This is a genomic window from Aureibaculum sp. 2308TA14-22, from assembly GCF_040538665.1.
GTDB lineage: Bacteria > Bacteroidota > Bacteroidia > Flavobacteriales > Flavobacteriaceae > Aureibaculum.
The window spans coordinates 1120858-1178528 of the sequence record NZ_JBEWXT010000001.1; the positions used below are offsets into that span (position 1 = coordinate 1120858).

Sequence of the window (57671 nt, forward strand, 5' to 3'; positions counted from 1 at the left end):
TAAGTTTATTAGATTCAGTATTAAGTGTAGAAATAGCACCATCAAATAGGATGTAATTATTTTTGGTTGAAGAGACTATTTGATAGCCAAAAACTCTTTTATCACTTACACGTTCGGTCTTGTTTTTTTCAAAAGGTTCAATGGTGGTTTTCCAAAGTTGATTTTTACCTTCGCTGTGGTTAGAGAGATAAAAAATATAAGTTTTATCATCTTTTGTTAAAACTGTAATATTTCCTTGCTGTCCAAAAGATGGGCTGATCTGTGTAAGTCGCTCCATTATTCCATCCGGTTTAATGCTAACACTAGGTTTTTCAACTTTTTCTTTTTCTCCTTTTTTGTCTTTACCTTTCTTGTTTTCAGATTCTTCCTTTTTCTTTTCTTCAAATAATTTATCAATTTTATCTAATTTGAATGGAGCCTCAAAATTGTCCAAAGCCATTTGATAAATTTTGGAATTAGTAGTGCCAAAAGGATAACTTGGGTTTGTTTTATCAGAAGAAAAATAAATATATTTCCCATCAGGAGACCATACCGGATCAGATTCGGAAACTTTGGTATTTGTTAGGTTGGTACTCTTCTTTGTCGCAATTTCATACGTAAATATGTCCGATTCAAAATCGCGATACGCATTGTAAACAATGTGTTTATCATCTGGAGAAAAATAAGGATTACTGTTATAAAACCCCCATAATTCATCACTTACGATAGTGTTCGTTTTAAGGTTAGTTAAATCAATAAGAACAATATCATTTCGTCCGCTAATATAAACACCTTTAGAACGGTCGCTATTGAAAGTGACTTGCCTATTGTTTTTATTAGTATTGGTAATTTGTTTTGGGTTAGAATTGTTATCGGCATTAATAGTAAACCAATTGTAATATCCTTTAACGGATTGAGAGTAAAGTAGTGTTTTATTGTTTTTTAGCCATTTTACTTCTTGCACAGCTTCCGTAGGGTCAGTTTTTATCTCTTTAACAAATTTTCCTTTAGTATCAGAAATGAATAACCTTCCTCTAGAAACAAACGCTAATTTTTTATCGTCAGGTGACACATCAAAATAACTAATTTTCCCAGTTGTTTGAAAGCTTTGCTCTTTAGCCAACGTATTATTTTTAAAAACATTAATTAATGGTTTGTTGGTCTTGCCCGTTTTTACATCATATACATGAATTTGATAATCCTTTCTAAAGACTATTTTTTCACCATTGGCACTAACTTTAGGCCACATAATTGAGGCAGAAAAACTGGTCAACTGTTTTTTATTACCATTTTCAAAAGTATATAAGTTATATTCATCATTTGCTTGGTCTGATTTAAAATAGATTGTCCCATTTTTATCAAAAGTTGCACCAAAATCCTTACCTCTGTAGGTAGTATGTTTTTTAAACTCTTTAGTTTTTGTATTGTAAGACTTAATATCGGGATTATAATCACCTTTATACCTTTTTCTATGTGCAAAGCGTCCACTTTCCCAAGACTCATTAAAATAGATTTCATCATTAAGTGGATTTTCAACTACATTATGAATAGTATTAAAATAATGGCCAAATAGACGTTTTGGCGTGCCTCCATTCTTATTGATACTAAAAGTGGTCACGGAATTAAGTCGTCCAGAAGTAAAATAGATTGTAGAGCTGTCCCAGCTCCATGAAGAAACATTATCACCTCTTTCATGAAAAGTAAGTTGTGTTATTTCACCACCAGCAAGTGGCATAATATAAACATCGTTATTACCAAATTGATTGCTTGAAAATGCCAACCACATTCCATCAGGAGAAACGCTGGGATTGGTTTCATTACCTTGCATAGCCGTAAGTCGTTCGGCATTTCCACCTTTGGTCGGCACTTTCCAAAGGTCACTTTCATAACTGAAAATAATATACTTAGCATCAGGAGTTAAAGTAGGGCCAAGGGTAAAATAAGTTTGGTTTTGTTGTGCGTTAAACTGATTAGTAATCAAAAGTACAGCGATAGTCAGTAATAGTTTTAAGAGCTTCATAATTGTAAGGTTGGATTTAAAACCTTAAAATTACCAATTTATAATAGAATTTTATAAATTAACTCAGAAAACTCTTCACAACAGTTTCAAGATTTTAATCAATTAAAATTCAAATTTGATAAATTATTTTTCTTAAAAAAGCCTTAATTGAGGGCTTTTATTTTTAGCATAAATAGAATAATCTAAAGGAGGTAACGAATTTGAACTCAAAAACATTTTTTTAGCTAACCTGAATTGTAGGTTAACTTGTTCGGCAATTTTGCCTTCTCCCCGCATTCGAGTGCCAAAACGACTGTCGTTAAGCTGACCTCCATGACAATCAGCAATTTGATTGAGTATTTTGTCTGCTCTATCCGGTAATGTTTTTCTGACCCAGTCCGTAAAAATTTCACCAATAGCACCGTTTAGTCTAACAATAGTATATGCGGCGGATTTTGCACCCAGTTCGCTTACTTTTTTTACTAAATCAAAAATTTCATGACTGTTGATTGCTGGTATTATAGGAGCCATCATCACGTTAACAGGAACATTGTTTTTTGATAAAATTTCCACTATTTTTAATCTTTTATGTATTGATGCGGTTCTGGGTTCAAGTATTCTTCTGGTCTTTTCTTGTAATGAAGTTATAGAAATACTAACATGCAAAAGATTTAAAGCAGTTAATTCAGTAAGTATATCTAAATCTCTTAAAATCAAAGTATTTTTTGTAATTATACTTACAGGGTGCTTATATTTTAAAAAGACTTTTAGAATGTTTCTGGTTAGCTCTAATTTTTTTTCAATAGGTTGGTAACAATCGGTATTGCCAGAAAGCATTATATTTTGAGCTTTCCAATTTTTGCTTTTTAATTTTTGCTCTAATAATTCTGCTGTATTCTTTTTGTATAATATTTTCCGTTCAAAATCTAGTCCGGCACTATAGCCCCAATATTCGTGTGTATTTCTGGCATAACAGTAAATACATCCGTGTTCACAACCTTGGTAGGGATTCATAGAGTAAGCCAAACCAATATCTGTACTGGTAACTTTGTTTAAAATGGTTTTTGGAAAGATTTCTAAATATTGAGTTTTATTGTTGTCAGGACTTTCGTTTTCCTTTAAACAATAATTTAAAAAGTCACTTTCAATAACTTTTTGATGCTGCAAAAAGCGATTGTCAGTGTTTAATTGTGCTCCTCTACCTTTTATGTAATTTAGATTTTCGATGCCTAAAGTTACGTCAGATTTTTTGACTATTTAGGCTTTGTTGATAAGAAAAAATGTTAAAGTTTTCTTGCTCTGTCTAGCAAAAAAAAGTCAACCAAAACCATTGCGGTTAGAGCCTCAACAATAGGCACTGCTCTCGGTACCACGCATGGATCATGTCTACCTTTACCTTGCACGTTTACTGCATTGCCATCAGCATCAATAGTATCATATTTTTGGAGCAATGTGGCCACGGGTTTAAAAGCCACATTAAAATAGATATCCATACCATTGGAAATACCACCTTGAATTCCACCAGAAAGATTTGTTTTGGTAGTTCCGTCTGTATTAAATGCATCGTTGTGTTCGGAGCCTTTTAGTTTTGTACCTTCAAAACCACTGCCGTATTCAAAACCTTTTACGGCATTTATGGTAAGCATTGCTTGGCCCAATCTGGCATGTAATTTATCAAAAATAGGTTCTCCAAAACCTAAGGGTACATTTTGGGCAACACAGGTAATTGTTCCGCCAATAGTATCGCCTTGTTTTTTTATTTTTTTTATATGATCTATCATTTTGGTTGCCGTATCTGTATCGGGGCAACGTACTGCATTTGATTCCGTTTTTGACAAATCTAATTTTTGATACGATTTATTTATAGCAATTGACCCTACAGAATTAGTAAACGCATTGATTTTTATGTCTTTTAAAATTTGCTTAGCAATGGCTCCGGCTACGATCCAGTTTGCGGTTTCACGAGCAGATGAACGTCCACCGCCTTTAAAATCACGTAAACCATATTTTTTGGTATAGGTATAATCGGCATGAGAGGGCCTAAACGTATTTTTGATATCAGAATAATCTTTCGATTTTTGATTGGTATTTTTAATTAAAAAACCGATAGAAGTACCTGTGGTCTTGCCTTCAAAAATTCCTGACAAAAACTCAACTTGGTCAGGCTCTTTACGTTGGGTAACAATAGCCGATTGTCCTGGTTTACGGCGGTCTAATTCGTTTTGAATAGCGTCAAAATCTAGTTCAATTGCGGCGGGACAACCATCAATAATACCACCGATTGCCACACCATGCGATTCACCAAATGTAGTTAGTTTAAATAATTTTCCGATTGAATTACTCATAGCACAAAAGTAGCAAAGATTTTGAGTAAATTTTATGAAATTTTATAAAATAGTTTAAAAAAGCTTTCTATATTTGCATCCTCTTACGCAAAAAGCTACAGAGGACGCAGACCGCGATATTGGAGAAATGGCAGAGTGGTCGAATGCACTGGTCTTGAAAACCAGCGAGGGTCACACCTCCGGGGGTTCGAATCCCTCTTTCTCCGCAAAATGAAACCCACAACGAAAGTTGTGGGTTTTTTACTTTATGCCACGCAGAAAGTTTACTTTCTTAAGTACCGGAAAGTAAAAAGCATGCAAGCGATAGCTTGCTGCGGTTTCTATGTTTGTATTGGATTACCATTTTGGGGTCACGAACTCCAATGGAGTGAGTAATCCCTCTTTCTCCGCTGAGTGAATATTAAAATTCACTAAAACCTTGTAAATTAAATGTTTACAGGGTTTTTAATTTTATTTAATTCCATTTATTGGTAATTATTAGCACTATAAAGGTGACCTATTCGGTTACCTTTTTTTTATTTTTAATTAGTTCACCTTATGTCCATACTTTTTTTAACAATATATTCCATTCTTTATTCATTCTTTAAAAATTCAATTTACGCTGTTTGAGATTGAGGTTTAATTTTATTCTATTAACTTAAAATTCTCACCTAAAACTTCTTTTATCATTATTTGATTGAACTTCTCAGGTTCTTCAAATGCTGGATTATGCGAAGATTTTTCAAAAGTTATAAATTTTTTCTTTGGTGCTTCTATCATATCAAAATATTCTTTTGCTAAATTGTATGATGTTGTATAATCATAAGCTCCTTGCAATATATAAATAGGTAGTCCTAATTCTTTTATAGTTTTTTTCAAATTTGTAGTTAATACTGTTGGGAACATATTATCTATTGATATTTTACTCCCTTTAAAAATGCTGAGTTTATCCGAAAGTGTATATTCTCTATTAAAAATATATGGTAAATAGATCAAATTAAAATAGTTTTCGGAATTATAAATTATTCCATTAAATTTTAAAAGCCATTTACGTTGAACTTCAAACCAATTCGCAATTCCAATTTTATTAAGGTTACTCAGATTATATTCTCCTATTTCATTTAATTCTTTTATTGCAATGGCATTCTCCTGTTCTTTTGCTTTATTCATTACATAATTAAAACTTAGTTTTTCGCTCTCCGATTGGTTCGTCATCTGACCAGTTCCAATAAACGCGTAATAATCATCCGGATATTTATGCACTGTACTCAAGCCTAAGTAAGACCCCCAAGAGTGCCCTAAAATAAATATTTTGTGTTGATTAAATCTGATTTTCAAATAATTAGTTAGTTCATGAGTGTCTTGAATTAATTGGTCAACGCTTAAACAGGATATCGGGATGTTTTCACTATATGACTTCCCCGCTCCTCGTTGATCCCATTGTACTACGGTATAATGTTTTTCAAGAAAACTATTATACTTTCTAAATAAAGGAAGTTCTGATGTTCCAGGTCCACCATGCAATATAAGTAAAATAGGATTTTTCTTGTTTTCACCCCTTATTAGAATAAATTGATTTATTCCTCCAATTTTAACATATTTCATTTCGGCTATGCTATTCTCTAGTTTTTTGCCTTGAGCATCCTTAAATACAGATGTCTTGCCATGGCTTATTATTAGTAAGACTAAAATAGTAATGCTAACTAAAATCAATATAATTGACAGTATAATTTTTGTACTTTTCCTTTTCATTTATGTAAATTTTAATGTAATCGGTATCTGTTATTTTTTAAAAATGGAAAGTATGGCTGTATTTTAATAAGATGCTTTGACTATTACTGACTGGTAATTTTGGAATAACTCTATTAGTATTTTGGTTTAAATCGCCATTATATACCAAATAAAAATCATTACCTTCTTTAGGGTTATATCTTATTCTTAATCCTCCAGTAATAGTTTGTGAAACGTTATTATATTGAATTAGACTGCTTACGTTGAGTTTAGTATTTAAAGTATATAGAATATTTACATTACCTAATTGGACTGTGGTACTTTTATTTTGATTAGGAAATTTTAAATAGTTCAATTGATAATTCCCTTGTACACTCAAATCTGTGGTAATATTTATGAAAGGGGCAAAATTTATTGTTGTTTTATTACCCTCGTAAAATCCTCCTGTACCTAAAGTCAAAGAGTACGCAAATTTGTTGGCAGCTGAACTGGATATCGATGCATTTATACTATTAAAATTATAATTTCCAGGAGCTATTTCTATGTTTTCGGGAAAATTAAAAGGGTAAATTAATGACTCTTTATCTACAGTTGAAAATATATTGTATGTCCACCCTAATTTAGTAAGCATTTGAAAACCAAGAATTAAGTTCCTTGATTCTAAACTACCATCCGTATTTCTCCATATAAGTGTGCTATTACTATAAGGTCCATATTGTGAAATTTTCGATTCTTGTTTCGGAAAAATATTATACGAAAGATTTGAGTTTAATTGACTAAAGTCTCTTCTCGTTTCAAAACCTACTCCAGGCACGTAATCTTTACCTGCTTTACTATAATTAATGGTATATGTGAACCCTTGCTGAGAACGTTTAGAAATTTCAGCAAATAATTTTGATCTATTTAAATCCGAATTTTCTTTTTGATCATCAATATAACTTTGAGCCCATTTTAAAGTAATATAATTATCCTTAATGATTCTAACATTAGCATCAATCCCATAAACGCTATTATATTTGCCTTGAAAATCGGTTCTGTTCGTTGTAATTAAACCAACTGTAGAGTTTTCGTTTATAATATTTTTCCGAACCCTAAATACAGTAAAATTTTCCGAATCTATTTCCCCTTTAGAACCTGTTTGCATGGTCAACCCTCCCAGTTCCCATTTCCCAAATTTCCCAATGAGTCTTGCTCCACCATATATATGTGTTTGTTGTCCTTCAACTATCCCAATTCTTCTACTATGAAATAACTTATCCGATAATCCAAAATCAAAATTAAACAAGCCCGCTCTCTCTTGAAAAAACAGTCTTTTTTCTGGAAAAAATATGCTTGATCTGGTTAAATTTACTTGTTGATTGTCAGCTTCCACTTGAGCAAAATCAGTATTCACAGTTAAGTCGAGAGTAGTATTGCTGCCTAAAGAAATTTTTGCATCTAAACCTACCTCTTTTTTGAAATTGTTATTCGCATCGTAGTTTTGGTTATCGATATTGAACTCATTCAACTTTTCAAAACCAATTAAGACGTAAGGTGTAATATGTATAGGTGTTTTCTTTTTTATATTTTTAAAGCTAAACCTTTGGGTTAGCGAAGGTCTAAAAGAGCTTCCTGATGACACATCTCTGGGAGGGTAAATATCTGTTTCATCATTTCTTGCCAAGTACCTCCAAGTGGTAATTCCCATAATGACTTCGCCATTTTTCACTTCAAATGCTAAACTCGAAAATGGAATCTTAATTTCTGCAAACCAACCCAATTTTGTTATAGTCGCAGCAGTTTCCCAATAAGTATTCCAACTTGTATTAAAAGCATTAGACCCAGTTATATCTCCAGATAATGCCATGTCTAATTTAGAACCTGTTGGTGTTACAAAAAAGGAGAGAGCATTTTCCCTATCATTATAAGTGTCAATAATTATCCCGCACCATTCGGTATTTTCGGTAAATTCATCTCTCTTTTTAGAATTTGAATTTATTTTTTCTGGCTCATTGTCAAACATTCTCCCTGATAAATAAATGAATTCATTGTCGTAGGCAATTCTAATTTCCGTTTTTTGTGTCGGTGCATCTCCTGAATTTGGAACTTTTTGGGTTACCTTTAAAGGTTTAATAGTTTCCCAAATAGGTTCGTTCACTATTCCATCTACTGTAATTTTGGCATTTATTTTCTGTGCTTCAATTATGGTATTTTGTGATAAAATTGTATGATTTGTAAGAATGTAAAGACAAAGTGCTAAAGTTTTTTTGAATAAAAATTTTCTCGTGATGAGCATAATACGTTTTATTAATTAGTAATTAAATTTTTTAAAATAAGGTCGCCCTATTAAATAGATTCTAGTCATTGGTTCTAAGATTTTATTCAAAGTGTTTTGTTAATTTCTTTAGAATTAACCATCCAAAGATTTACCTTTTATAAAAACCAATACCGTAGCTATAGCCAAGATTAAAGAAGCAGCATAATAAATATTCATTTTCTCTCCATAGTAAAAAATGGATACGCCAATGGATGTGGTTATAATTGCTAGAATGGCATAAAGAGTATAAGAGTTGGCTCCATATCCCCTGTACAAAAAATAAAGGAAAACATTAAGAATTAACATTCCTACTCCGGTCATTGCAAACCATTTAATGTTTCCAATAGCATAACTATATAATTGTTCTGTTTTATAAAAGAATGCAATTACAAATAAACCTACTGCGGCAAATAGCAATGAAAATGCTCCAAAGAAAAACGGATTACTATAATTACTAGCGTTTTTTTGACCTACGGTAACCATTGCGTTTCCAATGGATGCTGCTAATGCTAATAAAAAAGGTATAAGTATTACTGGAATTTTCATGTTAAAACGTTTTAGTCATTACTTCATAATCCGCTTTGAGGTTCTCGTATTCATAATGATATTTTGTAGTTTTTTCAAATCCATATTTTTCATAGAATTTAATTGCTTTATCATTTTTATCCCAAACGGCTAACCAGAGCGTTTTAATTCCTAAATTTTGCACTTCTTCAAATAAAATATCTTGCATTTTTTTTCCTATTTTATTCCCGACATAATCGTTTAGTAAGTAAATTTTTTGCAGTTGTGCTGGTCTTTTATCAGAAATTGATTCATATGGAGAGTATTTCTTCAATTTTGCATAACCTACAGGGAGCTTATCCGCAAATGCAATCCAAAAAACATTATTTTCTTTAGTTATGCTACTTCTGATTTTTTCAACCGAAAAAGTATTTTTAAAATAATTTCTTAATACTTTCTCATCCGTCCAAAAATGCCCAAAAGCCTCTCTAAAACTTACTCGCCCTAATAATGCCAAGATTACATCATCTTTAATGGTTGCCTTTCTTATTATTAAATCCATAATATGTTGTTTTAAATAGTTAAATTTTGTTATTCAAAGATATTAATCATTATTAATTTAAAAAATTATATAATTAGGTTAATATGTTAAAAAACGTTTATATATTAATAAAAAATTTATTATTAGATAACAATATTAATTAGAAATGAAAATAAAAATGTTTTATTTTATAAAAAATTGATATTTATTAAAAAAACATTATATTTGTAATTAAATAATTAATAATACTTTATATTATGAATATAGATAAAACAAATTGGTTAATTTTAGAAGAATTACAAAAAGATGGAAGAATGCCATTAAAGGAAATTTCACGTAGGGTGGGAATCTCTTCTCCTGCTATTTCTGAAAGAATGCAAAAAATGGAAGAAGCTGGTATTATAAATGGATACCAAGCTAATGTTAATTTAAAAAAATTAGGCTACCCTATGGGAGTTTATATTTCTGCTAAAATTAGATTTGGTCAAGCAGAAAAATTTTACGAGTTAATAAAAAATACTCCAGAAATAATGGAATGCCATAAGTTAACAGGAAATGATTGTTTATTAATTCGGGCTAATGTAAAGAATACTGATGATTTAGAAAGGTTAAATACTGGTTTATCGCATTATGGAGAACTTACAACATCGCTTGTTTTGTCTTCAGTGGTTGATAAAAGAATTTATAACTATTCTGATAAAAGATTGGAAATGGTTGTTTAATTAGTCAAAAAAGACCTCAACTATTTTCTAGCCATTTTCTAAAATTAGAAGTTTTACTATTTGACGTGTATAATGTGGCTTTCGGTTTATCTAGGCTTATTGCAATTTTATTTTTACTGTAAACACTAAATTTTTTGATGCTATGGACACTTACGATTTCACTTCTATTAATTCTAAAAAAATCTTTAGGGTTAATTAAGTTTTCAATTGCAGTTAACGAATAATTTAATATATGTTTCCGTCCAGAACTATCAATAGCTAAAACAAAATCTCCCTGAGCCTGAAAATATGAAATATCATTAGTTTTTAATAAAATGATACCTTCATGTTTTTTTACTGAAAATTTGGTTTTATAATTTTGTTCGTTATTTTCAACCAATGTTTTTAATTTAGTAATTAAGTCGCCAGAAATAATATGGTTTTGCGTTTTATTTACTTCACTAAATAATTGTATGTATTTGTGCCAAGCACTCTCGAATTGATCTTTCGTATAAGGTTTTAATAAATATGCAATGCCATTAGTGCTAAAGGCATCTACATAAAATTTATCATATGCTGTACAAAATATAATAGGGCATTTTGGTTGAAATGTATCATAAATTTTAAAGACGTTATCATCTATTAATTCAATATCCGAGAAAATAAGATCAATGTCATTATTTTCTCTTAAATATGCTATACCATCGACAACACTTCGTTTCCAAGTAATCTTTGAATTTGGACTAAACTCTTTTATTAAATCTATTAGTTTTTCTCCCGCACGTTGTTCATCTTCAAATACCACGATGTTTAAAATTTTGCTCATTGTAATTCTTTTATTAATGGTAATGTAACCGTAAATTTTGTACCATCTTGAATTGAAATGTCTCTATATGTTAATAGTTTATACCTCGACTTTAGATTTCTCAACCCCGTTCCTAAACTATTTGCCACGTTCGTTTTTAATTGTTTAATATGACTTATTGAAAGTCCATTTTTGTCAATTTGAATGACAACTTTTAGAGGATTTTCAATAGTTCCTTGATTATGTTTTACAACATTTTCAATAAGACTTTGTAATGATGCTGGGGGAATTAAATAATGGTATAAATTATATAAATTATTTAATTTTTCGAATTGATATGCTTTACCGTAACGCTCTTCAATTAAATAAATGTAATCCTCCATAAAACTCCATTCTTCTTGCAAGTTTACTATATCATTTTCCATATTCATTATCAAATAGCGGTACATTTTTGATAGTTTATGCAAATATTCTTTTGCCTTATTTTTATCTCTATCTATTAAGTCATCTAAAGCGTTTAAATTATTAAATAAAAAATGAGGGTTTATATGAGATTTTAAAACATTCAATTCCATTTGTATTTTTTCTGTTTTTAGCTGTTCTATAACTCGGTTATTTATTATCCAATCCTTTGTAAATCGATAGGCAAACGAAAATAATAATGAAAACAATAAAACACTAGGTGCACCGAATAATATACTGTCCCTACTTAAAAATTCTTCAATAACGGCATCAATAGTTAAGACCGTCTTAAACTTAATTAACAAAACGATTAATACTCTTAATAGTTCTAAAATAAGCGATCCTACAACAACAATTACAACATATAGCCCAGCCTTTCTGTTTTTCAGATATTTTGGTATCATCCAAAATGCATTTAAATAAAATAAGAACGGGAATAACAATGCTAAAATTGGTGAGGGAGTATTGGGTCTTATTGTTTTATTTAACCACTCATTTGTCCATTCTACATTTATAAATGCAAAATAGAACGACCAAAACAGCAGATGTATAAAGAGCTCTCCATATTTTAAAACAAAATTTTTTATCACCAGAATTTTCATCGAAGTTTAAGACTAGGCATAGGCTAATCTATAAAATATCTTAAATAATTGTACTTAAAAATAGCTTAATTTAGGATTTATGTAGCTGAATGTAGGATAATAATCTTTAAACAAACACTTAATCACTTTCTAATATTTTTATTGTCCATAAATTATTCAAAGGGAAAAATCATTAATTCAACCTCAATTTTCCCGTGATAGATGAATTCTTTTTTTTAAGATAATGCGATAAAGCTACTTTCGATTTAAAATTAATCATACTCTAATGAAGTTTGCAACATTATTAAAAATTATGTAATAAATGTGACTTGATAAATTTTATTTAAACCGCACCGTAAAGACTTAAAATAATAAATTATATCTAAGCAAAATTTAAAAGAAGGAAATCAGTATAACCAAAAAAAATACCATAATGAACTTAAAAATTGAAAATTTAACTAAAACATACAAAAATGGCATAAAGGCAATAGATAACCTTAATCTTGAGATAGGGACTGGAATGTTCGGATTATTAGGGCCAAACGGAGCAGGAAAGTCTTCGTTAATGAGAACTATTGCAACAATTCAAAAGCCTGATAGTGGTTCGATTACCTTTAATGACATAGATGCCATTAAAGATGAAATGAGTTTAAGAAAAGTATTAGGTTACTTACCTCAAGATTTTGGTGTATACCCTAAAGTTTCTGCCGAAAATCTTTTGGATTATTTTGCCATTTTAAAAGGAATTTCTTCCAAAAAAGAAAGAACAATAATAGTTGAAGAAGTTTTACAACTTACAAATTTATACGATATGCGAAAAAAACATGTAAGTGGATATTCAGGGGGTATGAGGCAACGCTTTGGTATAGCACAATTATTATTAAACAACCCACAATTAATAATTGTTGACGAACCCACAGCCGGTTTAGATCCAGCTGAGCGTAATCGATTTCTAAATGTTCTACGCGAAATAAGTACTAATAATACGGTAATATTTTCAACACATCTAGTTGATGATGTAAAAGATTTGTGTAATAATTTAGCCATTATTAACGGCGGTAGAATACTAAAAACAACTACACCGTCTGATTCAGTTGAAGAAATTGAAGATTTTATTTGGGTAAAAAAAATCGAGAACAATGAATTAGATGAAATTGAAAAAATTTTCTCTGTGTTATCTACTAATTTCAATGAGGATAATAGCTTAAACGTAAGAGTTTTTGCCACTAATAAGCCTGATGCCTCATTCTCAAAGGCAAAAGCCAATTTAGAAGATGTTTACTTTATCGCATTGCGGGAAGATCAATTGAACGAAAATTAGTTTTCACTTATGCGAAAAAAGCATCTCCAAACTTATAAAAATCAAAAATTATGACAACTAAAATATACTCATACGAGCTTAAATATTGGTTAAAGAAACCAACGACATACATATATATATTTGTTTTCTTTGCTTTTGCTTTAGTAACCATGCTAGGAACAGGAGGTTTCTTTGATGGTCCTTCAACATCAACGAAACAATTAAAACATTTAAACTCTCCTCTGGAAATAAATTCTTTATTACAGTTTTTTAATAAATTCTTTATGTTCCTTTTACCAGCAATTATCGGTACAACTATTTATAGGGATTATAAAAGTAGAATTCATAACATTCTGTACTCATTTCCAATAAGAAAGAGAAACTACTTATTTGGTAAGTTTTTAAGCGGATTTTCAATAGTTGCTTTAATTTCATTATTTGTAATAATAGCGTTATTTATTGGTGAACAAATGTTAGGTGTAAATAATCCAAAAATTGGAGAATTTAATATGTTAGGTTATTTAAGTGCTTACTTTATTTACACGCTACCAAACTTATTTTTTTATGGATTACTCGTGTTTATGGGAGTTGCCATAACACGAAACATTTATACAGGTTTTGTAATAGTCATAGTATTGTTTTTAATCCAGATTATTATTGAAAATTTGCTTATTGGTAACTCTTTCTTAATAGCATTACTTGATCCTTTTGCACAAAATACTACATTGTATGAAACAAAAATGTGGACTCTTTCTGATAAAAACTCGAAATTAATCCCCATTTCAGGCGTAGTACTATATAATAGGTTGTTTTGGATGGTTTCTATTTCGATTCTATTTATACTTTTTTATAAAAAATTTGCCCTAGTTCAGGAAGCCTTAAGTTTTAGACTTAAAAAGGCCAAGGGCCTAAGGATGGTAAAAAACAACTTCCAAAGCTCAGGTAAGGTGTATGTGTCTAAAGTAAAATACAATTTTAGCTTTTGGAATCAATTGAATGCAACGTTTAAGATTTCCAATTTAGAATTTAAGTATATTTTTAAAAACCCTTTATTCTATATTCTGGCGGTATTTGGAATGCTAACAATCGTATTTATACTTACAAAAGTAACCAATAAGGGTGATTTAATATTACTTCCTGTAACAAGAATAATGATATCTGGACCGGCATTTTTCTATACTATGGTTGTTACAATAATTACTTTTTTATTTTCAGGAATGCTTGTGCATAGAGCTAAGACATCTAGAATGGATCAATTAATTGATATGAGTCCAATCTCTAACTGGTCCTTAATGTTATCAAAAGTAGTCGCAATAATTAAAATACAGTTCGTGCTTTTGGTAATTTTGATGTTTTGTGGTATTGCCATACAGATATATAACAATTACTTCCATTTTGAATTAGGGCTTTACACATTTCATTTGTTTGTCGTCATTTTCCCAATATTGATTGTGTGGGCATTTACATCGGTATTTATGCATACTTTGATACCAAAACTATACTTAAGTTTATTTATCCTCATAATTGGATTATTCAGTGTCGGTAGTTTAGATCTAATAGGTATTGATACTAACTTATTAAAATTCAATACACCTCCTAAAGCAAATTATAGTGATTTAAATGGCTATGGTAACGGTCTTTTTGGACATACGCTGGTTCAAATGTATTGGTTTGTTTTTGGTTGCATATTAATGATTTTGTCTTACCTATTATGGAAAAGAGGTATTACATTTTCATTTAAGGAAAGAGTTTTACAAATGAAGGCACGCTTTACAGGAAAAATTCAAATTTTTACAAGTATTTTTTTAACGGCCTTTATTACTTTGGGACTTTCAATATATAAATCAGAAGGTAAAATTCAATTTTCTCAGAAAAAACAAAATGCAATACTATCTAACTTCCATAAGAAATTTGATAAGTATAAAAATATTAAACAACCAAAAATAACAGCAGTTAAAATAAACATGAATATTTTTCCTAGGAGTAATACTTTTAACGCAAACGGTACATATACAATTGTCAATAATTCCGAAAAAAATATTGATACACTACTCATAAAAACCGGTTTTGATGAAAACACCAATTATACAATAAGCGAATCAAACAAGGTTTTAATTGAAGATAAAATGATGCAATTCAAAGTTCACGTGTTAAAAAAACCGTTAGTTCATCATGATACCTTAACACTAAATTTCGACATTGAAAACAAAGAAAACTCGGTATTTGAAAGAAATTCAAGTGCCCTTAAAAATGGTACATATATTCTTAATGACGCACTTCCAAGGCTTGAGTATATTGGTGATGAATTTAAAAAACATCCTTCAGATAGTACCGTTACTAAATACCATTATACAGCATCGGATAGCGACTTAGTTGATTTTGAAGCAATCATAAGCACAAGTGCTGATCAAATAGCAATTGCACCGGGATATCTGCAAAAAAAATGGAAAGAAAATGGTCGTAGTTATTTTCATTATAAAATGAATAAAAAAATAAAATTTCTATTCGCATTTAATTCGGGAAAATTTGAAATAAAGAAGGAAAAGCATAAAGGCGTAAATCTTGAAATATATCATCACAAAAACCATAATTATAATAATGATAAAATAATTGATGGTTTGAAGGCAGCAATAGACTACAATACAAAATACTTTAGTGATTATCAACATCAAGAGGCACGTGTTATAGAATTTCCTCTTTCAGAGGGAACTTACGCAACTACGATGGCTAATTCAATTCCTATGTCAGAAGTTAGGTTTATAATAAATTCAAATGGGGATACCGATAAGATGGACTTATCTTTTTATATGCCGGCACATGAATTAACACATCAATGGTGGGGAAACCAAGTCGTTTCGGCTGATGCTTTAGGGGCGAAAATGCTTACCGAGAGTATAACTGAATATATAAGTTATAAAATTTATAAAAAATATTTTGGTGAAGAAAAAGGAATGAGTTTTTTAAAATTTCAGCGAAGTAGATATTTGAGGGGGAGAACCCGTGAGGATGGTACTGAAAATCCATTGTACCTTGTAAATGAAGACCAAATGTATATTTCTTATGGTAAAGGTACAATTGCTTTTAATACTTTGAGTCACTATTTGGGAGAAGAGAATCTAAACAAAATTCTTAAAAATTTTCTAGACTCATATAAATTTAGAACCAACAAATATCCAACTTCAATTGATTTGATTAATGAATTGAAAACGTCGGTACCAAAAAATTTACAATACTTAATAATTGATATGTTTGAAACAATAACATTTTATGAAAATAAAATTAATAGTGCAAAAATGGTATCTAGGAATAAAGAAAAATTTACAATTGAAGTTGATTTAGAAGTTTTAAAGTATAGAAATGGTAATGTAGGTGCTCCCTTAAAACTTAATGATTATATCGAGCTCGGATTCTATACCAGCAGCGGAAAATTAATTTCTATTGAAAAGAAAAAAATAATGAAGGCCAATAGTAAATTATTTTTTCAACTAGATGTTCATCCGTCTAAAGTTATTCTTGATCCCAATTATTTAGTAATTGATAAAAACATTGATGATAATCATTTTGAGCTCTAATACGAAGAACTCTTTTATAATTATAAAGTTTAAAAATATAAATGTTTAAAGAAATGAGAACTAAGTTTTTAATTACGTTATTATTTATAACTTCATTTATCGAAGGCCAAGAAATGAAATTCACATACGATAATTTTGACAATGAAGTTTTAAAATATAAGCCAATACAAAGGGAAAATGTTTCTGATGAGGATTACAAAAATGGTTTATTTAAATTAAATGAGACTAAATTATCAGTAAAATATAATGCTTCAAATTTAAATAGTGGTGATTTTTGGAATATCACTATGGCATTTGTAAATCTAAAAGAACCTAAATCAAATATCAAAATCGCATTTACGAAGGCCATTAGTTTTAGTAATAATAATGTTTGCTTATACGTTGATAAATTTGGACCATCCGGTTTGGATAAAATAATCACGGAAACATTCAATAACTTCTATAAAGGTTGTAAAAAAGAACGCACAAAAAAAACTGTACTTGATTTAGAAGCTTATTCTGAAAAAGGAAACTTCAATTTGGACTTAATAGTGTTAATTAATTATGTTAAATCTAACGATCAATATTACAGACAAATGAAAGGTAAATATTACGAGAACCCAATACAACTTAAAAAACAAAGAAAACTTGATCTTAAAAATCAACGAATTATTGATTCTCTATTCAATATTCATCAAACTTATATAGGCAGAACTTTAGTGGGAGAAGAATTTACGAATGTTATGTGGAGTGTTATTCAACATTCTAATGTAAAAATGATGGAAAAATACCTGCCTATTGTATACGAAGCTTATACCAAAAAAGAAATAGAGGTAGTAGCATTAAAAATGTTAATCGATAGATTCTACGGACTGAAATATGGCTATCAAATTTTTGGAAGTCAAAATGGTTTTGGATTTGAAATGGCTGAACCAAGAAAAAGAAAAGAAATAATTGAAAAATATAAAATTCATTAAAATTTAGATTGATCTGTTTTTTATAAAAAGAATTATAATCAAAACTAGCTGATTATAAATATTGATAATAAATAACGCCTTATGTATTAAATTACATTTTACTCAAATGACAAAAACCCGAATAATGAATTCGAAAAATTGAGGAAAAATAATTTGGTAAAAGTAAAATTATCGCTGGATTGAAAATGGCTACTAAAAATAGAACATAAATTGAAATTTGACAAGAAAAAATACAAAATATATACATGGAAGCATTGGGTTAATTTACATTGGATACTAAATCCAGGAATGGCTATTAACGAGTTAGTTTTTGGTCAACGTATACCAAAATTGAGCATAGTACACAAAACTTTCGACAAAAATAAATCGGAAAGAAGATATGTTTATTGCCCTAATTGCTATACGCTTCATGATGTAAGAATTTGGGAAATTCAAAATGGTGTAGCCCTAAAAAATTGGTTTGGACTTTATTGTTCGAATTGTGGCAAAATTATTCCTTGTTTAATTAACATCCTGAGTTTAACCATTCTTATTTTTACTTACCCAGTTAGAGTACTATTTATAAAAAAACTTAAATCGAAATGGTTAAAAAAACAAGTAAAAAGATATGAGCGTATAGACTTTAAAAAGTTACAAAATCCTCTTGATAAGAAAACTTGGATAAAACTCGGTTTAAAGTGGGGTGCAATTATGTTTTTTATACTAACATTTGTTTTCCCTTATTTTGATTGGGTTGGAGGAACTTTTAAAAGCATATTTCTTATTCCACCTCTTTGGGGTATGCTCGGCCATAAATTTAGAGGTTCTTTGAAATTCTTTACTAAAAAGATCAAAGGTAAAAAAGAATAAACGTTAATAAAATACAAGATACCTATTAGGTTACCTAATCATTTTGTTGATAACTATTTAATTCAATACTAGTCTATTAAGAAATTGCGGGTAGTTCCTCTTTCTCCGCTGATCAAGCATAACTTTAGAACAGCTTGAAAATAAAATCCATCAAGTTTACTTGAGTGGGATTTTCAGTTTTAAGTTGTCAATTCAGCCAGAATTGAAAGTTATATTTGCAGTATATGGTTTGAGGGATCACGATCCCGAGTACTCGGGGGAGTAATCTCCAGTTTACTTTCGTAATTAAGGAAAAAAATAGACATGCCAAGTATGCCCTAGCACTTGAAAATCATAATTTTATTTTTAATCATCACCTAAATTATGAATAGTACTATGTATTTTTCCTTCAGTTTCTTTTCCTTCTTTATTTTTTAAGGTAAACACTATTTCCATTTGCCATACAGGTTTCATGTTTGGAATAGAGAGCATTACTGTTTTACCGTCAGCTATTAATTCTGCTTTTTCCAGTTTTATTTCTTTTGTATTATAACGTTCCGAGCCATAATTTCTGGTTCGCTTGAGAGCCCATGTTTTAATGAAGAAATTAGAAATGTCCTCTGCAGATTTTTTGTCCAACAGGGTGGAAAATTCTAATCTAACACCTTTTTTTACTGCATTTATTTTGACTGGTGCTATAACGGGCTTTCCAGTATATCTTATTCTATATAAACCTCCAGGTTCTGTTGTTTGTTGGGTACCCCATGCAGACATACCACATAAATAAAGTTGTCCATCAGTCGGATGAAAGCGACCTCTCATAACGCCTGTTGGAAAAATAGGAATGGGTAATTCAAAGAAAGAGCCTTGCATTTGACCATTCACTTTTTCATGTGGCACAAGGTATACCTTTCCATAACCATAAGAAAAGTTTAGTAGTCCACCATTAAACGGACCCCATTTTTCACTATCTACCCATAACAGCTCAGAAGGAGAACGATCCATTTCTTTATCTACCCAAGCCATAGGAGGAATCATCGCTGCATCTGAACTATCTGCAGGAGGATTGTATCCATACATGTTTCCATAAAACCCATTAGTGTCAACCCAGTTTATTCTATTCATTGGATTCCAATGACCTTCTTGATCGGTGACTACAAAACTACCATCTGGATTTATACATACACCATTGGCCGCTCTAAAACCATTTGCTATAATTTCAGTCTGCATTCCATCTTTACTTACCTTAAGTAATGTGCCATGATGTGGTACCAGTGCTTTACGGGCATGTCTACCACTTTTCGCATAATAAAAATTACCGTTTGAATCGGTTTGTAAGCCCATGGCAAATTCATGAAAATGGTCGGTTACTTGATGATCACTGTTGAAACTTTCATAAAAATCAGTCTCTTCATCATTGTTTAAGTCCCTAAGGATAACGATTTGATCTCTGCAAGTCACATATATTTGTTCATCAACCACTTTGATTCCAAGGGGTTGAAACAACCCTGTGGCTATTCTTTTCCATGTGAGTTTTCCTGAATTGTCTGTTAATCCTTTAATCAACCAAATATCACCTTCTGTACAACTCACTACCGCTTTGTTGTCATCAGCAAAAAAATCGATACCACTCATTCGTAATCTGCTGTACCATTTGTTGTCTTTCGGTGCTGTAAGCACGTCAGCAATAAATGGCCCATCAGTATTTAAAGGCACAATTTCAGTGGTTAAAACTTCGGAATAATTAGGTTTTCCTCCTTTTGTGAATTTGCTTAGAGAAACTGGGGTAGAAGAACTTTTTGAAAACGCTTTGAGCCCAACCGAAGACTCTGAAATAAATAGCTTCAATTCAATTTCATCCGTTTTTGGAATCGCTAGTATAATATATCCATTCTCTTGAACCAATTGTCCAGGTTTACCAATTAGCTCTACTCCAACACCAACTGGTGCTATTCTCATCTTGAGCGGCACATCGACATCTTTAAGATTCAGTGTGCGTGTAAATATATTTTGTTCATTTAGCTTTTCCAATCCAAATTCTTCTAACACCTCAGTGTTACCAACGGTATAAGAAACTATGGTATGCTCCTCATATTGATAAATGCCTTTATATTTTGCCCATTTTCTAGGTAAAGGACCAAATTTTCTTCCATCTTTGCCTTTAAATCTAGGATCGTCAAAAGAACCAGTTTCAGGATTAGCCCAACCTGGTGCCACTGGGTTTTCGAAATGTAAATTTCCAATAGTTGCAGGAGAAATATTATGCTTACCATTGAGCAATATTCCATTCCAATCTATAAAACCTTCACCAGACCAACCACCAGCAACTCTAAACAGATCATGGTCAAAAATAGCCCATGCATTTCCTCCTGCTACGCCACCAGAACCTTTATCTAATCTAATGGCGATACCTTTGTAAGCCATATTAGCTTTAGAAAAATCTTCATTAGCTAAAGGAGATTTTCCGCTAGATCTTTCAATGGGTGAAGTGCCTTCTTTAACCAATTCATAGGTGTTGATTAAAAAATTTCCATAATCCATTGCTCTCCATGGTTCTGAAACTTTGGGCTGTGGCCCAATAGACGAGCCCACTGGCAAACTTTCTAAGTAACTCTTGTCAATAGCAACATATTCTTCGGGATTGTTTTCTTTGATGAATTCCTCTCTGATATAATGAATGATATCATACTTTTCTCTTGGTACCAGCTGAACTTGTGGCGGCATAGTAGCAAACCCATGCGTAATAGTTTGGTACATTGAAAAAGGATCGTTACCTACTTTAAATTTGTCATTCCAAAATTTAGTGGCGGTGGGTATGGCTCCTTCGTCTTTTATATTTCCATGACAATTATGACAGGAAAATTGATATGCTTCTTTACCACGTCTATATGACCCTTCATTTAAGTCTTGTAGTATTGCTGCATGGTCAATATTTTGCTCATATTCCGAAACTTGATCAGGTTTTAGGGTAAATGACACATCTTTATGCCATTCCTTTTTTTCGTTACAAGAAACCAGGAAGAGACAAAAAGCTATTCCCACTAATTTCAATATGGTTTTCATTTGGTTGGTTGTTTATTGTTACAATAAATATCTAAATATTTTCTAACTTTAACAAATAGATAAAATGTTTACCTATTGAGTCTCCAGAAAACTAAAAAACGTATTTTATATTTAATTAAAAATGTATGTAATGAATCAACGTAGAGCCTTCCTAAAAAAAACCACCTTAGCCGCCATTTCTTTACCCTTATTATCTTTCGATGCCAAAAAAGAATGGTCACTTCCTAGTAGTACTAATTATACCAATCAAGAAGAGTATTGGCAAATGATTAGAAAGCAGTTTCCCTTAAAAGAAGGACAAACCTATTTCAATAATGGAACTATGGGGCCAACATCTGGTTATGTTTTAAACAAGATGATAGATCATATGTTATATTTTAATAAAGAAGCGGCTACAGTAGATTATAAAAATGGTTCAGGCCCTGAATTGCTAAGTGGCTATTTTCCTTATGAAAAACTGCGTACAGAACTGGCTAAAATTATTCATTGTGATTTTAAAGAAATTTCTTTAACACAAAATGCCACTTTTGGGATGAACTATATTGGTATGGGACTCAATTTAAAAGAAGGAGATGAGTTGCTTAATACCAATCAGGAACATGGCGGAGGCTTTGGGGCTTGGCAATTACTTGCTAAAAGAAAAGGCTGTGTTTACAAACAGGCCATAATGCCTGAACCTGCTAATGACCCTCAGGAAATTTATGATGCTATTTTTAAAGCGGTAACACCCAAGACCAAGGTTATTGCCATACCTCACATTGTATCAGTTTATGGCACCGTAATGCCTGTAAAAGCGATATGTGCTGAAGCCAAAAAGCGTGGTATATTTACGGTATTAGATGGTGCACAATGTGTTGGTCAAGTTGCGGTGGATGTGAAGGATATTGGTTGTGATGCTTATTATTCCAGTTTACATAAATGGTTGCTGGCACCTCCAGGTAGTGGTATTTTATATGTAAATAAAGAAGTAGTTAGTAACATTTGGTCTACCATAGCCAGTTATAATTGGGATAATCAGGAGGATCATGGTTTTAGACTGATGCAGAATGGAACAGGAAATCCAGCATTAATAGCAGGACTTGAGGCTTCGGTAGATTTTTTCAATAGTATTGGACAAGAAAGATGGTTGGGTAGGATTAAGGAGCTGGGTAGCTATTTACGAAGTGGTTTAAAAGAAATGCCACATGTAACTATTGTTTCACCTACCAATGAAGATTTGGCTGCTGGTATTACTACCTATTTTATTGATGGAATATCAGGTCCAGATTTGCAAAAAAAGATGTGGGATAAAGAACGCTTACAGCCACGTTCTGTAGGTGCTAAACTTTTACGTCATTCGGTACATATTTACAATTCTAAAGAAGAAATTGATAGAGCATTAAAGGTTGTTAGAGGCTTAGGGTAAAAAAGAACAATAGATCTTTAAAATTTAGAAACGAGGTCCATAAACATTAAAGATGTCCTTATATTGCTAAAATGCTAAGATTAACAAGCATAATTTTATTTAGAAAATTGAGGCCTAATTTTTTTTACTTCAGCACTTTAGCATAATTAATATTCAAACTATCCCAATGGCTTTGCATATTTTTAAGAGCCACTTTAAAATGATCGTAATCTTTATTTTCTAAAGATGTCCAACCTACTTCTGCATAAGCAGCAATTCTAGGAAAAGTTTGTCGTTCAACATCAGCATTTGTTGGTGTCCACTCCGTCCACATTTGGCAACCTAAACCATAAATGTTTTTATGGTATTTTTCTTCAAGTCCTTCTGGTATAGGGTCAAAGTTATAGGCTTTTTCTAAGCTAATAGCTTCATAATTATAATCTAAATAGGTATTGCTATGCAATGAGTTTACAATACCATATCCTTTTTTAGCAGCATCTGTTGCTAAGGCTAAATCGCCTTTCCAGAAATGAACTACCACATTTTTGGCCAATTCCGTTTCTGCTGCAGCATCATCCTTCTTTTCTTCGAAGCCTTTATGGATGTTAACTCCCATAATTTCGTTCCAACCCATCATTCTACGTCCGTTTTCTTCAATAAATTTTGAGATGTTATTGGTAAAGTGAATTTGCAAATCAGCGGGTGTATTTATATTGTTTTTTTTCATGTAATCTTGTACATGTTTTGATTCTTCCCAAACTTTATAACCGACTTCATCACCACCAATATGTATCACTTCAGAAGGAAATAATTCAAAAACCTCCAATAGCACATCTTTTATAAACTGAATTACTTTTGGTTTGGTAACATCATAATTATCATAATGCCTACCAAATTTCACAGGCACATCAATATCCACGCCAGCAGTACCTAACCAAGTATAAGCAGCAATAGCCGCACTTGAATGCCCTGGCATTTCAATTTCTGGTACTACGGTAATATTTCTTTCTGCCGCATACGCCACAATATTCTTAATTTGTTCTTGAGTATAGAATCCGCCATGAGGTTCGCCAGAAGTTTTTCCACTTTTCCAAGTGCCTATTTCAGAATCGCTACGAAAAGCACCTATTTTGGTCAGCAAAGGGTATTTTTTAATTTCTATTCGCCAACCAGCATCATCAACCAAATGCCAATGAAAAGTATTCATCTTTAATAATGCCATTTGATCTAGTAGTTTTTTTACAAATGCTTCACCTTGAAAATAACGCGACTCATCTAACATATAGGCACGCCATTTAAAACGCGGATTATCCTTAATGGTAATAGATGGTACTAAATAGCTGGTTTTGTTGGTTTCTTCAGAAACTTCTTTAGAGAGTAACTGCTTCAAGGTTTGTACACCATAAAAATAACCAGCTTGGTCATTGGCTTTAATCGCTATTTTTTTTGGAGTTACTATTAACTCATACTCTTCAGCATCTAAACCTTCAGCCTTTTCAAAAGTTATGGAACCAGAATTTTCGTTTATTGTCAAGTTAAAATCAGATTTATCTTTCACAAAGTTTTTAAGGTCATTTGCGGCGAGTTGCTGTGCGGCATTAGTTGCAACTATGTGTTGCCCCTCTTTAAATGCAAAAGAAGCTTCTGCCAATACTATAGAAGCGGGTTTAGGTAGTACGGCTATTTCTGATTCCGTAAAAGTTCTATTCTTTTTTGTACAACTAATTAACAGTAAGAGTAAGGCGAATTGAAAAATAGCTTTTTTCATGGTTAGTGGCTGAAGTTTAATTTTGGTAAGTAAAATTAACACATTTATTGGCTTGTTTAAAGAATAGATGTAATACTTATTAAGGAATAGTCCTTTTGAAAAATGTTTTTTATAAAAAATACTACTATAAATTATATTTGTGCTACAAGCTCATTTAAATTACTTCTAAATGATTGATTATCAAAATAATAAAACTTAATTGATTTAGTGTAGAGTTGTTGTTTTTCTATCCTTAATAACATTGAATTCGTAGAAAGATTTTAAAAGTGGTACGCTATTTGTTAAAGTTATGTTAACGAACTCATCTTAACTTTTTGTTTGAAATCGAAAAGTTGAGATGGGTTCACTGCTTTTTTAAAAGCATTTTGAATGAAAAAGAATATAAACCCTTTTAAACTTTTTTGCTATGAAAGATTTATTAAAATTAACAGTATTACTATTTGTATTTGCCAACACATTAATGGCAACAGCTCAAGATGAACCTAAAAATAAGGATAAGCCGTTAGACCGTAATTATTTTCAGTTGACTCCCAGAGTTGGTTATGATTTTCCCACCTACAACAACGACACACCTTATATAGATTATAAAGGTGGATTGGACTTAGGACTTTCGTTAGATTATTATTGGAACTGGTACGGTTTGGGTATTGATATTGACTATATAACCAACCAACCCAAAAGTACATTCCCAACTTCTAATATTTATGAGCTCGATTTAAGAACGCCTATAAATTCGTTCAATTTAAGCGAGGACAAAATTACACGACTTTTTTACGGTATTGGTCCAAATTTTCAATACCGGACACGTTCCGGGAAATTCACAGCTGAATTGAACACTCGTGTAGGATGGGCTAATATTGAAGGGGGACGCACCTATTTAGAAGGCTCTTCTGGTAATAATACGTATCCTTTGAATTTCCATGCTGGTTATAAGGATACTCAAGTGCTCACCGCAAAAGGACAACTTCGTTTTACCTACTTTATTTCCAAAAAAATTGGAATTAATATTGGAGGATACTACATAAAGCATTTTGGTGTTGAAGAGCTAATAGAATCTGGACGTTCTACAATGTACCAACCATTGTTCCCTATTGAAGGGCCAAACAAAGAACCTGTAAACGTTATTGAAACTGAACCTGTAATGAGAACCAAAGCAACCAGTAACGATATCTCATCCATTGGGGCATTTGCTGGTGTTACTTTTAAATTTGGTAAAACCAAAAAGAAGGAAAAATGCGAAATGTGCTCTGAAACATGTAATGTAACCATAACCGCAAAAGATCAATATACCAGCCAACTGTTACCAAATACGGAAATTGTATTGGAAGATTTATCGGGTACTATGGTGCAAACAGGAACATCTAATGAATTTGGAATCATCGTTTTTAATAAGGTTGCACCAAATGATTATATCGTAAAAGGAAAACTACTTGATATTGCGTTACAATCCGAACGCATTGCCAAAAGCGATTTTGATGCCTGTCTAAAAAACAATCGTTTGGGCGTTGAAAAAACAATTTTATATACCGATGAGAACTATATCTTAAAAGGAAAAGTGGTGGAGTGCAACTTGAGTGAAGGTTTGCAAGATGTAGCTGTTAAAATCAGGGACAAGGTAAATGCTGGTGAGAAAAATACCATATCAGATGCTAAAGGAGAATTCATTTTTTACCTAAAACAAGCCTCTACGTATGCTTTAAATGGTACAAAAGATGGGTATTACTCTAGTGAGGTAGAAGTTAAAACCGCTGTGTACAACAGAAACAAAACCCTGTTTATTGAATTTGAAATGTGTATAGACCCTTGTGGTAAAGCGATAAATTTGGATAATATTAATTTTAATTTGGACGAAGCCAAAATACTGCCAGAGTCTATCCCAGATTTACAACGTATTGTAAAATTAATGAAAGACAACCCAACTATTCATGTAGAAATGTCATCGCACACCGATAGTCAAGGTTCTGATGAATATAACAGAAAACTATCGCAACGACGTGCAGATGCTACTGTAAATTATATTGTAAGACAAGGTATCTCCAAAACGAGGTTAAAGGCGAGGGGAGCAGGCGAAAGCGAGCTTAAAAACACAAAATGTTCCGATAACGTACCTTGCACGGATGATGAGCACCGAATAAACCGTAGAACCGAGTTTAAAGTAGTGTGTTTTTAAGAGTACAACCCGTCCACATTAAATAACAAACAAATCAAGGCAGCCATAATCGCTGTCTTGATTTTTTTATACACCTAAAAATACTATCTTAGGTGCTGCAATATTGTAACGATGCCCGATAAATCCAAATCTAATTTCTGGTTAGACCTTTTAAGTCAATTTGTTGACCTGTTTTTAAAAAGTACTAACAAACGAAAAAGAACTTGGCACCAACATGTGGTACCCTATGAAGACCATTGGGCAGTTCGCCGCGAAGGGAATAAACGCATTACGTCTAAACACAATTATCAAGATACTGCCATTAGAAAAGCCAAAAGTTTAGCCAAAAAATATAAGGCAGATGTTATTATCCATAGAAAAGATGGAACCATAAGAGACCGAATAAACTACAATTAAAAAAAAAAGGAAAACCATATAGGCCATTTAAAATGAAAAAACAAACCCTTCTAATGCTACTCACTACAATGTTGTTGGTGAGCTGTACTCAAACAAAAGAAAAGCAAAATACCGCAAAGGCTATAAACACCACAAAGCCTAATGTTGTCATCATATTTATTGACGACGAAGGGTATGGCGATGTAGGATGTTACGGAGCAACAGGTTTCCGAACCCCCAATATAGACCTAATGGCCAGCCAAGGCATGAAGTTTACAAATTTCTACTCCGCTCAGCCCGTATGTAGTGCTTCACGTGCCGGCCTTTTAACGGGTTGCTACCCGAATAGAATTGGATTCTCAGGAGCTTTATTTCCAAAAGATACTATTGGTATCAATGCAAAAGAATTAACTATTGCCGAAATGTTTAAGGAGCAAGGATATGCAACGGCTTGTTATGGGAAATGGCATTTGGGCTGGCAAAAAGAATTTTTGCCAATGCAGCATGGTTTTGATGAGTATGTAGGTTTACCCTATTCTAATGACATGTGGCCCCATAGTAACATTACAGGTGAAAGATTACCAGCCCATAAGGTTGGAAATTATCCTGATCTCCCATTGATAGAAGGAAATGAAATATCAGAAACCATTACAAGCCTAAAAGATCAGGATAAATTGACAACGCTTTATACCGAAAAAGCAGTTGATTTTATTAACAGAAATGCAGACAATCCCTTCTTTTTATATGTTCCGCACAGTATGGGACATATTCCGCTCGGTGTGTCTGATAAATTCAGGGGTAAAAGCGAACAAGGCCTCTATGGTGATGTGATGATGGAAATAGATTGGTCAGTAGGAGAAATAACCAAAGTATTAGCGGAAAATAATATCGCAGACAATACCATTATTATTTTTACTACAGACAATGGACCCTGGCTTAATTTTGGAAATCACGCCGGCTCATCAGGAGGTTTACGCGAAGGAAAAACGACCAGTTGGGAAGGCGGACAACGTGTTCCATTTATTATCCGTTGGCCAGGAAATACACCTAAAGGTACTGTTAATGATAAATTAGCCTGTGCCATTGACCTATTACCCACTTTAGCTGCAATTACAAATGGCAAATTATCTGATAATAAGATTGATGGTGTTGATATTACCTCGCTTTTTAAAGGTGATTTTGAATCTACCCCACGAGAAACCATTTTGTATTATCACGGAAAAAACAATCTAAATGGTGTGCGTAAAGGAAATTGGAAGTTGGTGTTGCCACATACCTATGCTTCTTACAATACAAAACCAGGCAATGACGGACATTATGGACAACGAATAAAAACGGTTGTAGAGCAACCCGAACTATACAATATGATGAGAGACCCCGGTGAACAATACAATGTAATTGAATATTACCCTGAAAAAGTAGTGGAACTTATGGAAGTTGTAGAAAAATCGAGAGCGGAATTGGGCGATTTAAATGTTGGAATTGCTAAAGGAAACGAAAACAGAGCCATAGGTAAAGTAAAGAAGTCGGCGATCTAAGAGTATACCCTATTGCTGTAGGCTAATAAATGCAAAAGAAATTAAAAAATCGAACTTAAAATTATCTAACAATGAATAAAATTTTTACAAATATCCTATCGCTCACTATCATCATTGTAGGGATAGTGGGGTGTAGCACAACAAAATCAGTAGAAAAAGGATACATTTCCTTGTTTAACGGAAAAGATTTATCAGGATGGGTGGGTAATAAGACATCCTATACCGTTAAAAATGGTGAAATTGTTGTAGCCCCAGCAGAAGGAGCAGGCGGAGGAAATCTAATGACAGCCAAAGAATACAGCAATTTTATTTTAAGATTTGAATTCCAATTGACACCAGGAGCTAATAATGGATTGGGCATTCATGCTCCATTAAAGGGAGATGCTGCTTATCAGGGTAAAGAGCTTCAAATTCTAGACAATACTGCAGAGAAGTACAAGGACCTCAAACCCTATCAATATCATGGTTCGGTCTATGGCCTTATTCCTGCCAAACGAGGCTATTTAAAACCAACGGGAGAATGGAACCAACAAGAGGTATCTATTAATGGCCACAAATTTAAAGTAACACTGAATGGAACCGTGATTTTGGATGGAGATCTAATGGAAGCGACTAAAAATGGTACAATGGATGGGAAAGATCATCCTGGCCTTCAAAAAACAAAAGGACACATCGGTTTTCTTGGTCATGGTGATAAACTAAAATTTAGAAATATCAGAATCAAAGAATTATAGGGTATGAAAGGGCGTGAACAAAACAGAAGAACATTCCTTAAACAAAGTAGTATAGGAGCATTAGGACTAACAATCCTTCCCTGGTCAATGCGAGCTGTTGCACCAAGCGACACTTTACGTGTAGCACACATAGGTGTTGGTGGAATGGGCAATAGCCATATCAAGTGGTTTGCCAACTTGCCAGAGGTAAAGATTGTTGCACTATGTGACGTAGATCAAACACATCTGGCTTCAAGTATTAAAAATTTAGCGACGATGCAACCTGATTGGAAAGTGGATACCTATGAAGACTTTAGACACATTTTAGACAGACAAGATATTGATGCTATTACCTGTGCAACACCTGATCATTGGCATGCAACTATTGGTACGTTGGCTTTTCAGGCAGGTAAAGATGTTTATGGTGAGAAGCCTTTATCGTATGATGTCCGTGAAGGACAAAAGATGTTGGCTGCACAGCAAAAACATAAAAGTATATTTCAACTAGGTACGCAAATACATGCTGGCGATAATTATCATAGAGTTGCAGAGCTAATTAAATCAGGCGTTCTTGGTAATATACATACCGTACGATTATGGAAAACAGGCGGTGCTCCTGAACTAAAAATGACAAAAGGGTTGGCTGTACCCAGTACATTAAACTGGGATATGTGGCAAGGGCCTGCACCGGAAAGAACTTACTTCCCGGAGCGGTGTCATTTTACGTACAGATACTTTTTAGACTATTCTGGTGGGGTGTTTGCAGATTTCTGGTGCCATATTGCTGATGTTGTATATATGTCGTTACGTCCAAAAGGATTAAGGTCCATAAGTGCTCGAGGAGAAGAAGCTAAAGGGCTATCTGACACACCAGGATGGATAGACATTGATTACAAATTTGATAACCTTAATATTCACTGGACTACTGAACCACCAAATGTTCCTGGTGCAAAAGATAGAAGCATTGGTGCCTACTTTGAAGGAGAGAAAGGCACATTAATTTGCGACTATAGTACACGAGAAATTACAATTAATGGACAGACCGTAACCGATCTTCCAGAAGTACCAATTTCAATTCCGCGTTCTCCAGGGCATCAACAAAACTTTGTAGATTCAGTTAAATCACGCATCCAACCAGAGTCCAATTTAGAATATGCCCGTGAGATGACACTCCCTATGCACCTCGGACTTATTTCATGGAGGCTAGGAGAATCATTAAAATGGAACCCTGAAAAGGAAAAGTTCATCGGTAATGGCAAAGCAAATAAGTTGCTCCGTCGTAAGGCAAGAAAAGCTTGGAAATTGATATAAAATATTTTTTATAGTAATTTAAATTTACTGCTATAAAAGTAATAACCTCCAAAAAGATTCCTATTTTTAGGCCTTAAAACGAAAACATTTAGAATAACTTTTCTATGAAATACCTTAAAACCATATTAATACTAGTATTTAGTGCAGTTATTTTCTTTGCTGCCTGTAAAGACAAGTCTAAAACACCGCCACCAAGAGCTAAAACACCAAAGCCAGTTGCTATTGAGCCTGCTCAAAATGCAAACGGGGTGTGGCATTATATCTGTACCAAGCGTTGTGCAGGAGGTTCAGCTGCTGCTGGTAATTGCAAGACTTGTGGCACACCTTTAATACATAATGGCGTATACCATACCAATACTGCACCAACAACGGCACCGCCTTCTGGTACACCGTTTGCTACTCCACCAGCTGCTGCACCGGCTACAAATACAGCCGGGGTATTTCATTATACCTGTGCAAAAGGATGCGTAGGAGGGTCAGCAACTGCGGGTAGTTGTGTTACTTGTGGTGGTACATTATCGCATAACCAAGCCTATCATCAGTAAACTATAGTGTACACGCTATTTTATAGGCAATAGATGTCTTTAGAGGCTGTATCAATTATAATTAGAAAAGGATTAAAGAAAAAATTATCTTTGTCTCAAATTAAGAATGACCATAAATGGAAATTGACATAGATAAAATTATTACCAAATTCAGAGACAATAGTTTAAGTTCACAAAACGAAGAAGATGTAAGAATCAATACAAATATTTTTCTAGACAGTATTTCTGATTTTTATGGTCTGAACAAAACATTCTCAAGTGAAGTTTCTTCTCTTCAAGGCGGTAGAGCTGATAGTATTTATTCAGATGTCATTTTTGAATTTAAAAAACCAAAAAAATTTAAGTCACAAGTAGGCGAAGATGAGGCAATTTATGGTAGAGATGATAAGGATAGAGGACTATATTCTTATTTAGTAAATTTCAGTTTAGACGAATTAGGTAAAGGTGATGATGGATATTTTGAACAGATTTTATTATCAAAAGTTGGAGTTGCATTTGACGGAAAAACTTTTATCTTCTTTAGATATAAAAAAGGAACTGAACTAATTGATTTACTTGTAAAAAAGAAAACAAAAAAGTTTCCAAAACAAAAGAGAACTTACTTTCGAAATAGAAAAAATTACTGATTTTGATTTAGGAATAAAAAAATTGCTTCTTTTTATAAGATCTACTAAAAGGAAAAGATTATCATCTGAAAACTTGTTAAAGTCATTCTCTTCAAGCTCTGATATTTCAAAAAATAGCATTCTTTATCTATATGAACTATTAAACAGCAATAAAAATTCAAACACAAGAATAGGTACTTTATTTCAAGAATGGAATAGGATTTTTGGTGATATTTATGGAAAAGAAGAAACGGACTTTACAAAATATAAGGATGATTTAATAAAAATGTATTCTTTACCAAAGAATATGGAAATCAGGCATACTTTATTTGTTTTACAAACATATTACAGTATCGTTATTAAACTTTTAGTGCATAATTTACTTGAATCATTAACTAATCCAACTGGCAAAGCAAAACAACCAAAGTATAAAAACGAGTTAACTTCTTTGTTTTCAGGTAATCACTATACAAATTATTATATAGATAATTTTTTTGAAATTCATTTTTTCGAATGGTTTGCATTAGCAGAAGATTTAGAAATGGATTTTATAAATGATATAATAACAGAGTTAGATACTTTTGAAACTACTGCTTCTGTAATTAAACCTGAAGTAGTTGGAGATGTATTAAAAAAAATATATTCAGATTTAATCCCAAGAGGTTTAAGGCACTTACTTGGAGAATATTATACGCCAGATTGGCTAGTTGATTTTACAATTGAGAAATCTAAATACGATTGTGAACTCAATACATCTATTTTGGATCCTACTTGTGGTTCAGGAGCTTTTTTAACTCATTTAGTGAAGCAATTCTCTGAAAAACATAAAGGAAAAGTAAACCAAACTGATTTAATAGACAATATCACAAAAAACATCGTAGGTTTTGATATAAACCCAATTGCGGTAATTTCTGCAAAAGCAAACTATATTCTTGCTTTGGGTGATATAACACAACTAGAAAAGGAAATTACCATTCCAGTATATATGTGTGATTCAATTCTTGTACCTACAGTTCACGCAAAACAAAAAGAAAAGAAACATTCAATTGACATAAATACAGTTGTAGGAGAGTTTGAAATTCCTGTTTTTGATTCACGAGAAGAAAACGATTACTTTTTAAAAACCACTTCTTCTTGTATTTTAAGAGATTATACATCTTTTGAAGAATTTCACGAACTATTGATTTCAGAAAACAAAATCAATTTAAATTCGGAACAAATAGAATATGCAAAAGTATTTTACGACAAATTATACAATTTACATTTAAGTGGCAGAAATGGTTTCTGGCCTATTATTTTAAAAAATTCATTCGCACCTTTATTTTCGCAAAGCAAATTTGATGTAATAGTCGGTAATCCACCTTGGATTACTTGGAAAGCAATGTCTGATACATATAGAAAAGCTACTCTAGATATATGGTTAAGCTATGGTATATTTGAAAAGAGTGCTTATGATAAAATAACAAGTCACGATGATTTTGCAATGGCTGTAACTTATGTCTGCATAGATCATTATTTAAAAGATAATGGTTTAACCTCTTTTGTTTTACCACAAACATTTGTAAAATCTCTAAAAGGTGGTGAAGGGTTTAGAAAGTTTAATATATCTAGAGATGGCTTAAATATTCCTTTTTCTATTATTGAGGTTTACGATATGCTTAAAGTGAATCCATTTAAAGGTGAAGCATCAAATAGAACATCAGTTTATGTATTTAAAAAAAATACTAAAATGACATATCCAATGGAAAACTATTTTGAATGCTATAATACTACATCTAACAAGATAGCTTTTGAAGATAGTTATTCTCTAGTAAAAAAGAAAATGGGATTTGAAAAGCTTTCTGCACAACCAATAAATGATAATTTAAGAAGTCCTTGGCTAACTATCAAAAACTCACTTCTCGTAAAGCTCTGTAAGTATTTAGGTAAGTCATCTTATAAAGGGAGAAAAGGTATAGAGCCTTGTGGAGCAAAAGGTATTTTCCTTGTAGATATTACAAGAAAAGTTGGCGAAAATATTCATATAGAAAACCTAATTGAAAGATCAAGATTACAAAAAGCAAAAGATTTAGGTGTTTTTCCTGGTGTTGTAGAGAAAGATTTGGTATATCCAATGGCTGGAGGAAGAAACATAGATAAATGGGGGTTAAATTCTTATTTATACATAATTGTTCCTCATAATTCCACAGGAAAATCAAAATATAGAGGAATTGATGACAAAGTTTTAAAAGTAAAGTATAAAAAGACTTACGATTGGTTATTTTACTTTAAAGATTTGTTGTTAGAAACAAGAATAAGAAGTGGTAAATTTTTCGACAAAGACCAATTTCCTTGGTATAGACTTGATAATGTTGGTGACTACACATATATGCCTTATAAAGTATTATGGAGAGAACAAAGCAAGGAGATGACTGCAACTGTAGTATCATCAGTTGATGATGAATATTTAGGAAAAAAACTTGTTTTATCTGACTCCAAAGTTCTATATGTTTCTTTTGAAACAGAAGAAGAAGCTCATTATTTATGCGGTATTTTAAATTCTAGAGTTATTGGAGAAATAATTGAGGCTTACACAATAGATATACAAAAAGGAGTAGATATTGTAAAAAATATAAATATTCCTGAATTTGATAAATCAAATAGAGACCACGAATTAATGGCTGAATTATCAAAAAGGGCTCATAAATTTTATATTGAGAAAGACAATAAGGAATTAGACTCAACAGAGAATAAAATTGAATTATTGACACCGAAGATTTTTCAAACCGAATAAAGCACAATAAATGATAGCTATTTTGTATGTATTGTGTTGGTTTAGACTTATTGATAAATGTAATTATAATATGCAAAAGAAGGAATGCACCAAATATAGTCAAATGTAATACGTGAAAATTTTAAAAGATAAAGTTTTTGTGGCTTTTATAATAATATTTTATGTAGCTAAAACATTCTAATTCCCCTTAACCCGTTGCCATAGCTCTGACAGTAATTTTTTCCATCAATAGCTACTTTTCGTTATTAGACTAAGTTAACGAATCAATCTACAATAATTAAATACCGTTTCAAATGCTACTATTTGAATAGGTCATCGCTTCGCCTTTTCCAAAACTTAAATTAAAAGCGTTAATTTGTTTAACTAAAAATACTTAACTTGTAGGTTGTTAAATCAATACTAAATTGGTGACATGAAGTTTATTAAAAAAATAGGTGTAGGGTATGTTCTAATGCTAATACTCTGTGCCATTATTATTATTGTAGCAGAATATACATTCCTTAACGGAAATGAAATACATGGTCTTTTTATAGGGCTATGGGCACCCATGTTAATAGGGTTAATGATCTTTTTTAAATTGGTGGATAATGGGAGGAAATGAATTAGTATTGTACTTCTCAATTTTTACTGGAGTTTGTGTAGCTATATGGTTACTCTTTATCATATGGTCCTATAATAATATGAAAGAATAGGCTAAAGCCCGCTGTAAGTCCGTCACTACTGCACCGACCAACCCCAACCACACATAAACACAGTTTATAATGCAAAAAGAAACACTAAAAGTAGCCATGGTATCAGACATAGCCTGTCCTTGGTGTTATATAGGTAAACATAGAATAGAATCTGCTATACAGCAATGGAAAGGAGTACCTATTGAAATAACCTATCATCCTTTTCAGTTAGACTCCAATATGCCGAAAAAAGGCTTAGACCGTAAAACCTATTTAACCAATAAATTTGGAGATAGAGACATGACCGAGCCCATGCAACGTATTACCGATGCCGGCAACGCCGAAGGCATTATTTTTAATTTTGGTGATAAATGGCTGGCAGTAAATACCTTGCCCTTACACCAATTAATGCACGTTGCAGGAGAAGAAGGGTTTAAAGGCGTTTTAAAAGAACGTTTTTTTAAGGCCTATTTTGATGAAAACTTACATTTGAACGATACTGAAGTATTGGTTAACATAATGGCTGAATACGGTTGGGATGCCACCAAAACGAAACGCATTATTGAAGATGATGCTATAGCTTATGCCGTAAAGCAAGAAATAGCCCATTATCAACAATTGGGCGTAACGGGAGTTCCGTTTTTTATCATCAATGATAAATTTGCCATCAGTGGTGCACAACCGGCTGATGTGTTTTTAGAGGCCTTTACTAAGGTGGCTCCAATGGAAATACTAAATAATGGTGATAGCTGTGACCCGGTTAGTGGAGAGTGCTAGACCCCTCCGTCCATAATAGTTATTACTAAATGATGCTATGACTGTTGGACACCTCCCCTTGGAATCCCGATAGCTATCGGGAGGGGAGGAGCTGAGATGCTGCTTATATTTAACCTTTATTTTCACCTTCATACTTCTTTTATCTGACGTCATAACTCGTGGTGACGTTAACGTCTTCTACCTGAATAGGTCATGGCTTCGCCTTTACCAAAACCATAACTAACACCTAAGGTGAAAAAGCGACCACGTCTGCCATAATCATAGGTTTCAAAAGTGGCTTGTTTTACAAAACGTTCTTGAATTCGAGATTCAAACACGTCTCTAACACCTAAGTTAACCATCACTTTTCCTTTGATAATTTTTTTACGAATACCAAGGTCTAAAAAGGCAAAACCAGTTACATCACCTTGTATGGTTTTAAAACCAGATTGATATGTACCGGTTAACTCCAAATCAATATCAGCAGGTAGTCCAATTTTAGAACCCAATTTTGAAGACCACTGACTACCCGAAAAATCAAAATTTTGGTTTTGAAAATCCCCTTCACGGTTAAAATAATTGATGTTAAAATCGCCAGTAAGCGTAAGCCATTTTGCAGGACTGTATTTTCCGTTAGTTTCGAACCCATAAGAAGCATTGGTACCTATGTTTTCGGGTGTTGTAAAGGTTACGTTGTCTTCAAAGGTAGAGACACGTTCAACGGCATCTGTAGTATATTTGTGGTATAGACTAGAACTTAAAGATGCCTTGCCAATTTTAAAAATACTAGTTAACTCATAAGAATCTGTAAACTCAGGTTGTAGATTTGGGTTACCCACCCGTACGTTAAAGTTATTTCTAATATTGAAAAACGGATTCAAATCCCATAATCTAGGTCTGAAAATACGTTTTGAATACCCCGCCTGAAGTGAAAAATTTTCACCTACTTTATAAGAAGTATGCAATGATGGAAAGAAATTAGTATAGTCTTGTGTATTAGATTCATTGGTATTGGCCAATAATGTGTTTAAATTTGTGTTTTCTAACCGTAAACCTGCTTTAAAACCCCATTTTTCCTTTTCATACGCCCCGGTAAAATAAAGGCCGAGTACTTTCTGGTCGTATTCAAAATTATTAGTTAAACCATCATTCACTAAATAAGTGCCTGTATTTTCGTCAAAATCCCGCACCTCATAATCATTACCAACATCATTAATTACATATTGAGCCCCAGCTTCTATGGTATATATATCACTTAAAGGGTCGGTATAATCTAGCTTAAATGTATAATCTGCTTGCTGAAAAGTAGTCTCGGTTTGCTGATCGTCATTTACAGTAGTTCCAGATAAGGTAGTGCTATTAAACTGTGACTCTTGGTCTTTACCAAAAAAACTACCTAATGCACTAAAAAGCAAGGTGTGCTCTTCATCGTTTTCAAATTGCTTTTTGTAATTTAACTCATACTGCCATTTGGGGTTTGTGGCTTCCGTGGTTTCGGATCTAACCCAATCAGAAATTAAATTAGTATTGGCATCGAAAAACCTAAAATTGGTTTCTGAGGGTTGATCTTCAATCTCGTAGGCAAAATTGCCTGATAATGTTAATACGTTTAATTCGTCAATATGGTAATCTGTTCCTAGTGTGAGATTAAAAAAAGTTTCATCACGATAAGCAATACCTTCACTAAAGACAACCTCATTATTAATTAGGTTCGTATTAATGGCTTCGTTTTCTTGAGGTAAGGACCTGTAGCCTGCACCCAACTGGGCAAACAAATTAAAATGCTCCGTTCTTCGATTAACGCTTACACCAATACTGTGGTTATCGGGTATGCCTGTATTTGCAGAAATGGAACCATTCCACCCTTTTTTCTCCTCTTTCTTAAGGATAATATTTAAAATACCTGCAGTACCTGAGGCTTCGTATTTAGCAGAAGGGTTGGTAATTACTTCAATACTTTCAATCATATCAGCAGTAATTGTACCCAACGCATTACTCGATTGATCCGCTAAAACTGAAGGTTTACCATTAATTAGTATTTGTACACCAGAACTTCCGCGTAAGCTAATTTCACCTTCTATGTTAACATTAACGGAAGGCACATTATTCAATACCTCTAAAGCACTAACACCAGTGCTACTAATATCTTTACCTACGTTAAATACCCGTTTGTCTAGTTTAAATACCGTCTTAGAAACTTCGGCCCTAACCGTAACTTCATCAAGTGCTTTGTTATTTGGGCTTAGTGCAATTGTACCCAAATCAACTTTGTTATTTGTAATGTTATAATCGTTTATAGTTTTTGTTATATAACCCATAAAACTAACTTCAACATAAAAGTTAGAATTTTTCACAACAATGGTAAAACTTCCATTTTCACCTGATGTTGCACCATCTATAACTTCTTTAGTGTCTTTATCAAAAAACGCAACTGTTGCGTAAGGTAAGGGCTGTGAACTTTCTGCTTCTATTAAAGTGCCAGTTACCTCAACAGCACTGGACTGTGAAAATACAATAGTATTGGTGCATATGATAAAAAGTAGACTGTATATATTTTTCAGCATTTTACACATTTGTACGTAGTATTGGTTTATATTCTTACGTTTTCCATGTTGCTCAAACCATCCAATTAGATGCCTTAAAAACGACCGTAAAAATAATACTTTAAGGTTCATGAAAAACCCAAAATATAGTTAAAATAACCCTATAATACGTGATTAATTCCCTTTAATCCGTCGCCATAATTCTGATAGTAATTTTTTACCATCAATGGTATTTTTGGGCACTTCTTTAAAAGTCACATTACCGTTACTATCAGTGGTAATTGCATATTGAAACACAAAATTTTCGGTGTTAGGTTCCATGTTTAACAAACCGAAACGCAAATCGTTATAATACAACTTATCCTCTTTTTTGCTAATGGTGTACCAACCTTTAGAAATAGCAATCATTTCTTGTACCTTTTTATTGGTTAGTAAATCACCCAACAATTCATGGTTTTTGGGGTAGGGCTGAAAATGTATTGGCTTACTGTCAAAAAAAGAATAATGGCCTATTAAAAAATGGCTTTTGCATTTCACATTGGCACTCCACAATACTGTATTTAATGGCGAAGGCCTGGTTTGTATTTCGGTGTAATCTAAATTTTGAAATGCAAGTTCATTTTCAAATTTTTTAAACGCAATATGCTTAAAAACAAATGTTAATAATAAATAACTTAAACTAATAGTTAATCCTAGTTTATTATAGAACCGTCTTTTTTTTGAGGCTCTTTTTTGAAATAGAGCTAATAGTAACAGAACTAAAAAAGGTAAGGTGTACAATGGGTCTATAACAAATATGGATTTAAATGCCAATCGGATATCCAAAGGCCAAAAAAGTTGTGTACCCCAGGTGGTGCATGCATCTAAAATTGGGTGTGTAAAAAAGGTCCAAAAAAATAACCAAGACCAACCCTTGATGTTTTTATAACTCTCGTAACGCGTTACCAACCATGCCATAATAGGGGCAAGGAGTACAGAAAACACAATGGAATGGGTAAAGCCTCTGTGTATTTTTAAAGCCGTTACGGTATCTGTAAAAAAATTGGCAATAATATCTAAATCGGGTATAGTACCAGCAATAGCACCATAAAGCATGGCTTTATTGCCTACTTTTTTACCTAAAACGGCTTCACCAACAGCGGCACCTAATACAATTTGCGTTAAAGAGTCCATAGTTGTTTTTAATATCGGGTGCTGTTTTATTAACAGTATGTAAAATTCCAAAAATCAAATGACAAATTCCAATTAAATTCTAAAAAATAAATTTTAAATCAATGGTATCTCAAACGATTTTTTAATTATTCAGGTTCAATATATTTTATTGATGTTGCAGGCATTTAGTATTTGTAAATATTGACTCATAATTATTCTTAAAATGGCCTATCGAAAATTTATAGTAAAATTTGACGTGAAGATACCGTAAAATTCTAGGCTGTTTGAGCTAAACGAATTTTTAAATTTAGTCAATTTTTTACCAGCGAGTTCCTAGAATTTAGGGATTGAACAATAAATTTAGATAAAGATTCGTCAGCCTAGACTTTTTTGTTTCTTTTTTGGGCGATGCAAAAAAGAAAAAGTTTTATAAACAACTGATTATTTATAAAATCTTAAAATTTTATTTGGCATACTCATCTATCGTTTTCGACTTTCTCATATCTTGTTTATACTAAAAACAATAAAAAAACGTTCTTCTTTAGTAATCTCCCCCAATTATTGACTAAACAACACCTAAATTAAAACATGGGAGAACGATTTACTAGCTTACTTTTCAAAAGAATTTTTCTATTTTTATTTTTTATCTCCACTATTTCCTATGGTCAGTTTTATCACGGATTAGATGTTGGTATCAATTCTACCAGTACTGATTTTTTGGTAGGCGAGTCTGTTGAACCGAGTAGGGGTACAGGTTTCTCTGTGGGCTATATGTTTGAAAGAGAACTTAGCGATAGGGTTTTTCTGCGGTTGGGGCTTAACTTTAACAGAAGGTCTTTTAAAGCTATTAAAAGAAGCGGAATAAACACCACAAACGAAAAATGGGGGATAGATGTAATTGAAGTTCCTGTAAATTTAGGATATTACCTTAATTTTAACAGAAGAAATTTTCAGTTTTTTGTTGATGCTGGACTTAACGCTGGATTCAACAATAGAGCCATTACTAAAAATGATACAGAAACTGTTTTTTTAGATATTGGCGGAGATGCCGATGTAAAACGATTGAGTTTTGGAGCAAATGCCAGTGCGGGATTATTGATTAAAAAGAGAGTAAAATTTCGTTTAAATTATTATCACGGTTTAACCAATATAGTAAATACCGATAACGATACATGGAAAAACAGAACCATTAGTGTTTCCGTAAATTATTTTTTAAGAGAGAAAATAGTGTATTGATAAAAGAATCAAGATATAAGACTAAAACATATGACAACTAACTACTTACTATCCTGTAATACTTCGCCACTGACACCTTATGTTCCAAGTGCTTTAAATCCGTGGGACGCGGCTAAGGTAAGACACCTGCACAATCGGTTGGGCTTTGGTATTGCGTTTCCAGATATAGCCAATGCCTTAAGTAAAAGCCCTGGTGTTTATATAGATGAAATTATAGATGCTGCTATAAATTTAGCACCAACTACAGCACCACCTTGGGCAATACATGATCCAGATGATTATGCCGCTAATGGATTGACCTACAGTGAAGACCAAAACGATATTTATAAAGCAGAAACACAATATACATTTATAAAAGAATTGCTAGACAATGGTGTACGCGGAAGATTGACGTTTTTTTGGCATAATATTATAGTTACAAGAATAAACGAATATGATTTTGCAGGCTACGCTTTTAGGTATTTTTTAGCCTTACAACGCCATAGTTTCGGAAATTTTAAAACCTTTATCCATGAAATAGGTTTGGACGAGGCCATGCTTAAATTTTTAAATGGCTTTGACAGTGTAGTAGGCAGCCCAAATGAAAATTATGCACGTGAATTATATGAGCTATTTACGCTAGGCGAAGGTAATGGCTATACCGAAGAAGATATTGTAGAAACGTCAAGAGCCTTAACTGGATATAACGAATACGTTAATGGAGAAAATTCGAGAATACAATTTTTAATAGATAATTTTGATGCTGAACCTAAAACTATTTTTGGACAAACAGGCAATTGGGGGTATGATGATGTGATAGATATTTTATTTAATGAAAAATCAGAGTTAATTGGTCGTTATATCTGCGAAAGAATGTATACGGCCTTTGTGAGTCCTGAGGTTGATGATAACATCCGGACGCTAATTATAAACCCATTAGCTACACAGTTTATTGCAGGTAATTATGAATTAGCTCCTGTGCTTAAAACCCTATTTAAAAGTGCCCATTTCTTTGACGAATATGCTAAAAATGTAATTATTAAAAGTCCACTAGATCTTATTGTCCAGTTTATGACTACTACAGGTCTTAATTTTGGTGATTATGACTTAAACAAACAATCTATAAAGAATGTCTCGGCATGGGTTTTTGATCAGAATATTATGAATCCGCCAACAGTAGCAGGTTGGGATGGTGATAGAGATTGGTTAAATTCAGGAACCATTACGTTTAGAGCAGCTTATTTATATGAAGATGTATTGCAATGGGCTTGGGATCAAGATCCAGAACAATTCAGACAATTTGCCATTGACATCTCTGGTAATAGTAATGATGCTGAAGTGGTTGCAACTGCCATTTTTGAAGCACTAATGAATGAAATACCTTATACTCAAGACGATTTTGACAATGGTGTTGACGTATTTAAAAGTAGAGTACCTTCAAATTATTTTGAGCAAAATATATGGACACTGGGCTTTGAAGCCGCAACGCTTCAAGTACGTGACCTTTTAGAGTATATAGTATCATTACCCGATTATCAAATTAAATAGAAACTATGTGTACAGATAAAATAAAACATACAACGTGTAATACCGAAGACCATAAAAAATGGAACAGACGTTCTTTTTTGCAAACACTAGGCTTAGGTGGTGCAGGAGCTACATTAATGGTTAACGGAATTCCTATGGCCTATGGGCAACCTACGGCTCTAACGAAAGCATTAGGTGAATCTAACTCTGACAGGGTGCTATTAATTATAAGATTACAAGGTGGTAACGACGGGCTAAATACTATTGTACCCATTTATGATTACGATAGCTATGCTAATTATAGACCAAACTTAAAACATGAAATGGCTGATATTTATAAATTATCACCAGAATTTGGGATACCGAGTTACTTGCAAGATTCATTAGAGGCCATTTGGGAAGGTGGTTGTATGAAAGTGGTACATGGTACTGGATATGAAAATATGAATTTATCACATTTTACGGGTACTGATAATTTTTCTAAAGGGACAGATGATGAGGATGTTGAAACAGGTGTTTATGGTAATTATTTTGAAGATCTTTATCCCGACTTTTTATTGAATTTGCCAGATGCTCCACCTGCGTTACAAATTGGTGGGTTAGGAGATATTATGTTTAAAGGAACAGAAAGTAATTATGCGTTTACAATTGCAAATACCCGTCAGTTAGAAAGAATTGCTTCTGAAGGAAACTTATACAATGTAGCAGATGTACCTGATTGTACAAGAGGATCGCAATTAAGATATGTTCGTGGGGTTTTAAATACTACATTAAAGTATTCAGGTGTCATTAAAGATGCGGCGGCAACACAAACCAATACGGTTGAGTTTCCTGACACAAATTTAGGTAGAGCCTTGTCAATTATTTCTAAAACCGTTAAAGCGGGAATGGGTACTTGTGTCTATATGGTGAATCTTAATGGATTTGATACACATGCTAATCAACCAGATAGGCATCAAGAATTATTGATGAATATTTCAGAATCAGTTCAAGCATTTTATAAGGATTTAGCTCCAAGTGGAAGGGATAGAGATGTGTTAACCATGACCATGTCAGAATTCGGAAGACGTGTACGTGAAAATGGCTCAAATGGTACTGACCATGGTACTGCAGCTCCAATGCTACTTTTTGGACCTGCTCTTAACGGTAACGGATTTGTAGGAGAACATCCTAGTATGACCAATTTGGTTAGAGGTAACAATTTACAATACACTCAAGATTTTATTAATGTTTACGGAACCGTTATGCAAGAATGGTTATGTATAGATCAAAGTGTAATTAATCAGTCTTTACCAAGGCCTTATACTGCATTAGATTTAGGTTTTGATTGTAATAGTGAGGTAACCAATCATGATTATTTAATTAGAGAGAAATTTGAACATACTGCTATTTATGATCAAGATCAGGTTTCTATCCGATTCAACAATAACGAACAGGGTACATACAAAATATCGCTGTATAACATTGTAGGACAACAAACAGGTATTTTATTTGATGGTAGTCTCGAAGCAGGTCAGCATGAAATCTCTATTTCAGAAAAATGGCCACATTTAGCGGCAGGTGTTTATATTTATAACATCAACAAAGACAACAAGAATTACAGTAAAAAGCTCGTTATTGGTAGCTAATTCATCGTATTATTTCTTTTTTATCAAAATTTTAACTTTCTAAACGTTTAGAAAGCTAAAAGATTACTAATTTTATAGTTCGTCACTATAACACATAAGTCGCTCAACCAAGTATATTCAAAATACGTTTTTACGGTAAACAGAACTTTAGGTGACGCAGCTCTATATAAATTAATTAAAAGTTCATGAAACCCCAAAAAGTAGTATTGTGCTGTTTACTATTATTAGTTTCCGGTACTGTTTTAAATGCCCAGTCAAAAAGAGAATTGAGAAAACAAAAAAAGTTAGCGGAATATGCGTTGACCAAAAAATTTGTCCAGAATGGGCAATTTGTATTCATGACCCAATATGTTGTAACGCAAACAGGAGATCGTACCGAAGCAATTGGCGAAGGCTTATTAATTGAAGGTGATCAAACCTATGCTGATTTTCCTTTTATTGGAAATTCGAACAGAGGAGAAATTGGAGGGGCTAAAGGTATCAAGTTTACTACATCCGGAACTGTTTTTGATGCAGAATATAACGATAAGAAAAGAAAAATATTTATAAAATTTGAAGCTGAAGGTGACAATGAGAATTATAGTGTTTTTTTGACTATATTGGGTAACCGAAGAACTACTGTTCAAATTTCTTCAAGTGCTAGGGGTATTATGAGTTACGAAGGTAAAATTCAAGAAGTTGTTATTAATGACAGTAAGTAGCTTTTACAGCATAATTTAGACTTGTATTATTATGATTATTGATGCACACCAACACTTTTGGAAGTATAGTCCTATAAACCATGCTTGGATTGACGATAATATGTCTGTAATTCGAAAGGATTTTTTGCCAAGTGATTTAAAAAAAGTATATCAAGCTAATAATATTGACGGCTGCGTAGCAGTACAAGCAGACCAGACCCTAGAGGAAACTGATTTTTTATTAGCAATGGCTAACGAAAATGATTTTATTAAAGGTGTAGTAGGGTGGGTAGATTTACAAGCAACTAATGTCGATGAAGTACTGCAACACTATACAACAAGTAGAAAATTAAATGGGTTTAGACATATTGTACAAGGAGAACCTGACCCTAATTTTCTATTAAGGCCTTCCTTTTTAAATGGAGTTTCCAAATTAGAAAAATACAATTTTACCTATGATATTTTGGTGTTTCCGCATCAATTGCTGACTACATTAGAATTTGTGAAAAAATTCCCCAATCAAAAATTTGTTATTGATCATATTGCAAAACCGCATATAAAAGATGGTTTTTATGAGGGTTGGGCAGTATTAATGACAACAATAGCTCAACAGCCAAATGTATATTGTAAAATTTCAGGTATGATTACCGAAGCTGATTATAAACAATGGACTCCCAAACAAATTGAACCTTATATGACCTTAGTGTTGGAAGCTTTTGGAGCTAAAAGACTGTTATTTGGATCTGACTGGCCGGTATGTTTGGTTGCAGGCAATTATAAGAAGGTAAAAGATTTGGTTACTAACTTTATAGGAACACTATCAGAAAATGAACAAGCGGACATTATGGGGAATAACGCGGTAGAGTTTTATAGCTTGTAAGTATTATTAGCTAGCACTTACATTTTTTAGCAAATTCTGATAATTAGTATTATTTGGATTTATTTGAAGTAACCTGTTAATGATTTTAATTGCCTTTTGTTCTTGTTTCTCATTAACATACTGAAAAGCCAATGCATAAAGTAAATCTTCATTGTTTGGGTAGATTTTAATGCCTTCCATCAATGTTCTTTCTGCTGCTTTACTATTATTAGCCTTGCTGTACATTAAACTTAAATTATAGATAATTCTTACATTATCTGGTAGTAATTGATAAGCTTTTTCCATTTCAACAATAGCATCATTTATTCTGTTTAATTCAGCCAACAATAGACCTAGGGAATAATAAGTAAGTCCAAATTCAGGTTCTTGTTTAATCACTTCCCTGAAAGCTTTTTCCGCTTTATCAGTTTCACCTAAATTGTAATAAATATTGGCTAAATTACTGCGAACTATATTGTTGTTGCCATCAATATTCAATGCTTTTTCATAAGCGGATTTGGCCTGTTGCAAGTCGCCCTTTTTTTGATAGTATGAGGCTTTTTTTGCTTGGCCACCACTAAAATCAGCATTTATTTTTAAATAACTATCAAACTCTTTGGCCACATTTTTATAGTCAGTTTTGTAATTTTCGGGAATGTTTGCTTCAGGCACATCTCCCAATGCAAAAAATGCTTTTACCCTAACGGTTCTTTTGCTGTCTTTTAATAGCGGTAATAAATAGGACATGAAATCTGTAGTATTGGACTGGCTCAACACATCTATCGTTGCCCCGCGAACTAATGGTGATTCATCACTTAAAAATGTCATAAATTCATTAATACGGTTTTGCAAATTATAATTTTGCAACGCCATAACAGCTGAAGCTCTTGCAATATCTGGTCGTTTTTTATTTTGAACGAGTTCAAATAAACCCTCATGTGCGTTGGGTTCACCAGCAATGCCCGGTGCGAGTTCATCTGAAAAGTGAATGCTATCTGGTTCTCCATACAGTTTTTTAAACCCTTCCCATGCCCATTCATTGGTTTTGTCTGTATGGCATTGCACACAGGCATTGGGTGTATCGTACTTTATACTTTGGTCTGGTCTAGGTATTCTAAAACTATGGTCGCGTCTATAATCAATTCCCATATAAGTTTTGCCCGTCATGTGGCAATTGATACATTGTGAAGCGTCTTCCAGCTCTTTATGTTTATGATGTGAATCTACATCGTATTTTTCAGGTTCATGGCATTGCATACAGAGCTTGTTGCCATCAAATTTCAGTTTTAAGGAATGTGAATTATGACAATCTTTGCACGAAACACCATTATGATACATCTTACTTTGAATAAAAGAACCATATACATAATTTTCATCTAAAATTTGACCATCAGCATGATAGATAGGAGATTCTAATAATTGTGGAAAGTAATGATCTAATAATGTCCCTTCGTAATTAAAATTTTCTGAAAACTGCTCACGTCGCATATGACATCTAGCACATTGATCTACCATTTGTTGTGAAGAAATATTTGAGGTCATTTGTAGCTTGCTATCACTCGCTTTATAAGCCTCTCCTAAATCTTTAACTTTAGTAACATGTTCTTTTCCAGGACCGTGACATGCTTCACAGCTTACATTAATGATGGAATATTCCGTGTTATAGTGTTTTGTGGTTTCATCATAATTTTCACGGACATTGGTAGAATGGCAATCGGCACACATATTGTTCCAGTTCAGTCCACCTCTGGACCAATGTAACCACTCAGAGTGAACCACTTTAAAATCAGGATAAAGATCGTACCATACTTTTTTTTCTGTATCCCAAGCCGTTCGTAAAGCTTGGTACCTGCCATCTGGAAATTTTACCAAATATTGTTGCAAAGGTTTTACACCAAATGTATATTCTATTTTATAATCATGATTTAATCCATCAGGCCCTTCGGTATTAACATAAAAATCATCATCTTTTGTAAAGAAAGTTGAGGTTACTCCTTGACTTTTAAAAGTTTCTCCTTCAAATTTAGCCAATACAGTTTCTTGTGTTGGGAGTTCCATTGCCCTGTCATGATCAGAACCTTTCCAGTCTTTAAACTGATCTCTATGACATTCCATACAGGATTCACTTCCTAAAAAATGATTGTCAGGAATAATTTTTGTCGATAATAGTAACTCTTGTTTTTCTTTATTGGATACATCGCGATATTCCTTTTTTTTATCCCCACAAGAACTCATTAAAAAGAAAAATAACAGTACAACTAAAAAAGGAATTCTTGACATAAAATCGATAAACAATTGAATGGATAAAACTATTGGAAAAAAATTGAAATAAAAAGCAAAGATGATGTTTTAATTAAGTTTATCTTTGATAATTCAAATTTAAACACTTTAAAATGACTGAGCAGCCACAAGTAATAATCATAAAAAACGGTAATGGATTAGAAGCTCAAATTTCGAATTTAGGAGCAAGTATATTGAGTTTACTCGTTCCAGATAAAAATAAAAAACTAGTCAATGTGGTTGTGGGCTTAGCATTACCTGAAGATTATTATGCTGAAAAATATTTAAACGATTGCAAATATTTAGGTGCTTCGATAGGCAGATGGGCGGGTAGAATTTCAGGAGGAAAATTTAAGATAGACGATACTATTTATGAACTATATAATGAAAACGGTGTGCATTTACATGGAGGGAAAGAAGGTTTTGATAAAAAATATTGGAATGTTGATGAAGTTAGTGAATCTTCAGTAACGCTATCTTATTTAAGTAAAAATTTGGAGGAAGGTTATCCAGGAAATTTGCAAACAACAGTTACTTATACACTTACAGAAAATAATGAATTGAAAATAGTATATGAAGCAACAACGGACAAGACGACGCCTGTAAATTTAACCAATCACGCTTATTTTAATTTGGATGGAAATGGCTCCGTTTTAGATCATGAATTGGAGCTAAAAAGTGATTGGATTATAGAGTTAGATGAACAATTATTAGTTACAGGAAAATTATTGAAAACCAAGGGTACACCTTACGATTTCAAATCAAAATCGAAAATAGGTAAAACAGACTTTAACGGCATGGATGATATTTTTGTACTTAATTCGAATGATGATTCATATAAGGTTTCCTTATCATCCTCAAAAACAGGAATTGAAATGAAAGTATTTACTAACCAACCAGCATTAGTGATTTACACACCACCGAAATTACCTAAATTATCATATAAAGGAGGTGTAGAATATTCCGACTATTCAACTATTTGCTTTGAGACTGAGAGCTATCCCGATGCGGTAAATCAACCGAGTTTTCCATCTGCGTTGCTTAACCCTGGAGAAACTTATTTAAATGAAACCGTTTTTAAATTTAACGTTACCAATTAAATTATTCTTTTTTAAACTTCCCAATACCATCTTTTAACCACGCCAAATATTCATCAGCATTTGGAGTGTAAGCTACTGGAGTATTTAAGTTAGTCTCATCATGATCCATTAAAACATAAAAGGGTTGTGTATTCGCTTTATAGCGGATAGTTTGAAACTCGCTCCATTTTTGGCCAATATATTTTAATTTTTTTCCTGGTCTTAATTTTGAGTCTACTTCTTCACCTTCTGGTAAAGGGCGTTTATCATCAACGTATAAAGAAATTAATACCACTTCATTTTTTAGAATACTTAAAATTTCAGGTTTTGGCCATACGTTCTGTTCCATTTTTCTGCAATTTACACAGGCCCAACCTGTAAAATCCAGCATAACAGGCTTATTTACTTTTTTGGCATAGGCCAAGCCTAAGTCGTAATCATTAAACGCTAAAATATCATGAGGAGCTAATAAGTGAGCTCCATCTGGTAAATCATCATGACTAGTGCTACTTCCACTTCCTAATTTTGAATAACCTACTCCATAAGGAGATTCACTGTAATCGAGAGGAGGAGGGAAGGCTGAAATTAAATTCAACGGTGCTCCCCACAATCCGGGAATCATGTATATAGTAAAAGCTAAGGTTAATAATCCTAAACTAAGCCTTCCTACCGAAATATGAGATAGTGGCGAATCATGTGGTAATTTTATTTTTCCAAATAAGTAGAGTGCCATGGTACCGAATATAGCAATCCAAATGGCAATAAATACTTCACGTTCCAACCAATGCAATTGAAGCACCAAATCCGCTTGCGATAAGAATTTAAATGCAAAAGCTAATTCTAAAAACCCTAAAACCACCTTAACAGTATTTAGCCACCCACCAGATTTAGGCAGTGAATTTAACCATCCTGGAAAGGCTGCAAATAAAGCAAAAGGTAGTGCAATGGCTAAAGAGAAGCCTAACATACCAATTACAGGTGCAATTCCTCCTTTTGATGCCGCTTCTACCAATAATGTTCCTACTATTGGTCCAGTACATGAGAATGATACTATTGCCAATGCTAATGCCATAAAAAAGATGCCAATCAAACCTCCTTTATCTGCTTGATTATCAATTTTAGTTCCCCATGAACTTGGTAATGTAATTTCAAAAGCTCCTAAAAAAGAAACTGCAAAAACAATTAACAGTAAAAAGAAAATGATGTTAAACCATACGTTGGTAGCCAAGGCATTTAACGAGTCTGCACCAAAAATGGCAGTAACCGCCGTACCTAATAAAACATAGATTACAATGATTGAAATTCCATAAATAATCGCATTTCTGATGCCCGCTGCTCTGGTTTTACTTTGTTTGGTAAAAAAACTGACCGTCATAGGTATCATAGGAAATACACAAGGGGTTAACAACGCTGCAAAACCAGATATAAACGCTATAAAAAAGATAGTCCACAATCCTTTTTGTGAATCTTTTTTTGAATCTATATCATTTGAAGTTTGTTCTAATTTGTCAACATCCGAAGTAGCATCAGCTTTGCTTCCTCCACTTCCTTTGATTATAAAATTAAATTCTTCAAGCAAGGGTGCAGTACATTGTACATCATTACAGGCCATAAATTCAACTTCACCTTTTACAACTGATAATTCTTTATTTATTATTTTGATACGTTGCTTAAACTCGGCTTTAGTATCAAAATATTTTATTTTCATATTAAAAACAGCATCGTCTTCAGTATGTCCTTCATCTTCTGAGGTATTGCCTACGAGCTCAAAATTATCATTAGTATAAAATGTAAAGGTTGTAGCTATTGGGCCACCTTCTGGTACATCTTGCGAGTATAAATGCCAACCTTCTTCAATTGATGCGGTTGCAACCAAGGTATATTCTGTTTCTGATGTTTTTTCAACACTTGTTTCCCATTTAACAGGATCTACCAATTGTGAATAGATGGATGTTATAGCGAAGAACAATAAAAGGAATGTAGTAAGGAACTTTGACATTTATAAAATTATTTTTTAACTAAGACGCAACTTGTTTTAATACCTATCAAAAAAAGAAGTTTAATTCAAATTAAACTCTAAATCAACAGTTGTTGGTGGTAAACACTGGGTATCATCACAAACCATAAACTCTACCTCTCCAGTAATTGCTTTAATTGGTTTTAACACTTTAATTCGTTGTTTAAAAATGGCTTTATTTTCAAAGAATTTTATTTCCATATCAAAAACAGAATCGTGTACGGTTTTACCTTTTTCTTCTTTAGTATTGCCCTTTTTAACATAATTGGCATCACCTTTAAAAGTAAAAGTAGTAGGAATTGGTCCATCTTCTGGAACGGCTTGAGAATATAAATGCCAACCAGAATCAATCGTTGCTGTAGCTATTAGCTCATAGTCGCTATCCGATATTTTTTTAACCGAGGCGTCCCATTTAATGGGTTTTAAAATTTGTGCTTGTGCTACTGTTGCCGATAGGGTAGCAATCAATATTAGTATGTATATGTTTTTCATGAAATAAATATTTACTTAAAAAAAGTATCTATTGGATGCAAAAATAAGGATTTACCCTTAGTTTTTAATTGAGAATGTCTTTTAAAAAATGTTATTTACACGTAAGCTAGAACTTAATCATAGTTTTATTTGGTTATATTTGGTTACTTTTTTCCAAAAAAAATGAAAAAAATACTATACATATTTTCTGCTTTTTTTATTTTTTTCAGTCTAACTGCTAATGCTCAGTTCAGCCCCTATTTTAAAAACTATTCTATTGCTGATTATAATGCGGGAAATCAAAATTGGGGACTTTCAAAAACGGATAGCAGTCAGTTGTTCGTTGCCAACAATAAAGGCTTATTAACTTTTGATGGAATTAAATGGAAGCTGACAGAAATGCCCAACAAGACAACGGTGCGTTCAGTTTTATATAAAGATGAGAAAATATATGTCGGTTCTTATGAAGAGTTTGGGTATTGGCAAAAAGATAATAAAGGTATTTTAAAATATACTTCTTTAAGTAGTTTAATTAAAGGTCAATCTTTTCATGATGAAGAGTTTTGGCAAATTATTGAATGGGATAATGCCATTATTTTTCGTTCATTTTTTAATATTTATATCTATGAAGATGGTAAAATAGATATTATTCATCCACCTTCAACTACTATTTCTTGTCACTTGGTTAACAATCAATTTTATGTTGCAACGCTAAAAGATGGAATTTTTAAGTTAGAAGATCGGAAACTTTTACCTTTCATTTTCGATAATGTATTGAATGAGAAAAAGGTAAACTTTATAATACCATATCAAAATAATAAATTACTAATAGGTACTGCCTTACATGGTTGTTTTGTTTATGAAAAAGGGAAGTTGACCCCTTGGCAAACTCCAATAAATACAACATTAAAAGAATATCAATTAAATAGTTTCTCAGAAAATGATAGTTATTTCATTTTTGGAACGATCCAAAATGGTGTTTATTTAACCGATAGGACTGGGCAAATAAAATTTCAAGTAAATAAGGAAAACGGTTTGCTCAACAATACTGTACTAGGTCAAATTGTAACAAATGATGGTAAATTATGGTTAGGCTTAAATAGTGGGATTGTTAAAGTTGATCTAAGCTCTAATCTTGTTTTTTATAATGATAGTTCTGGAAAACTGGGTGCGGTTTATGACATAATTAATTATAATAACACAACTTATGTTGGCAGCAATACTGGCCTTTATTATTTAGATAAAAAAAATAAGTTACAATTTATACCAAACTCACAAGGGCAAGTTTGGGATTTAAAAGAAATTGAAGGGCAATTATTCTGTGGTCATAATAATGGTACATATCTGGTTGAGAACAAAAAATTGAAATTAATTTCTACCCAAGCTGGAGGCTGGGTTATAAAAAAAGTTCCTGAACACCAAAATACTTATGTGCAAGGCACTTATGTAGGATTAGTATCTTATAAAAAAATGGACAATCATTGGCAGATAAAGCATTTAGGTGAAACTACAAACCCTTTCCGTTTTTTAGTATTTGAAGATGAGTCAACTGCTTGGGCTGCACATGCATACAAAGGATTATATAGAATTAAATTTGACGATACTTATGATAATATTCTAAGTATTCAAAATTATAACAATAAAGGATTAAGTTCTGAATACAACGTTCGTGTATATAAAATTAAAAATGATATTTGTTTCAAAACAAATGAAGGTTGGCAAAAATATGAGGCTTTAAAAGATAGCATAATAGAATCACCAATGTTAAATAATGAGTTTGGTAATGACACTTATATTATTTCAGAAGAAAATGAGAATGTACTTAGTTTGAAAAAAGAAAACGCTATTGAATTAAGATCTTTTGACAGTAAAAGTTATCAAATGATTGTCACAGATAAATATTTTAAAAATAGATTGGTTATTGGCTATGAGAACATTTCAAATTTTAAAGACAACCAATTAGCATTAAGTCTAAATGATGGCTTTCTCATTGCCGATAAATCTAAAAAAACTGCAAATGAAATACCGCTAAAGCCAATTATAGATAATTTTAGTGTAAATAGTAAAACATTAACATTAAATGGTTTTAATAAAGAAGATTTTACTTATAAAAGCAATATTTCAATTGATTTAACCGTACCAGGTACATCCAATCACTTTTATGAATACGCTATTGATACCATTGAACCAATCAAGTGGAATAAGATTGAAAAAGAAAGGTTAGAGTTGAGCAATTTAACAGAGGGTCTTTACACTATTTATTTCAGATCAAATAATAACTTCAAAATACCTTCGGAGGTTACTAGCGTATATTTTAATGTTAATCCACCATGGTATCGAGCAAAAACGGGCTTGTTATTATATGTGTTATTAGGACTAATGATTGCGGCTGTTTTTTATTTACTTCATAAAAGGAAAATAGCTAAAGAACAACGGCTGTTACAACTTGATTTAGAAGAAAAGCAAGCTATAATACTTAAAGAAAAATCAATAGAAAATGAAAAGCAATTGATTTCAATTAGGAACGATGCTTTAAAAAACGAAATTAAGTTAAAAAGCAAGCAATTGGCAAATAATGCTATGTCTCTAGTTAAGAAAAATGAAACCTTAACCAGTTTAAAAAGAGAGTTTGTTTTAAATAGAAATAGTTTTGACTCACATCTTTATCAAAAATTGTTAAAAAAGATTGACGGGTCTTTAGGGCAAAAGGACGAATGGAAAATTTTTGAGTATAATTTTAATCAAGTTCATGAAGATTTTTTTAAGGAATTAAAAAAGGAATTTCCAAAATTGACTCACAAAGACTTAAAATTGTGTGCATACATAAAAATGAATATACTTACAAAAGAAATAGCACCACTAATGAACATTTCAGAAAGGGGAGTGGAAACACATCGTTATCGCCTAAAAAAGAAATTAGATTTAGATAAAGAAGATTTACAAACATTTTTAAAAAACTACTAACAATTTTTAGAAAATGGAATATTCTGACAATAATGATTGAAAAAAACCCAAATATCATTACTTAAAAGCTACGTCATTACTACGTCATTTTTACAAATACCTACCTAAATTAATAACTTTTAGACTTGTTTTTACTACGTCAATAGCTGTTTTAAGAACTTTAACATATTTTGACGTAATTAAAATGTATTTCATTTTTTGAATAGATATATAGTTGTATTAAATTTAACCATACTAACATTCAAATATATAATTTTATGAAAAGAGCATGTTTAAAAGACACGAACTTTAGTAAAAATGTTGCTGACAATCATGGTATGATCCACAAAGTTAAATGTGGCTCTTTGGTGAGGTCTAAAATTCATTTACTATTGTTATTTTTTATCTTCTCACTTACAGCATTTGCCCAAGAGGTTACCATTACAGGTGTTGTAACAAGTGCAGATGATAATTTTCCGCTACCTGGAGTTAATGTAATTATCCAGGGCACAACAAATGGAACAAGTACTGACTTTGATGGTAATTATTCAATTACAGTCAATAAGGGTGACGTGCTTGAATTCAGTTTTATTGGTTTTACGCCTCAATCTATAACAGTTGGAGACCAAACCGAAATTAATGTAGTAATGTTGGCTGACGCAGAAGCTTTAGATGAAGTAGTTGTTGTAGGTTATGGTCAGTTAAAAGTAAAAGATTTAACCTCTGCAATTACTACTGTTAAGGCTGAAGAGTTGATAAAAACTCCGACAAATTCGGCAATGCAGGCTTTGCAAGGTAAAGTTGCAGGATTACAAGTGGTAAGCAATGGAGGTCCTGGTAGAGGCCCAACAGTTCGAGTACGTGGTATTGGTTCTTATAATACTGGTGCCTCAGGACCATTGTATGTGGTCGATGGTATGTTTTTTAACAATATAGACTTCTTAAATACTGCTGACATTGAGTCCATATCTATTTTAAAAGATGCATCAGCATCAGCTATTTATGGTGTACGTGCCGCTAATGGTGTAGTTTTAATAGAAACTAAATCGGGTTCAGCAAATAAGAAGTCAGAAATATCTTATGATGGATATTATGGAACACAAGTTGCACAGAATGTATTAAAGGTGGCTAATGCAGAACAGTTTACAACGCTTGCGTTAGAATCTGGCTCAGCTCCAGATGCTCAATTTATTTTAAATGCAATGCAACGTTATGGAAGAAGTAGAGTTAATCCAAATGTACCTGATGTAAATACAGATTGGTATGACGAAATTATCCGTCCTGCACAAATTATGAGTCATAGTCTCGGCTTTACAGGCGGTAGCGAAAAGGCTACTTACGCTGTTGGTGCTAATTATTTTGCACAGGAAGGTATTTTAGATATGAAAAATGAATATGAGCGTTTTAATTTAAGAAGTAAATTAGAATTTAAGGTAAACGATTGGTTTACAATAGGTGGTAACGCAGTCTTTAGTAATTCTACTAGATATGATCCAGAAGATTCAGCATGGAGATTAGCTTATTATGCAGTACCAATCTTACCAGTGCTAGATCCAGCTTTGGCTGATGATCCCAATGTGTTTCCAACTAATTATGCAAATGCACAAGATCTTGGATATAGAGGAGGGCAAAATCCTTTTCCTACTTTAAGATTTACAGAAGATAGAATCAGGGCGAGAAATATTTTTGCTAATTTTTATGCTCAACTACAAATTATTCCAGATAAATTAAGTTTTAAAACATCATACAATCACAATTATCAGAATTTTGAAGTACGTAATGTAAGATTACCTTATTTTATAGGTAATAGTTTTCAACGTGAAAATGCTTCATTAGGTAAAAGGGTTAGTAATATTTCCAATCAGATATGGGATAATACTTTAACCTTTACTCAGACTTTTGATAAGCATGACTTAACAATTTTAGCTGGAACCTCTTTTAGAGATGAAGGTTTTGAAATGCTTGGAGCAACTGGATTGAATTTCCCTCTAAGTGGTGAAGAAGCCTATTATTTAAGTCAAGCACAAACTACTCCAGAAGAAGGAGTTGTTGATGGTGGAGCACGAGAATATGGATTGTCTTATTTTGGGAGAGTCTCTTACAATTATGATAATCGATATTTATTATATGCCACTTACCGTGCTGATGGCACCAACAAGTATCAAGAAAAGTGGGGTTATTTCCCTACCATTGGTGCTGGTTGGGTAATATCTAGTGAATCTTTTATGGAAGACAATGGTGTTTTTGATTATTTAAAGTTAAGAGGTAGTTGGGGTAAATTAGGTAATGATAAAGTGCCTTCTAGTGAAGGTTCAATTACATCATCAGTAGTTACAACAGCATTAGGTGATGTGCTTTTTAGTGGTGTAAATACTGGAAGTGATTTTACTGCACTTAAATGGGAAGTTACTTCAGAAACCAATATCGGAATAACTGCCAGATTGTTTGATAACAATTTGTCTCTAGAGGCAGATTATTATGTTAGAGATACTGAGGATGCAGTAATTCCTGTTGAAAGACCATTAATTCCTGGAGCTACACGACAAAATGTAGGTGAGATAAGAAACTCTGGTTTTGAACTGGCATTAAATTGGAATAAAAATGTGTCTGATGATTTCAGTTATTCAATAGGTGCAAATCTTTCAACGCTAAAGAACGAAGTATTAGATTTGGATGGACAACCTCATTTAGATGCAGGTTCAGCAGAATTTAGACAACGTTCTATTGTAGGGCAGCCATTATTTGCTTTTTACGGACGTGAAGTTGCTGGTGTATATCAAAATGATGCAGAAATACAGGCTGATCCTGTTGCCGTGGCTAATAATTTAGTTCCTGGTGATTTTAAGTATAAAGAAAATGGAGGTGACCCGAATACTATAGATGATGATGATAGAGTAGTGTTGGGCTCATTTTTACCTACTTATTCTTATGGTTTTAATTTAGGTTTTGAATACAAAGCATTAGATTTTTCTGCCAGTGCTGTAGGCCAAGGTGGAAATAAGATACTTAATCGTAAAAGAGGTGAA

At 32.6% G+C, this 57671-nt stretch carries 40 protein-coding genes and 1 tRNA gene (2 of these 41 only partly in view); 25 read left to right on the forward strand and 16 right to left on the reverse strand.

All coding sequences use genetic code 11. From position 1 onward, the window contains the following. From U5A88_RS05020 to aroC, 3 genes are all read right to left on the reverse strand, one after another. Positions 1-1999: the 5' portion of a S41 family peptidase gene (locus tag U5A88_RS05020; protein WP_354204324.1), read on the reverse strand. The gene continues 1163 nt to the left of window position 1, outside the view; 1999 of the gene's 3162 nt are visible here — the first part of the coding sequence; the start codon lies at positions 1997-1999; its stop codon lies beyond the left edge, outside the window. 132 nt (positions 2000-2131) lie between these two features. Further along, positions 2132-3205: a PA0069 family radical SAM protein gene (locus U5A88_RS05025; protein WP_354208138.1), complete on the reverse strand. Its 1074-nt coding sequence runs from the start codon at positions 3203-3205 to the stop codon at positions 2132-2134. A gap of 56 nt (positions 3206-3261) precedes the next feature. Next, positions 3262-4323: a chorismate synthase gene (gene aroC / locus U5A88_RS05030; RefSeq protein ID WP_354204325.1), complete on the reverse strand. Its 1062-nt coding sequence runs from the start codon at positions 4321-4323 to the stop codon at positions 3262-3264. A 121-nt stretch (positions 4324-4444) separates the two neighbouring features. Between aroC and U5A88_RS05035 the strand changes: the two genes are divergently transcribed. Then, positions 4445-4529: transfer RNA gene (locus tag U5A88_RS05035), tRNA-Ser, on the forward strand. Between the two features lie 418 nt (positions 4530-4947). Here the strand turns inward: U5A88_RS05035 and U5A88_RS05040 are convergent. From U5A88_RS05040 to U5A88_RS05055, 4 genes are all read right to left on the reverse strand, one after another. Beyond that, positions 4948-6054, reverse strand: coding sequence for an alpha/beta fold hydrolase (locus U5A88_RS05040; RefSeq protein ID WP_354204326.1), 1107 nt, complete (start codon positions 6052-6054; stop codon positions 4948-4950). Positions 6055-6091: 37 nt separating this feature from the next. Further along, complete coding sequence (locus U5A88_RS05045; RefSeq protein ID WP_354204328.1) at positions 6092-8308, reverse strand: DUF5916 domain-containing protein; 2217 nt, start codon at positions 8306-8308, stop codon at positions 6092-6094. A gap of 114 nt (positions 8309-8422) precedes the next feature. Beyond that, entirely contained in the window at positions 8423-8875 is a 453-nt protein-coding gene (locus U5A88_RS05050) for an EamA family transporter (protein ID WP_354204330.1), read from the reverse strand. A 1-nt stretch (position 8876) separates the two neighbouring features. Further along, positions 8877-9395 carry a GNAT family N-acetyltransferase gene (locus tag U5A88_RS05055; protein WP_354204332.1) on the reverse strand — a complete coding sequence of 173 codons (519 nt, stop codon included), beginning with the start codon at positions 9393-9395 and terminating at the stop codon, positions 8877-8879. Between the two features lie 236 nt (positions 9396-9631). Here U5A88_RS05055 and U5A88_RS05060 point away from each other — a divergent pair, with 236 nt between their 5' ends. Further along, entirely contained in the window at positions 9632-10096 is a 465-nt protein-coding gene (locus U5A88_RS05060; protein ID WP_354204334.1) for an Lrp/AsnC family transcriptional regulator, read from the forward strand. A gap of 16 nt (positions 10097-10112) precedes the next feature. On the opposite strand, the gene U5A88_RS05065 is transcribed toward U5A88_RS05060, so the two are convergent. Together U5A88_RS05065 and U5A88_RS05070 are read right to left on the reverse strand one after the other, a co-directional pair. Beyond that, positions 10113-10901, reverse strand: coding sequence for a LytR/AlgR family response regulator transcription factor (locus tag U5A88_RS05065; RefSeq protein ID WP_354204336.1), 789 nt, complete (start codon positions 10899-10901; stop codon positions 10113-10115). Then, positions 10898-11944, reverse strand: coding sequence for a sensor histidine kinase (locus U5A88_RS05070; protein ID WP_354204338.1), 1047 nt, complete (start codon positions 11942-11944; stop codon positions 10898-10900). Before U5A88_RS05070 ends, U5A88_RS05065 begins: the two co-directional genes overlap by 4 nt. Positions 11945-12356: 412 nt before the next feature. On the opposite strand from U5A88_RS05070, the gene U5A88_RS05075 reads away from it, so the two are divergent. From U5A88_RS05075 to U5A88_RS05090, 4 genes are all read left to right on the forward strand, one after another. Continuing rightward, a complete protein-coding gene (locus U5A88_RS05075) occupies positions 12357-13244 on the forward strand; it encodes an ABC transporter ATP-binding protein (protein WP_354204340.1) in 888 nt (295 codons plus the stop codon). A gap of 50 nt (positions 13245-13294) precedes the next feature. Then, entirely contained in the window at positions 13295-16795 is a 3501-nt protein-coding gene (locus U5A88_RS05080; protein WP_354204341.1) for an ABC transporter permease/M1 family aminopeptidase, read from the forward strand. A 53-nt stretch (positions 16796-16848) separates the two neighbouring features. Beyond that, positions 16849-17751 (forward strand): hypothetical protein, encoded by a 903-nt coding sequence (locus tag U5A88_RS05085; RefSeq protein WP_354204343.1) that lies wholly within the window; start codon positions 16849-16851, stop codon positions 17749-17751. 210 nt (positions 17752-17961) lie between these two features. Then, entirely contained in the window at positions 17962-18600 is a 639-nt protein-coding gene (locus U5A88_RS05090; protein ID WP_354204345.1) for a hypothetical protein, read from the forward strand. 345 nt (positions 18601-18945) lie between these two features. On the opposite strand, the gene U5A88_RS05095 is transcribed toward U5A88_RS05090, so the two are convergent. Further along, positions 18946-21642 (reverse strand): DUF6797 domain-containing protein, encoded by a 2697-nt coding sequence (locus U5A88_RS05095; protein ID WP_354204347.1) that lies wholly within the window; start codon positions 21640-21642, stop codon positions 18946-18948. Positions 21643-21772: 130 nt separating this feature from the next. Here U5A88_RS05095 and U5A88_RS05100 point away from each other — a divergent pair, with 130 nt between their 5' ends. Next, positions 21773-23047, forward strand: a complete 1275-nt coding sequence (locus tag U5A88_RS05100) for an aminotransferase class V-fold PLP-dependent enzyme (protein WP_354204349.1) — start codon at positions 21773-21775, stop codon at positions 23045-23047. 124 nt (positions 23048-23171) lie between these two features. Here U5A88_RS05100 and U5A88_RS05105 read toward each other — a convergent pair whose 3' ends face one another. Continuing rightward, positions 23172-24794 (reverse strand): beta-N-acetylhexosaminidase, encoded by a 1623-nt coding sequence (locus tag U5A88_RS05105; RefSeq protein ID WP_354204351.1) that lies wholly within the window; start codon positions 24792-24794, stop codon positions 23172-23174. A 406-nt stretch (positions 24795-25200) separates the two neighbouring features. On the opposite strand from U5A88_RS05105, the gene U5A88_RS05110 reads away from it, so the two are divergent. From U5A88_RS05110 to U5A88_RS05155, 10 genes are all read left to right on the forward strand, one after another. After that, the gene (locus tag U5A88_RS05110; protein ID WP_354204353.1) at positions 25201-26964 is read left to right on the forward strand and encodes an OmpA family protein; all 1764 of its coding nucleotides are present in this window, start codon (positions 25201-25203) and stop codon (positions 26962-26964) included. Between the two features lie 111 nt (positions 26965-27075). Then, positions 27076-27360, forward strand: coding sequence for a DUF2188 domain-containing protein (locus U5A88_RS05115; protein ID WP_354204355.1), 285 nt, complete (start codon positions 27076-27078; stop codon positions 27358-27360). 32 nt (positions 27361-27392) lie between these two features. Next, a complete protein-coding gene (locus U5A88_RS05120) occupies positions 27393-28877 on the forward strand; it encodes a sulfatase family protein (RefSeq protein ID WP_354204357.1) in 1485 nt (494 codons plus the stop codon). Between the two features lie 71 nt (positions 28878-28948). Further along, a complete protein-coding gene (locus tag U5A88_RS05125) occupies positions 28949-29611 on the forward strand; it encodes a 3-keto-disaccharide hydrolase (protein WP_354204358.1) in 663 nt (220 codons plus the stop codon). A gap of 3 nt (positions 29612-29614) precedes the next feature. Beyond that, a complete protein-coding gene (locus U5A88_RS05130; RefSeq protein WP_354204360.1) occupies positions 29615-30901 on the forward strand; it encodes a Gfo/Idh/MocA family protein in 1287 nt (428 codons plus the stop codon). Between the two features lie 104 nt (positions 30902-31005). Further along, positions 31006-31446, forward strand: coding sequence for a hypothetical protein (locus U5A88_RS05135; protein ID WP_354204362.1), 441 nt, complete (start codon positions 31006-31008; stop codon positions 31444-31446). A gap of 116 nt (positions 31447-31562) precedes the next feature. After that, positions 31563-32072: a hypothetical protein gene (locus U5A88_RS05140; RefSeq protein ID WP_354204364.1), complete on the forward strand. Its 510-nt coding sequence runs from the start codon at positions 31563-31565 to the stop codon at positions 32070-32072. 73 nt (positions 32073-32145) lie between these two features. Beyond that, complete coding sequence (locus U5A88_RS05145; RefSeq protein ID WP_354204365.1) at positions 32146-34824, forward strand: Eco57I restriction-modification methylase domain-containing protein; 2679 nt, start codon at positions 32146-32148, stop codon at positions 34822-34824. A gap of 412 nt (positions 34825-35236) precedes the next feature. Then, positions 35237-35425, forward strand: a complete 189-nt coding sequence (locus U5A88_RS05150; RefSeq protein ID WP_354204367.1) for a hypothetical protein — start codon at positions 35237-35239, stop codon at positions 35423-35425. Positions 35426-35585: 160 nt separating this feature from the next. After that, positions 35586-36272, forward strand: coding sequence for a DsbA family oxidoreductase (locus U5A88_RS05155; protein ID WP_354204369.1), 687 nt, complete (start codon positions 35586-35588; stop codon positions 36270-36272). 167 nt (positions 36273-36439) lie between these two features. Here the strand turns inward: U5A88_RS05155 and U5A88_RS05160 are convergent, their stop codons facing one another. Then, a complete protein-coding gene (locus U5A88_RS05160) occupies positions 36440-38815 on the reverse strand; it encodes an outer membrane beta-barrel family protein (RefSeq protein WP_354204371.1) in 2376 nt (791 codons plus the stop codon). Positions 38816-38968: 153 nt separating this feature from the next. Then, entirely contained in the window at positions 38969-39967 is a 999-nt protein-coding gene (locus tag U5A88_RS05165; RefSeq protein ID WP_354204373.1) for a metal-dependent hydrolase, read from the reverse strand. A gap of 567 nt (positions 39968-40534) precedes the next feature. Here U5A88_RS05165 and U5A88_RS05170 point away from each other — a divergent pair. The 5 genes from U5A88_RS05170 to U5A88_RS05190 all read left to right on the forward strand — a co-directional run bounded on the left by U5A88_RS05170 (position 40535) and on the right by U5A88_RS05190 (position 45876). Continuing rightward, entirely contained in the window at positions 40535-41182 is a 648-nt protein-coding gene (locus tag U5A88_RS05170) for a porin family protein (RefSeq protein WP_354204375.1), read from the forward strand. 30 nt (positions 41183-41212) lie between these two features. After that, positions 41213-42709, forward strand: coding sequence for a DUF1800 domain-containing protein (locus tag U5A88_RS05175; protein ID WP_354204377.1), 1497 nt, complete (start codon positions 41213-41215; stop codon positions 42707-42709). Between the two features lie 5 nt (positions 42710-42714). Further along, a complete protein-coding gene (locus tag U5A88_RS05180; protein ID WP_354204379.1) occupies positions 42715-44316 on the forward strand; it encodes a DUF1501 domain-containing protein in 1602 nt (533 codons plus the stop codon). Between the two features lie 185 nt (positions 44317-44501). After that, the gene (locus U5A88_RS05185; RefSeq protein ID WP_354204381.1) at positions 44502-45017 is read left to right on the forward strand and encodes a DUF4251 domain-containing protein; all 516 of its coding nucleotides are present in this window, start codon (positions 44502-44504) and stop codon (positions 45015-45017) included. A 31-nt stretch (positions 45018-45048) separates the two neighbouring features. Then, the gene (locus U5A88_RS05190) at positions 45049-45876 is read left to right on the forward strand and encodes an amidohydrolase family protein (RefSeq protein WP_354204382.1); all 828 of its coding nucleotides are present in this window, start codon (positions 45049-45051) and stop codon (positions 45874-45876) included. A 6-nt stretch (positions 45877-45882) separates the two neighbouring features. Here U5A88_RS05190 and U5A88_RS05195 read toward each other — a convergent pair whose 3' ends face one another. Next, positions 45883-48135 (reverse strand): tetratricopeptide repeat protein, encoded by a 2253-nt coding sequence (locus tag U5A88_RS05195; RefSeq protein ID WP_354204384.1) that lies wholly within the window; start codon positions 48133-48135, stop codon positions 45883-45885. Positions 48136-48248: 113 nt separating this feature from the next. Here U5A88_RS05195 and U5A88_RS05200 point away from each other — a divergent pair, with 113 nt between their 5' ends. Next, positions 48249-49235, forward strand: a complete 987-nt coding sequence (locus tag U5A88_RS05200; protein WP_354204386.1) for an aldose epimerase family protein — start codon at positions 48249-48251, stop codon at positions 49233-49235. A 1-nt stretch (position 49236) separates the two neighbouring features. Here U5A88_RS05200 and U5A88_RS05205 read toward each other — a convergent pair whose 3' ends face one another. Further along, entirely contained in the window at positions 49237-51213 is a 1977-nt protein-coding gene (locus tag U5A88_RS05205) for a protein-disulfide reductase DsbD family protein (RefSeq protein WP_354204388.1), read from the reverse strand. Between the two features lie 60 nt (positions 51214-51273). Continuing rightward, positions 51274-51723 carry a protein-disulfide reductase DsbD domain-containing protein gene (locus U5A88_RS05210; protein WP_354204390.1) on the reverse strand — a complete coding sequence of 150 codons (450 nt, stop codon included), beginning with the start codon at positions 51721-51723 and terminating at the stop codon, positions 51274-51276. 162 nt (positions 51724-51885) lie between these two features. Here U5A88_RS05210 and U5A88_RS05215 point away from each other — a divergent pair, with 162 nt between their 5' ends. Both U5A88_RS05215 and U5A88_RS05220 read left to right on the forward strand, forming a co-directional pair. Then, positions 51886-54666 carry a helix-turn-helix and ligand-binding sensor domain-containing protein gene (locus U5A88_RS05215; protein WP_354204392.1) on the forward strand — a complete coding sequence of 927 codons (2781 nt, stop codon included), beginning with the start codon at positions 51886-51888 and terminating at the stop codon, positions 54664-54666. A gap of 257 nt (positions 54667-54923) precedes the next feature. Continuing rightward, positions 54924-57671, forward strand: the 5' portion of a protein-coding gene (locus U5A88_RS05220) for a SusC/RagA family TonB-linked outer membrane protein (protein WP_354204393.1). The gene runs 363 nt beyond the window's last position; the window shows 2748 of its 3111 coding nt (coding positions 1-2748); it begins with the start codon at positions 54924-54926; its stop codon lies beyond the right edge, outside the window.

What these genes read in the sequence shown, in the direction of transcription:
- aroC (WP_354204325.1), bottom strand. Translation starts at nt 4,323, where the DNA reads ATGAGTAATTCAATCGGAAAATTATTTAAACTAACTACATTTGGTGAA.
- U5A88_RS05040 (WP_354204326.1), bottom strand. Translation starts at nt 6,054, where the DNA reads ATGAAAAGGAAAAGTACAAAAATTATACTGTCAATTATATTGATTTTA.
- U5A88_RS05045 (WP_354204328.1), bottom strand. Translation starts at nt 8,308, where the DNA reads ATGCTCATCACGAGAAAATTTTTATTCAAAAAAACTTTAGCACTTTGT.
- U5A88_RS05050 (WP_354204330.1), bottom strand. Translation starts at nt 8,875, where the DNA reads ATGAAAATTCCAGTAATACTTATACCTTTTTTATTAGCATTAGCAGCA.
- U5A88_RS05055 (WP_354204332.1), bottom strand. Translation starts at nt 9,395, where the DNA reads ATGGATTTAATAATAAGAAAGGCAACCATTAAAGATGATGTAATCTTG.
- U5A88_RS05060 (WP_354204334.1), top strand. Translation starts at nt 9,632, where the DNA reads ATGAATATAGATAAAACAAATTGGTTAATTTTAGAAGAATTACAAAAA.
- U5A88_RS05065 (WP_354204336.1), bottom strand. Translation starts at nt 10,901, where the DNA reads ATGAGCAAAATTTTAAACATCGTGGTATTTGAAGATGAACAACGTGCG.
- U5A88_RS05070 (WP_354204338.1), bottom strand. Translation starts at nt 11,944, where the DNA reads ATGAAAATTCTGGTGATAAAAAATTTTGTTTTAAAATATGGAGAGCTC.
- U5A88_RS05075 (WP_354204340.1), top strand. Translation starts at nt 12,357, where the DNA reads ATGAACTTAAAAATTGAAAATTTAACTAAAACATACAAAAATGGCATA.
- U5A88_RS05080 (WP_354204341.1), top strand. Translation starts at nt 13,295, where the DNA reads ATGACAACTAAAATATACTCATACGAGCTTAAATATTGGTTAAAGAAA.
- U5A88_RS05085 (WP_354204343.1), top strand. Translation starts at nt 16,849, where the DNA reads ATGAGAACTAAGTTTTTAATTACGTTATTATTTATAACTTCATTTATC.
- U5A88_RS05095 (WP_354204347.1), bottom strand. Translation starts at nt 21,642, where the DNA reads ATGAAAACCATATTGAAATTAGTGGGAATAGCTTTTTGTCTCTTCCTG.
- U5A88_RS05100 (WP_354204349.1), top strand. Translation starts at nt 21,773, where the DNA reads ATGAATCAACGTAGAGCCTTCCTAAAAAAAACCACCTTAGCCGCCATT.
- U5A88_RS05105 (WP_354204351.1), bottom strand. Translation starts at nt 24,794, where the DNA reads ATGAAAAAAGCTATTTTTCAATTCGCCTTACTCTTACTGTTAATTAGT.
- U5A88_RS05110 (WP_354204353.1), top strand. Translation starts at nt 25,201, where the DNA reads ATGAAAGATTTATTAAAATTAACAGTATTACTATTTGTATTTGCCAAC.
- U5A88_RS05115 (WP_354204355.1), top strand. Translation starts at nt 27,076, where the DNA reads ATGCCCGATAAATCCAAATCTAATTTCTGGTTAGACCTTTTAAGTCAA.
- U5A88_RS05120 (WP_354204357.1), top strand. Translation starts at nt 27,393, where the DNA reads ATGAAAAAACAAACCCTTCTAATGCTACTCACTACAATGTTGTTGGTG.
- U5A88_RS05125 (WP_354204358.1), top strand. Translation starts at nt 28,949, where the DNA reads ATGAATAAAATTTTTACAAATATCCTATCGCTCACTATCATCATTGTA.
- U5A88_RS05130 (WP_354204360.1), top strand. Translation starts at nt 29,615, where the DNA reads ATGAAAGGGCGTGAACAAAACAGAAGAACATTCCTTAAACAAAGTAGT.
- U5A88_RS05135 (WP_354204362.1), top strand. Translation starts at nt 31,006, where the DNA reads ATGAAATACCTTAAAACCATATTAATACTAGTATTTAGTGCAGTTATT.
- U5A88_RS05140 (WP_354204364.1), top strand. Translation starts at nt 31,563, where the DNA reads ATGGAAATTGACATAGATAAAATTATTACCAAATTCAGAGACAATAGT.
- U5A88_RS05150 (WP_354204367.1), top strand. Translation starts at nt 35,237, where the DNA reads ATGAAGTTTATTAAAAAAATAGGTGTAGGGTATGTTCTAATGCTAATA.
- U5A88_RS05155 (WP_354204369.1), top strand. Translation starts at nt 35,586, where the DNA reads ATGCAAAAAGAAACACTAAAAGTAGCCATGGTATCAGACATAGCCTGT.
- U5A88_RS05160 (WP_354204371.1), bottom strand. Translation starts at nt 38,815, where the DNA reads ATGCTGAAAAATATATACAGTCTACTTTTTATCATATGCACCAATACT.
- U5A88_RS05165 (WP_354204373.1), bottom strand. Translation starts at nt 39,967, where the DNA reads ATGGACTCTTTAACGCAAATTGTATTAGGTGCCGCTGTTGGTGAAGCC.
- U5A88_RS05170 (WP_354204375.1), top strand. Translation starts at nt 40,535, where the DNA reads ATGGGAGAACGATTTACTAGCTTACTTTTCAAAAGAATTTTTCTATTT.
- U5A88_RS05175 (WP_354204377.1), top strand. Translation starts at nt 41,213, where the DNA reads ATGACAACTAACTACTTACTATCCTGTAATACTTCGCCACTGACACCT.
- U5A88_RS05180 (WP_354204379.1), top strand. Translation starts at nt 42,715, where the DNA reads ATGTGTACAGATAAAATAAAACATACAACGTGTAATACCGAAGACCAT.
- U5A88_RS05185 (WP_354204381.1), top strand. Translation starts at nt 44,502, where the DNA reads ATGAAACCCCAAAAAGTAGTATTGTGCTGTTTACTATTATTAGTTTCC.
- U5A88_RS05190 (WP_354204382.1), top strand. Translation starts at nt 45,049, where the DNA reads ATGATTATTGATGCACACCAACACTTTTGGAAGTATAGTCCTATAAAC.
- U5A88_RS05195 (WP_354204384.1), bottom strand. Translation starts at nt 48,135, where the DNA reads ATGTCAAGAATTCCTTTTTTAGTTGTACTGTTATTTTTCTTTTTAATG.
- U5A88_RS05200 (WP_354204386.1), top strand. Translation starts at nt 48,249, where the DNA reads ATGACTGAGCAGCCACAAGTAATAATCATAAAAAACGGTAATGGATTA.
- U5A88_RS05205 (WP_354204388.1), bottom strand. Translation starts at nt 51,213, where the DNA reads ATGTCAAAGTTCCTTACTACATTCCTTTTATTGTTCTTCGCTATAACA.
- U5A88_RS05210 (WP_354204390.1), bottom strand. Translation starts at nt 51,723, where the DNA reads ATGAAAAACATATACATACTAATATTGATTGCTACCCTATCGGCAACA.
- U5A88_RS05215 (WP_354204392.1), top strand. Translation starts at nt 51,886, where the DNA reads ATGAAAAAAATACTATACATATTTTCTGCTTTTTTTATTTTTTTCAGT.